General features: G+C 71.0%; 59 protein-coding genes and 1 riboswitch (2 of these 60 cut by a window edge). Of the genes, 37 read left to right on the top strand and 22 right to left on the bottom strand.

Features of this window, described 5'->3' with window-relative positions; genetic code table 11:
• The 5 genes from ACQPZX_RS42000 to ACQPZX_RS41980 all read left to right on the top strand — a co-directional run.
• Positions 1-84: the final stretch of a hypothetical protein gene (locus ACQPZX_RS42000; protein ID WP_433368661.1), read on the top strand. The gene continues 615 nt to the left of window position 1, outside the view; 84 of the gene's 699 nt are visible here — the last part of the coding sequence; its start codon lies beyond the left edge, outside the window; its stop codon occupies positions 82-84.
• Positions 81-491, top strand: coding sequence for a phage holin family protein (locus ACQPZX_RS41995; RefSeq protein ID WP_433368658.1), 411 nt, complete (start codon positions 81-83; stop codon positions 489-491). The genes ACQPZX_RS42000 and ACQPZX_RS41995 overlap by 4 nt, the downstream gene beginning before the upstream one ends.
• The gene (locus ACQPZX_RS41990; protein ID WP_433368655.1) at positions 467-1,078 is read left to right on the top strand and encodes a DUF3618 domain-containing protein; all 612 of its coding nucleotides are present in this window, start codon (positions 467-469) and stop codon (positions 1,076-1,078) included. Before ACQPZX_RS41995 ends, ACQPZX_RS41990 begins: the two co-directional genes overlap by 25 nt.
• A 105-nt stretch (positions 1,079-1,183) precedes the next feature.
• On the top strand, positions 1,184-1,690 hold the full coding sequence (locus ACQPZX_RS41985; RefSeq protein ID WP_433368652.1) for a hypothetical protein: 507 nt from the start codon (positions 1,184-1,186) through the stop codon (positions 1,688-1,690).
• A 257-nt stretch (positions 1,691-1,947) separates the two neighbouring features.
• Positions 1,948-2,571 carry a DUF4352 domain-containing protein gene (locus ACQPZX_RS41980; protein ID WP_433368649.1) on the top strand — a complete coding sequence of 208 codons (624 nt, stop codon included), beginning with the start codon at positions 1,948-1,950 and terminating at the stop codon, positions 2,569-2,571.
• A 74-nt stretch (positions 2,572-2,645) separates the two neighbouring features.
• Here ACQPZX_RS41980 and ACQPZX_RS41975 read toward each other — a convergent pair whose 3' ends face one another.
• Positions 2,646-3,677, bottom strand: coding sequence for a LacI family DNA-binding transcriptional regulator (locus ACQPZX_RS41975; RefSeq protein WP_433368646.1), 1,032 nt, complete (start codon positions 3,675-3,677; stop codon positions 2,646-2,648).
• Positions 3,678-3,802: 125 nt separating this feature from the next.
• On the opposite strand from ACQPZX_RS41975, the gene ACQPZX_RS41970 reads away from it, so the two are divergent.
• From ACQPZX_RS41970 to ACQPZX_RS41955, 4 genes are all read left to right on the top strand, one after another.
• Positions 3,803-5,602 (top strand): glycoside hydrolase family 127 protein, encoded by a 1,800-nt coding sequence (locus ACQPZX_RS41970; RefSeq protein ID WP_433368644.1) that lies wholly within the window; start codon positions 3,803-3,805, stop codon positions 5,600-5,602.
• Positions 5,603-5,636: 34 nt separating this feature from the next.
• Positions 5,637-8,921: a discoidin domain-containing protein gene (locus ACQPZX_RS41965; protein ID WP_433368641.1), complete on the top strand. Its 3,285-nt coding sequence runs from the start codon at positions 5,637-5,639 to the stop codon at positions 8,919-8,921.
• 96 nt (positions 8,922-9,017) lie between these two features.
• A complete protein-coding gene (locus ACQPZX_RS41960; RefSeq protein ID WP_433368638.1) occupies positions 9,018-11,453 on the top strand; it encodes a beta-L-arabinofuranosidase domain-containing protein in 2,436 nt (811 codons plus the stop codon).
• 64 nt (positions 11,454-11,517) lie between these two features.
• Positions 11,518-11,922 (top strand): SRPBCC family protein, encoded by a 405-nt coding sequence (locus tag ACQPZX_RS41955; RefSeq protein WP_433368635.1) that lies wholly within the window; start codon positions 11,518-11,520, stop codon positions 11,920-11,922.
• On the opposite strand, the gene ACQPZX_RS41950 is transcribed toward ACQPZX_RS41955, so the two are convergent.
• A complete protein-coding gene (locus ACQPZX_RS41950; RefSeq protein ID WP_433368632.1) occupies positions 11,919-12,818 on the bottom strand; it encodes an alpha/beta fold hydrolase in 900 nt (299 codons plus the stop codon). The genes ACQPZX_RS41955 and ACQPZX_RS41950 overlap by 4 nt on opposite strands.
• On the bottom strand, positions 12,815-13,273 hold the full coding sequence (locus ACQPZX_RS41945) for a hypothetical protein (RefSeq protein WP_433368629.1): 459 nt from the start codon (positions 13,271-13,273) through the stop codon (positions 12,815-12,817). Before ACQPZX_RS41945 ends, ACQPZX_RS41950 begins: the two co-directional genes overlap by 4 nt.
• 128 nt (positions 13,274-13,401) lie before the next feature.
• Here ACQPZX_RS41945 and ACQPZX_RS41940 point away from each other — a divergent pair, with 128 nt between their 5' ends.
• Positions 13,402-13,959 carry a hypothetical protein gene (locus tag ACQPZX_RS41940; RefSeq protein WP_433368626.1) on the top strand — a complete coding sequence of 186 codons (558 nt, stop codon included), beginning with the start codon at positions 13,402-13,404 and terminating at the stop codon, positions 13,957-13,959.
• Here ACQPZX_RS41940 and ACQPZX_RS41935 read toward each other — a convergent pair whose 3' ends face one another.
• A complete protein-coding gene (locus tag ACQPZX_RS41935) occupies positions 13,960-14,631 on the bottom strand; it encodes a metal-dependent transcriptional regulator (protein WP_433368623.1) in 672 nt (223 codons plus the stop codon). It abuts the gene before it with no gap.
• A 155-nt stretch (positions 14,632-14,786) separates the two neighbouring features.
• On the opposite strand from ACQPZX_RS41935, the gene ACQPZX_RS41930 reads away from it, so the two are divergent.
• The 3 genes from ACQPZX_RS41930 to dtd all read left to right on the top strand — a co-directional run bounded on the left by ACQPZX_RS41930 (position 14,787) and on the right by dtd (position 19,209).
• Complete coding sequence (locus ACQPZX_RS41930) at positions 14,787-15,971, top strand: acetoin utilization protein AcuC (protein WP_433368620.1); 1,185 nt, start codon at positions 14,787-14,789, stop codon at positions 15,969-15,971.
• Between the two features lie 8 nt (positions 15,972-15,979).
• Positions 15,980-18,526, top strand: coding sequence for a GNAT family N-acetyltransferase (locus ACQPZX_RS41925; protein WP_433368617.1), 2,547 nt, complete (start codon positions 15,980-15,982; stop codon positions 18,524-18,526).
• Between the two features lie 260 nt (positions 18,527-18,786).
• Positions 18,787-19,209, top strand: coding sequence for a D-aminoacyl-tRNA deacylase (dtd, locus tag ACQPZX_RS41920; protein ID WP_433368614.1), 423 nt, complete (start codon positions 18,787-18,789; stop codon positions 19,207-19,209).
• On the opposite strand, the gene ACQPZX_RS41915 is transcribed toward dtd, so the two are convergent.
• Positions 19,206-19,994 carry a sporulation protein gene (locus ACQPZX_RS41915; protein ID WP_433368611.1) on the bottom strand — a complete coding sequence of 263 codons (789 nt, stop codon included), beginning with the start codon at positions 19,992-19,994 and terminating at the stop codon, positions 19,206-19,208. The two genes, dtd and ACQPZX_RS41915, sit on opposite strands and share 4 nt — an antisense overlap.
• Before the next feature lie 243 nt (positions 19,995-20,237).
• Here ACQPZX_RS41915 and sigB point away from each other — a divergent pair, with 243 nt between their 5' ends.
• On the top strand, positions 20,238-21,212 hold the full coding sequence (gene sigB / locus ACQPZX_RS41910) for an RNA polymerase sigma factor SigB (protein ID WP_433368608.1): 975 nt from the start codon (positions 20,238-20,240) through the stop codon (positions 21,210-21,212).
• Positions 21,213-21,275: 63 nt separating this feature from the next.
• Here sigB and ACQPZX_RS41905 read toward each other — a convergent pair whose 3' ends face one another.
• Together ACQPZX_RS41905 and ACQPZX_RS41900 are read right to left on the bottom strand one after the other, a co-directional pair.
• A complete protein-coding gene (locus tag ACQPZX_RS41905; RefSeq protein ID WP_433368606.1) occupies positions 21,276-22,037 on the bottom strand; it encodes a phosphotransferase in 762 nt (253 codons plus the stop codon).
• Between the two features lie 28 nt (positions 22,038-22,065).
• A complete protein-coding gene (locus tag ACQPZX_RS41900) occupies positions 22,066-22,416 on the bottom strand; it encodes a hypothetical protein (protein WP_433368604.1) in 351 nt (116 codons plus the stop codon).
• Positions 22,417-22,555: 139 nt separating this feature from the next.
• On the opposite strand from ACQPZX_RS41900, the gene ACQPZX_RS41895 reads away from it, so the two are divergent.
• Positions 22,556-23,206 (top strand): HAD family hydrolase, encoded by a 651-nt coding sequence (locus tag ACQPZX_RS41895; RefSeq protein WP_433368603.1) that lies wholly within the window; start codon positions 22,556-22,558, stop codon positions 23,204-23,206.
• A gap of 37 nt (positions 23,207-23,243) precedes the next feature.
• Here the strand turns inward: ACQPZX_RS41895 and ACQPZX_RS41890 are convergent, their stop codons facing one another.
• Both ACQPZX_RS41890 and ACQPZX_RS41885 read right to left on the bottom strand, forming a co-directional pair.
• Positions 23,244-25,565 carry an FtsX-like permease family protein gene (locus ACQPZX_RS41890; RefSeq protein ID WP_433368600.1) on the bottom strand — a complete coding sequence of 774 codons (2,322 nt, stop codon included), beginning with the start codon at positions 25,563-25,565 and terminating at the stop codon, positions 23,244-23,246.
• Complete coding sequence (locus ACQPZX_RS41885; RefSeq protein WP_433368597.1) at positions 25,559-26,293, bottom strand: ABC transporter ATP-binding protein; 735 nt, start codon at positions 26,291-26,293, stop codon at positions 25,559-25,561. The genes ACQPZX_RS41890 and ACQPZX_RS41885 overlap by 7 nt, the downstream gene beginning before the upstream one ends.
• A gap of 120 nt (positions 26,294-26,413) precedes the next feature.
• On the opposite strand from ACQPZX_RS41885, the gene ACQPZX_RS41880 reads away from it, so the two are divergent.
• The 3 genes from ACQPZX_RS41880 to ACQPZX_RS41870 all read left to right on the top strand — a co-directional run bounded on the left by ACQPZX_RS41880 (position 26,414) and on the right by ACQPZX_RS41870 (position 29,107).
• A complete protein-coding gene (locus ACQPZX_RS41880) occupies positions 26,414-27,601 on the top strand; it encodes a sensor histidine kinase (protein WP_433368595.1) in 1,188 nt (395 codons plus the stop codon).
• Between the two features lie 17 nt (positions 27,602-27,618).
• Complete coding sequence (locus ACQPZX_RS41875; protein ID WP_433385763.1) at positions 27,619-28,269, top strand: response regulator; 651 nt, start codon at positions 27,619-27,621, stop codon at positions 28,267-28,269.
• Between the two features lie 271 nt (positions 28,270-28,540).
• Positions 28,541-29,107, top strand: a complete 567-nt coding sequence (locus tag ACQPZX_RS41870) for an HhH-GPD-type base excision DNA repair protein (protein WP_433368592.1) — start codon at positions 28,541-28,543, stop codon at positions 29,105-29,107.
• 163 nt (positions 29,108-29,270) lie between these two features.
• Here the strand turns inward: ACQPZX_RS41870 and ACQPZX_RS41865 are convergent, their stop codons facing one another.
• Complete coding sequence (locus tag ACQPZX_RS41865) at positions 29,271-29,576, bottom strand: hypothetical protein (RefSeq protein ID WP_433386086.1); 306 nt, start codon at positions 29,574-29,576, stop codon at positions 29,271-29,273.
• Between ACQPZX_RS41865 and ACQPZX_RS41860 the strand changes: the two genes are divergently transcribed.
• The 4 genes from ACQPZX_RS41860 to ACQPZX_RS41845 all read left to right on the top strand — a co-directional run bounded on the left by ACQPZX_RS41860 (position 29,556) and on the right by ACQPZX_RS41845 (position 31,016).
• The gene (locus tag ACQPZX_RS41860) at positions 29,556-29,669 is read left to right on the top strand and encodes a methyl-accepting chemotaxis protein (RefSeq protein ID WP_433385761.1); all 114 of its coding nucleotides are present in this window, start codon (positions 29,556-29,558) and stop codon (positions 29,667-29,669) included. The two genes, ACQPZX_RS41865 and ACQPZX_RS41860, sit on opposite strands and share 21 nt — an antisense overlap.
• 129 nt (positions 29,670-29,798) lie before the next feature.
• The gene (locus ACQPZX_RS41855; protein ID WP_433368589.1) at positions 29,799-30,071 is read left to right on the top strand and encodes a hypothetical protein; all 273 of its coding nucleotides are present in this window, start codon (positions 29,799-29,801) and stop codon (positions 30,069-30,071) included.
• Positions 30,068-30,571, top strand: a complete 504-nt coding sequence (locus ACQPZX_RS41850; RefSeq protein WP_433368586.1) for a GAF domain-containing protein — start codon at positions 30,068-30,070, stop codon at positions 30,569-30,571. Before ACQPZX_RS41855 ends, ACQPZX_RS41850 begins: the two co-directional genes overlap by 4 nt.
• Positions 30,572-30,626: 55 nt before the next feature.
• On the top strand, positions 30,627-31,016 hold the full coding sequence (locus tag ACQPZX_RS41845; protein WP_433368583.1) for a DUF3099 domain-containing protein: 390 nt from the start codon (positions 30,627-30,629) through the stop codon (positions 31,014-31,016).
• Here ACQPZX_RS41845 and ACQPZX_RS41840 read toward each other — a convergent pair.
• Positions 31,013-31,897, bottom strand: coding sequence for a carbohydrate kinase family protein (locus tag ACQPZX_RS41840; RefSeq protein WP_433368580.1), 885 nt, complete (start codon positions 31,895-31,897; stop codon positions 31,013-31,015). The genes ACQPZX_RS41845 and ACQPZX_RS41840 overlap by 4 nt on opposite strands.
• Positions 31,894-32,841: a pseudouridine-5'-phosphate glycosidase gene (locus ACQPZX_RS41835; protein ID WP_433368577.1), complete on the bottom strand. Its 948-nt coding sequence runs from the start codon at positions 32,839-32,841 to the stop codon at positions 31,894-31,896. The genes ACQPZX_RS41840 and ACQPZX_RS41835 overlap by 4 nt, the downstream gene beginning before the upstream one ends.
• A gap of 116 nt (positions 32,842-32,957) precedes the next feature.
• On the opposite strand from ACQPZX_RS41835, the gene ACQPZX_RS41830 reads away from it, so the two are divergent.
• The 5 genes from ACQPZX_RS41830 to ACQPZX_RS41810 all read left to right on the top strand — a co-directional run bounded on the left by ACQPZX_RS41830 (position 32,958) and on the right by ACQPZX_RS41810 (position 36,494).
• Positions 32,958-33,182 carry a DUF3039 domain-containing protein gene (locus ACQPZX_RS41830; protein WP_378970390.1) on the top strand — a complete coding sequence of 75 codons (225 nt, stop codon included), beginning with the start codon at positions 32,958-32,960 and terminating at the stop codon, positions 33,180-33,182.
• On the top strand, positions 33,149-33,784 hold the full coding sequence (locus ACQPZX_RS41825) for a trimeric intracellular cation channel family protein (RefSeq protein ID WP_433368574.1): 636 nt from the start codon (positions 33,149-33,151) through the stop codon (positions 33,782-33,784). Before ACQPZX_RS41830 ends, ACQPZX_RS41825 begins: the two co-directional genes overlap by 34 nt.
• A gap of 50 nt (positions 33,785-33,834) precedes the next feature.
• Positions 33,835-35,565: a DEAD/DEAH box helicase gene (locus ACQPZX_RS41820; protein ID WP_433368571.1), complete on the top strand. Its 1,731-nt coding sequence runs from the start codon at positions 33,835-33,837 to the stop codon at positions 35,563-35,565.
• 201 nt (positions 35,566-35,766) lie between these two features.
• On the top strand, positions 35,767-36,258 hold the full coding sequence (locus tag ACQPZX_RS41815) for a hypothetical protein (protein WP_433368568.1): 492 nt from the start codon (positions 35,767-35,769) through the stop codon (positions 36,256-36,258).
• Positions 36,258-36,494 carry a helix-turn-helix transcriptional regulator gene (locus ACQPZX_RS41810; protein WP_433368565.1) on the top strand — a complete coding sequence of 79 codons (237 nt, stop codon included), beginning with the start codon at positions 36,258-36,260 and terminating at the stop codon, positions 36,492-36,494. The genes ACQPZX_RS41815 and ACQPZX_RS41810 overlap by 1 nt, the downstream gene beginning before the upstream one ends.
• 52 nt (positions 36,495-36,546) lie before the next feature.
• Here the strand turns inward: ACQPZX_RS41810 and ACQPZX_RS41805 are convergent, their stop codons facing one another.
• Both ACQPZX_RS41805 and ACQPZX_RS41800 read right to left on the bottom strand, forming a co-directional pair.
• Positions 36,547-36,786: a DUF7455 domain-containing protein gene (locus ACQPZX_RS41805; RefSeq protein ID WP_296070931.1), complete on the bottom strand. Its 240-nt coding sequence runs from the start codon at positions 36,784-36,786 to the stop codon at positions 36,547-36,549.
• A 242-nt stretch (positions 36,787-37,028) separates the two neighbouring features.
• A complete protein-coding gene (locus tag ACQPZX_RS41800) occupies positions 37,029-38,594 on the bottom strand; it encodes an RNA polymerase sigma factor (RefSeq protein WP_433368562.1) in 1,566 nt (521 codons plus the stop codon).
• Positions 38,595-38,838: 244 nt separating this feature from the next.
• Here ACQPZX_RS41800 and ACQPZX_RS41795 point away from each other — a divergent pair, with 244 nt between their 5' ends.
• Positions 38,839-39,696 (top strand): inositol monophosphatase family protein, encoded by an 858-nt coding sequence (locus ACQPZX_RS41795; protein ID WP_433368560.1) that lies wholly within the window; start codon positions 38,839-38,841, stop codon positions 39,694-39,696.
• Here the strand turns inward: ACQPZX_RS41795 and ACQPZX_RS41790 are convergent.
• Entirely contained in the window at positions 39,693-40,241 is a 549-nt protein-coding gene (locus ACQPZX_RS41790; protein WP_433368557.1) for a LytR C-terminal domain-containing protein, read from the bottom strand. The genes ACQPZX_RS41795 and ACQPZX_RS41790 overlap by 4 nt on opposite strands.
• A gap of 346 nt (positions 40,242-40,587) precedes the next feature.
• Between ACQPZX_RS41790 and ACQPZX_RS41785 the strand changes: the two genes are divergently transcribed.
• Both ACQPZX_RS41785 and ACQPZX_RS41780 read left to right on the top strand, forming a co-directional pair.
• Positions 40,588-40,884, top strand: a complete 297-nt coding sequence (locus ACQPZX_RS41785; RefSeq protein WP_020512573.1) for a DUF4193 domain-containing protein — start codon at positions 40,588-40,590, stop codon at positions 40,882-40,884.
• Between the two features lie 125 nt (positions 40,885-41,009).
• Entirely contained in the window at positions 41,010-41,795 is a 786-nt protein-coding gene (locus ACQPZX_RS41780; RefSeq protein ID WP_433368554.1) for a hypothetical protein, read from the top strand.
• On the opposite strand, the gene ACQPZX_RS41775 is transcribed toward ACQPZX_RS41780, so the two are convergent.
• Entirely contained in the window at positions 41,779-42,267 is a 489-nt protein-coding gene (locus ACQPZX_RS41775) for a DUF3093 domain-containing protein (RefSeq protein WP_433368551.1), read from the bottom strand. The genes ACQPZX_RS41780 and ACQPZX_RS41775 overlap by 17 nt on opposite strands.
• 67 nt (positions 42,268-42,334) lie before the next feature.
• Here ACQPZX_RS41775 and dut point away from each other — a divergent pair, with 67 nt between their 5' ends.
• From dut to ACQPZX_RS41755, 4 genes are read left to right on the top strand one after another with little or no spacing between them, the layout of a single operon-like run.
• The gene (dut, locus tag ACQPZX_RS41770) at positions 42,335-42,832 is read left to right on the top strand and encodes a dUTP diphosphatase (RefSeq protein WP_433368548.1); all 498 of its coding nucleotides are present in this window, start codon (positions 42,335-42,337) and stop codon (positions 42,830-42,832) included.
• Complete coding sequence (locus ACQPZX_RS41765; protein ID WP_433368545.1) at positions 42,819-43,493, top strand: DUF3710 domain-containing protein; 675 nt, start codon at positions 42,819-42,821, stop codon at positions 43,491-43,493. Before dut ends, ACQPZX_RS41765 begins: the two co-directional genes overlap by 14 nt.
• A gap of 32 nt (positions 43,494-43,525) precedes the next feature.
• A complete protein-coding gene (locus ACQPZX_RS41760; RefSeq protein ID WP_396027741.1) occupies positions 43,526-43,903 on the top strand; it encodes an OB-fold nucleic acid binding domain-containing protein in 378 nt (125 codons plus the stop codon).
• Entirely contained in the window at positions 43,900-44,670 is a 771-nt protein-coding gene (locus tag ACQPZX_RS41755) for a DUF3159 domain-containing protein (protein ID WP_433368542.1), read from the top strand. The genes ACQPZX_RS41760 and ACQPZX_RS41755 overlap by 4 nt, the downstream gene beginning before the upstream one ends.
• Positions 44,671-45,276: 606 nt before the next feature.
• Here ACQPZX_RS41755 and ACQPZX_RS41750 read toward each other — a convergent pair.
• Both ACQPZX_RS41750 and ACQPZX_RS41745 read right to left on the bottom strand, forming a co-directional pair.
• Positions 45,277-45,963, bottom strand: a complete 687-nt coding sequence (locus tag ACQPZX_RS41750; RefSeq protein ID WP_433385757.1) for a potassium channel family protein — start codon at positions 45,961-45,963, stop codon at positions 45,277-45,279.
• A complete protein-coding gene (locus tag ACQPZX_RS41745) occupies positions 45,960-46,625 on the bottom strand; it encodes a potassium channel family protein (protein WP_433368539.1) in 666 nt (221 codons plus the stop codon). Before ACQPZX_RS41745 ends, ACQPZX_RS41750 begins: the two co-directional genes overlap by 4 nt.
• 113 nt (positions 46,626-46,738) lie before the next feature.
• Between ACQPZX_RS41745 and ACQPZX_RS41740 the strand changes: the two genes are divergently transcribed.
• Entirely contained in the window at positions 46,739-48,769 is a 2,031-nt protein-coding gene (locus ACQPZX_RS41740; RefSeq protein ID WP_433368536.1) for an APC family permease, read from the top strand.
• Positions 48,766-50,346 carry a class I SAM-dependent RNA methyltransferase gene (locus tag ACQPZX_RS41735; protein ID WP_433368533.1) on the top strand — a complete coding sequence of 527 codons (1,581 nt, stop codon included), beginning with the start codon at positions 48,766-48,768 and terminating at the stop codon, positions 50,344-50,346. The genes ACQPZX_RS41740 and ACQPZX_RS41735 overlap by 4 nt, the downstream gene beginning before the upstream one ends.
• A gap of 137 nt (positions 50,347-50,483) precedes the next feature.
• Here ACQPZX_RS41735 and ACQPZX_RS41730 read toward each other — a convergent pair whose 3' ends face one another.
• Genes ACQPZX_RS41730 through ACQPZX_RS41715 form a run of 4 tightly spaced genes read right to left on the bottom strand, consistent with a single transcriptional unit; the run spans position 50,484 to position 53,297 of the window.
• A complete protein-coding gene (locus ACQPZX_RS41730; protein ID WP_433368530.1) occupies positions 50,484-51,158 on the bottom strand; it encodes a hypothetical protein in 675 nt (224 codons plus the stop codon).
• On the bottom strand, positions 51,155-52,072 hold the full coding sequence (locus ACQPZX_RS41725) for an ATP-binding cassette domain-containing protein (protein ID WP_433368527.1): 918 nt from the start codon (positions 52,070-52,072) through the stop codon (positions 51,155-51,157). Before ACQPZX_RS41725 ends, ACQPZX_RS41730 begins: the two co-directional genes overlap by 4 nt.
• Positions 52,069-52,404, bottom strand: coding sequence for a PadR family transcriptional regulator (locus tag ACQPZX_RS41720; RefSeq protein ID WP_433368524.1), 336 nt, complete (start codon positions 52,402-52,404; stop codon positions 52,069-52,071). The genes ACQPZX_RS41725 and ACQPZX_RS41720 overlap by 4 nt, the downstream gene beginning before the upstream one ends.
• A 35-nt stretch (positions 52,405-52,439) precedes the next feature.
• On the bottom strand, positions 52,440-53,297 hold the full coding sequence (locus ACQPZX_RS41715) for a bifunctional 5,10-methylenetetrahydrofolate dehydrogenase/5,10-methenyltetrahydrofolate cyclohydrolase (RefSeq protein ID WP_433368522.1): 858 nt from the start codon (positions 53,295-53,297) through the stop codon (positions 52,440-52,442).
• Positions 53,298-53,313: 16 nt separating this feature from the next.
• A riboswitch (ZMP/ZTP riboswitch) is annotated at positions 53,314-53,394 on the bottom strand.
• Between the two features lie 131 nt (positions 53,395-53,525).
• On the opposite strand from ACQPZX_RS41715, the gene dxs reads away from it, so the two are divergent.
• A protein-coding gene (gene dxs, locus ACQPZX_RS41710) for a 1-deoxy-D-xylulose-5-phosphate synthase (RefSeq protein WP_433368520.1) crosses the window boundary here: on the top strand, positions 53,526-55,146 show its 5' portion. The gene runs 302 nt beyond the window's last position; 1,621 of the gene's 1,923 nt are visible here — the first part of the coding sequence; its start codon is at positions 53,526-53,528; the stop codon falls past the right edge of the window.

The raw sequence follows: 55,146 nt of genomic DNA, 5'->3' as shown, positions 1-55,146 counted from the left end.
TACGCGGCGACCGGCACCGGCCGGCCCGTTCCGGTGGCCGAGGAGTACCCGCCGTCGCCGTTGTCGTCGGAGCCGCGGCTATGACCGTCCCGCGGAACCGTTCCGAAGAGGTCGCCGAGACGTCGGTCGGCCAGATGATCGGCGACATCAGCAACGACCTGTCGCAGCTGTTCCGCCAGGAGGTCGAGCTCGCGAAGGTCGAGCTCAAGCAGGAGGCGGCGAAGGCCGGCAAGGCCGCGGGCATGCTCGGCGTGGCCGGGTTCGCCGGGTACCTGGCGGTCGTCCTGCTCAGCTTCGCCCTGGTCTTCGGCCTGGCGAACGTCATGGACGCCGGTTGGGCGGCGCTGATCGTGGCCGTGATCTGGGCGGTCATCGGCGCGGTGCTCTACACGAGCGGCCGCAAGAAGCTCAAGACCGTTGATCCCGTTCCGCGGCGGACGGTCGACACGATCAAGGAGGATGCCCAGTGGCTGAAGAACCCGACCGGCTGAGGCAGAACATCGAGAGCACCCGAGCCACCCTGACCCGCGACGTCGACCTGCTGGCCGAGAAGACCAGCCCCCGGCAGGCGGCGCGGCGCCGGTGGACATCGATCCGGGAGAAGGTCATGGGAAGCGCCGAGCACGGCAAGCACGCAGTCGCCGACACCGCCTCGAACGCCGGTTCGTCGGTCAAGAGCACTGCTTCCTCCGCCATGAGCACGGTGGAGGACAAGGCCCACGACGCCGCCGACGCGGTCCGTTCCGCTCCGCAGGCGGTGGCCACGCAGACGCAGGGCAACCCGATCGCCGCGGGCATCATCGCGTTCGGCGTGGGCCTGCTCGCGTCGACGCTGCTCCCGGTCACCGAGGTCGAGCGTCGCGCCGGCCAGGAGCTCAAGGAGCACAGCGGCGAGCTGACCGACCGCCTCAAGGACGCGGCCGGCGACGTCAAGGACGACCTGTCGGGCTCGGTGCAGCAGGCGGTGGGCGAGGTCAAGTCGACCGCGCAGGACGCCGTCGAGACCACCAAGCAGCAGGCCCAGTCCTCGGCGCAGGACGCCAAACAGGAAACCACGCAGGCGGCCCGCACCGCCTGACCCGCAGACGCCTCCCACCCGGAAACGGGTGGGAGGCCAGGGTCTCGGGCGTTCCGCCAGCGTTCAGGCAACCCCCGCTTTCCCCGCCCGGGGGCGGCCTGGGGGGTGTGGACCGTCGCGTGCAGGGTCATCCACCGCGGCACCGACAGGGCACCGTCGAATCGCCGCACCGCTGTCGCCGCGGCAGTCGCCGCCGTGTGCGTCATCGCCGGGGTCAACCTTTACCCCGACGTGCTGAGCGACCAGCATCGAGCCATGCCGGTTGCGATGCTCAAGGACTTCGACTTGGACATGAGCCGCGCCGATGCCTCACCGCGCGGCCGCCAAGTGTTCGATACCGGGAACTGGACGGTGGTCGACACCTCTCCGGCGCCGGGCGTGCCGACAATCAGCGCCGTGCTGTCCCTGCTGAAGAACGACGAGGCGGCGTGGTTCGCCGCGCACCCGACGATGCCGAAGCTTCCCGCGGGCAATGCGACCCAAACGCTGAGGGGTGCAGGAGGCCTGCTCGCACCCCTCGACGAGCTGGTCCTTTACCGGTACGCACGTGGCAAAGCTCCGGCTGCCGCGTCGCAAGTGACCCCTGGGCATGGCCAGCCCCGGCAGCGGTAGCAGTGGAAAGCTGCCGAATCTGGGCGACGATGACGACGATGTCAATATCCCGGGCTGGCTCTGCCCCACCCGGTTCTGCTGACACTCAAGATCATTCTTTTGGTTCAGGGTAATTGTCTGACTGTTTAGGGAGCTGCGGCCGGTCTGTTGATGATCTTGTGGGGTGGCGGCTGTTGTATGGGCGGGTGGCCGGTTGTACGACCGGGGGGCCGGCCGCGGGGTGACGTCCACCCCGGTTGACATGGAGCTATCCACTCGTGACATATCAGCAACAGCCGCCTGCGGGCTATGGACCACCGCCGCCCGGATATCAGGTGCCGCCGGCGCAGCCGCCGAAGAAGCGCAAGAAATGGCCGTGGATCGTCCTCGGCGTCTTCCTGGTCATGGTGATCGGCTGCATCGGGGTCGTCAGCCTCATCGCGAAGGCCGGCAACGACGTCGTCCAGGATCTCGACGACACCGCCTCGGGGAAGAAGGCGATCGCCGGCGAGATGGGCAAGGCCGCCCGGGACGGCAAGTTCGAGTTCACCGTCAGCAAGATGGAGTGCGGCAAGACCAGCGTCGGCGCGGACTTCACCAAGGTGGACGCGCAGGGCGCCTTCTGCATCGTGAGCATCAAGGTGAAGAACATCGGCGCCGAGGCGCAGACCTTCGACGGCACCAGCCAGAAGGCGCGCGACGCCAAGGGCACCGAGTACTCGAACAGCACCGAGGCCGAGATCGCCGTGAACAAGAACGCGACGACCTTCCTCGAGCAGATCAACCCGGGCAACCAGGTGACCGGGCAGCTGGTCTACGACGTGCCCGAGGGCACGAAGCTGACCGAGATCGAGCTGCACGACTCGTTCCTGTCCAACGGCGTGAAGGTGCCCCTGAAGTAGGCGACTACAGGTGTCCCTCGCGGAGTGGCTCGTCCAGCTCCGCGGGGGACGCCGTGACCTCCGCGAACGTCGCCTCAGCGCGAGAGCAGCGGGCCTGCCACGGCGGTGGACTCGCGGACGACCAGGCGGCCCGGCTGGCGGATCACCCCGGAGTGGCGATCGCCGTCGAGGGCGGCGAACAGGTGCTGGACCGCCGTCGTGCCCAGCTGCTCCAGATTGAGGTCCACTGTGGTCAGCGGCGGGCGGCACTCCGTCGCGATGACCTCCCAGTTGTCGTACCCGACGATGGCCACGTCCTCGGGGACCGTGCGGCCCAGGTCGCGCAGGGCCTCGGTCACGCCGGACGCTATCTGGTCGCTGCCGCAGAAGATGGCGTCGACGTCGGGGTGGGAGGCGAGCAGCCGCGCGGTGGCGTGCCGCCCCCAGCGCTGGGACCACTGGCCGAAGAGCGGCTCGCCGACCAGCGGGAGGCCGGCCGCGTCCAGCACCTCGATCAGGGCCGCGGAGCGGTCGCGGGCGGCGCGGTAGCCGGGGTCGCCGGTGATGTGGGCGATCTTCTTGCGGCCCAGGGAGACCAGGTGCTGGGCGGCCAGGCGGGCGCCGCCGGCGTCGTCGGCGACGACCGAGAGGTCCGCGGGATCGTCGGATTCGCAGTACGCGTACACGACCGGAACCGGGATCTCCTTGCTCAGCGAGGGCCGGATCTCGTTCGAGTCGCCCAGGATGATGAAGCCGTCGACCTGCCGGGCCAGCAGCGCGCGGATGTAGTGGCGGCGGCGGATCGCGTCGCCGCGCGCGTCGCACAGCAGGACGCTCATCTGCTCGTTGCCCAGCGCGTTCTCGGCGCCCAGCAGCACCGGGATGGCGAACCGGGCCGCCGACAGCTCGTCGGTGAGCAGCCCCACCGTACGCGTATTGCCGGAAATCAGGCTGCGGGCCAGCACATTCGGCTGGAACGACAGTTCCTCGGCCGCCTGCAGCACCCTCGTCCGCGTGGCCGGCGCCACCTCGTCGCGCTCGTTGATCGCCTTGGAGGCGGTGGCCACCGAGACCCCGGCCCGCTTGGCGACATCGGTAAGCGTCACCTGCGCCCGTTTCCTGCCCACCGAATGCCTCCCGAAATGTTTTCGGCAGCATAGCAGGACATCTTCGAAATGCGGCGTTGACACTGCGGAGTGAGGCCTGTCACTATGCCCGAAAAGGTTTTCAAAAATTTCGGGGAGGTGCGGCCATGACGGGACCCGTCGCGCCGTCGCGGGGCGTTCTGCGGCCCGTGGGACCGCAGCAGGTGCGGCTGACCGGCGGCTTCTGGGGGCGACGCCAGCAGATCAACGGCAGCGCCACGATGGAGCACAGCCGCACCTGGGAGGACCGGCTCGGCTGGACCGGCAACTTCCGCTCCCCGGGCGCGGAACGCCGGCGGGGGCGCGAGTTCAGCGATTCCGAGGTGTACAAGCTGACCGAGGCCCTGTGCTGGGAGTCCGTCCGCCCGGGCGGCGTCCGGCATGACGATGAACTGGCCGAGTTGACCGCGCTCATCGGGGGTGCCCAGGACGCCGACGGCTACCTGCACACGGCGTACGGGCGGCCCGGCCAGCCGCCGCGCTACAGCGACATGAATTTCGGGCACGAGCTCTACTGCGCCGGCCATTTCTTCCAGGCAGCCGTCGCGGGGGCCCGGACCGGCGCGGCGCCCGGCCTGCTCGACATCGCCACCCGGCTCGCCGACCACATCTGCGTCCAGTTCGCCGACGAGGGCTTCTGCGGCCACCCGGAGGTCGAGACCGGTTTGGTCGAGCTTTATCGGGTGACTGGCGAAAGGCGCTATCTGGACCAGGCGGCAAAGTTCGTGGCCCGGCGCGGCCAGCGCACGCTGCCCGAGCACGAGTTCGGCTGGCAGTACTTCCAGGACGCGGTGCCGGTGCGCAACAGCGAGGTGTTCCACGGCCACGCCGTACGCGCTCTGTATCTCGCCGCCGGCGCGGTGGACGTCGCGGTCGAGACCGGCGACGACGAGCTGCTCCAGGCGGTGGCGCGGCAGTTCGACCGCACGCTCGCGCGCCGCACCTACATCACCGGCGGGATGGGCTCGCGCCACCTGGACGAATCGTTCGGCGAGGACTTCGTGCTGCCGCCCGACCGGGCGTACTCGGAGACCTGCGCCGGGGTCGCCACGATCATGGTGGCCCACCGGCTGCTGCTGGCCACCGGCGAGACGCGCTACGGCGACATCGTCGAGCGGGTGCTGCACAACGTGATCGCCACCGCGATCGCCGACGACGGCCGGTCCTTCTTCTACGCGCACACCCTGCACCAGCGGGTGCCCGCCGAGCCGCCACGCACCGACCGCGAGCAGCTCCGGTTCAGCGGCGGCGTGCGGGCGCCGTGGTTCGAGGTGTCCTGCTGCCTCAACAACGTGGGCCGCCTGACCGCCTCGCTGGGCACCTACTTCGTCACCGAGGACCCGGGCGGCGTGCAGATCCACCAGTACGCGCCGATGCGGGTCGAGGCCGGCGGCATGGTGCTGGACGTCGAGACCGACTACCCCGATGAGGGTGTGGTCACCGTGACCGTGGTCGAGGCCCCTCCGACCCCGCGCACGCTGACCATGCGCATCCCCGAGTGGGCCACGGGGCCTGAGGGGGTGCATCGGCGCGTCTTCCACTCCGGCGAGCAGATCCGGCTCGAGCTGCCGATGCGTCCACGCTGGACGTTCCCCGACCCGCGGGTCGACGCCTTGCGCGGCTGCGCCGCCGTCGAGGTGGGACCCATCGTCATGTGCGCCGAGTCCACCGACCAGGAGGACGGCGTACGCCTCGACGAGATCCAGGTAGACACGTCGGTCGCCCCCGAAGCCGGCGCTGTGAAAGGTCACCGCATCCACCCGGCCGACCCCGGCTGGCCGTACCAGAGTCACCGCACCACCACCGAACGTCCTGATCCGGTCGTGGTTCCCCTGCTCCCGTACCACCGCTGGGCCCGTCGCGGGCCCTCCACGATGCGGATCTGGCTGCCAACCAACCCGTCCTGAAGGACTGAGAGGCAAGCGAAAGGGAGGTGACGCGATGCCACATCCCCGGCTGGCACTCGCGTTGACGACAGTTCTCATCAGCTCTACCGCTGCGATCACGCTGACTCCCACAGCGGCGGCCGCGGCCCAGACGATCGGCTACCCGACGTTCTCCGGGTCGTCGATCCCCAACCCGCCGGTCGCGATGACCACCGGCAACACCATGCAGGCCATCTACAACGCGGAATCCGGCGGCACCGATTTCTGGATGGACCGCCTGCTGTCCCGCTCCGGCAACGACCCCGCCGGCACCTGGCTGATGAGCCGGGGCCGCGCGGTGTTCATGAAGACGCACAATCCCTCGGTGCTCGGCTTCGGCGGCACGGTCGCGTACTGGGAGAGCATCAACGACCAGCCGGCGTTCACCGTGACCGCCGGGTCGGGCACGTGGACCGAGCAGGTGGCGTCGCGCTGGCAAGCGCCGAGCCACTGGAAGAGCGTGCACACCAACGGCTCGCTGCGGATCAACCAGACGAAATTCATCACGCAGAACGACGTGGCGGTCGACAACCTGGCGATCACCAACACGGGTACGGGCTCGGCCACGGTCGCGCTGCGCGTGACTTCGCCGTACGCGACGAGCGGCAGTGGCACCGAGCTGACCGGCCAAACAAGCGTCAAAAACGCCCTTACCACGATTTATCCGAGACTGAGCGGTGACGGCTTCGCAGCCGCAAGCGGCGCGCTCACGAGGAGTGTCACGGTAGCGGCCGGCGCGACGGTCACAGTGAAGGTCCAACTGGGATTCATTGCCAACGAGATTCCGGAGTCTTTGTCCGAATACAACTCATTCAAAGCGTTGAATCCGGACAATGCGTTCGCGACTCAGGTAAGGGCATACAACCTGTGGTGGGCGCAGAACCTGCCCTACATCGACGTCCCCGAGCCGGCCATCAAGAAGGAGATCTACTACCGCTGGTGGCTGATGCGGTTCAACTACCTGGACGCCAACATCCCCGGCCAGGACTTCCAGTTCCCGATGAGCGTCGAGGGCGCGCTCGGCTACAACAACGCCATCGCGCTCACCCAGCCGATGCACATCGACGACCTGAAGTACCTGCGCAACCCGGCCTACTCGTACGGCCCGTGGCTGTCGGTCGGCCAGGTCTCCAAGGGCGGCCGGTTCATGGACAACCCCGGCGACCCGGAGAACTGGTCCAACAGCTACACCCAGTACATCTCCGAGGCGGCCTGGCGCAGCTACGAGATCCACGGTGGACAGCCCGCCATCGCCGGCAACCTGGCGAAGTACGCGGAGGGTGACGCCAAGGGCCAGCTCTCCTACTACGACCACAACAACGACGGGCTGATCGAGTACGACTGGGGCGCGCTCACCGGCAACGACGCGGACGCCGTCTCCTTCGACTGGCGCTCGGGCAACCTCGACCGGGCCGAGTCCGCGTACGTCTACAGCGGCGCCCTCGCCTCGGCCCAGGCCTACGCGGCGATCGGCAATACCGCCAAGGCCAACGAGATGCAGGCCGTCGCCGACCGCATCAAGAACGCCATCGTCACGTACCTGTGGGATTCGACGAACAAGCTGATCGAGCACCGGCACGTGGCCACCAACGCGCTGGTTCCCTGGAAAGAGATCAACAACTATTATCCGTACGCGGTCGGCGCGATGCCGAACACGGACGAGTACCGCCAGGCGCTGCGCCTGTTCGCCGACCCCGCCGAGTACCCGATCTTCCCGTTCTACACGGCGAACCAGAAGGACAAGGCGGCGGCGGCCGCGGCCGGCTTCCCGGGCAGCAACAACTTCTCGACCATCAACTCGACGGTCCAGTTCCGGCTCTACTCCTCGGTCCTGCGCAACTACCCGAACCAGTGGATGAGCGCCGAGGACTACAAGAAGCTGCTCTACTGGAACACCTGGGCGCAGTACGTCGGCGGCAACACGGCCTGGCCGGACGCCAACGAGTTCTGGGCGAACTGGAACGCCGGCACCAAGACCATCGACTACCGGTCCTGGATCCACCACAACATCCTCGGCAGCAGCAACTGGACAATCGTCGAGGACGTGGCGGGCCTGCGGCCGCGCGCCGACAAGCAGGTCGAGCTGTGGCCGATCAACATCGGCTGGCCCAACTTCGCGGTCAACAACCTGCGCTACCGCAACGCCGATCTCAGCATCGTCTGGGACGACCCGGCCGACGGCGTGGTCAAGTACTCCGGCATCCCGCAGGGCTACTCGATCTTCATCAACGGCACCCGGGTCGCGACCGTCGACAAGCTCGTCCGGCTGGTCTGGAACCCCGACACCGGCGCGGTCACGCTGCCGGCCGGCGGGGCGACCGTGGTGGCGAGCCAGGCCTACTCGGGCCTGCAGTCGCCGACTCAAACAAACCAGTCCAGCGCCCAGATGGTCGACATGTTCAACAAGGCCGGCGTCGACCTGACCGCCGACCTGCCGAACTACGCGCAGGGCGTCTCCACCGCGGCGTCGTACACGGCGAGCGGCACCTCCGGGGCCAACGCGGTCGACGGCTTCCCGATCAACGAGCCGATCTGGGGCACCTGGGGATCGCCCAACGCGACCGACTACCTGCAGCTCAACCTCGGCCAGGCGAGAACGGTCAACGAGGTACGCCTCTGGTTCCGCAACGATCGAGCCACCAATCACTATCGCGCTCCCTCGTCGTACCAGATCCAGTATTTGAACGGCAGCACCTGGACCAATGTCCCGTCCGCGGTGAAGACCCCGTCGTCGCCGCAGTCCAACTACAACGTGGTCCAGTTCGGCGCGGTCAGCACCACCGGGCTGCGGGTGCAGGTCACCCACGCCTCCGGGGTCAAGACCGGCCTCACCGAGGTCAAGGCCTACAACCGCGGGGGAGTGGTGACCCCGCCGACGGACACCAACAAGGCGCTCACCGCGACACCGAGCGCCAGCTACACCTCGTCCTGGGAGAGCGTCGCCGCCCTCAACGACGGCATCGATCCGCCCTCCTCCAACGACACCGTCAACCCGCGGTGGGGCACCTGGCCCAACACCGGTGAGCAGTGGGGCCTGCTGACCTGGTCGTCAGCGCAGTCCCTGTCCAGCGCCGACGTCTACTTCTTCGACGACAACGGCGGCGTCCGCGTCCCCGCGTCGTGGAAGTTGCAGTACTGGAACGGCACCGCCTACGTCGACGTGGCCGGCGCGTCCGGCTACCCGGCATCCCTGAATCAGTACAACCACGTCACGTTCACACCGGTGAGCACCACCCGGCTGCGGGTGCTGCTGCAGAGCGGCGCCGGGTCGGTCGGCCTGCTCGAGGTCAAGGCGTTCTGAACCGATCGCACCACCTGACTCCCCAACGGGCCGGCCGCACACCCACGCGGCCGGCTCGGCGATACCCCCGTCCCCGTTTCGCCTGGGAGGTCCCTCGTGTCACCACACCTGTCCCGCCGAACCCTGTTAGCCGGCTCCGCCGCCGTCGGCGTCGCCGCCACTCTGCCGGTCGCTCTCCCCGCCGCGGCCGCCGCCCGCCCCGACACCGGCGTCTCGGCCTACGCCTTCCCGCTCACCGCGGTCCGCCTGCTGACCAGTCCCTTCACCGCCAACGCCGGGCGCACCCAGTCGTACCTCCAGTTCCTCGACATCAACCGGCTTCTGCACACCTTCCGGCTCAACGTCGGCCTCTCGTCCACCGCCACCGCGTGCGGCGGCTGGGAATCGCCGACCACCGAGCTACGGGGGCACTCCACCGGGCACTACCTGTCGGCGCTCGCGCAGGCCTACGTGAGCACCGGCGACGCGTCGTACAAGACCAAGGGCGACTCGATCGTCACCGTGCTGGCGCAATGCCAGTCCCGGGCCGCGACCGCGGGCTTCAACACCGGGTACCTCAGCGCCTTCCCCGAGAGCTTCATCGACCGGGTCGAGCAGCGGCAGAGCGTGTGGGCGCCGTACTACACCCTGCACAAGATCATGGCGGGCCTGCTCGACATGCACCTGCTGGCCGGCAACGCGCAGGCGCTGACCGTGCTCACCGGGATGGCCTCGTGGGTGAAGTTCCGCAACGACCGGCTCACCCAGACCCAGCGGCAGAACATGCTCGACACCGAGTTCGGCGGGATGAACGAGGTGCTGACCAACCTCTACCAGCTGACCGGCGACGCCAACCACCTGGCCGCGGCCCAGCACTTCGACCACGCCGAGATCTTCGACCCGCTCGCGTCCAACGTGGACAGCCTGAACAACTACCACGCCAACACCCAGATCCCGAAGATCATCGGAGCGATCCGCGAATACCACGCCACCGGGACCACCCGCTATCGCGACATAGCGGTCAACTTCTGGGACATCGTGACGCGGCACCACACGTACGCCATCGGCGGCAACTCCAACGGCGAGTACTTCAAGGCGCCGGACCGGATCGCGAGCGAGCTTTCCGACACCACGGCGGAGTGCTGCAATTCGTACAACATGTTGAAGTTGACCCGGCAGTTGTTCCTCACCAACCCGGCGCGCGCCGACTACATGGATTACTACGAAAAGGCGCTGTACAACCACATCCTCGCCTCGCAGGACCCGTCGTCGGCGCACGGCTTCCAGTGCTATTACGTGCCGCTGCGGGCCGGTGGGATCAAGACCTACAGCAACGACTACAACAGCTTCGTCTGCTGCCACGGCACGGGCATGGAGAGCAACTCGAAGTTCGGCGACAGCATCTACTTCCATGACAACGGCACCACCCTCTACGTCAATCTGTTCATTCCCTCGGTTCTCACGTGGTCGGCCCGGGGCGTGACGATCCGCCAGGACACGTCGTTCCCGGAGGCCGGCAGCACCAAGCTGACCGTGACCGGCTCGGGCGCCTTCACCATGCGGATCCGGATCCCGGCGTGGGCCTCCGGCACCCAGATCAGGGTCAACGGCACGGTCTTCTCGTCACCGGCGGCGGGCGCCTACGCCACGGTCACCCGCACCTGGGCCTCCGGTGACGTGGTCGACGTGACACTGCCGATGGCGCTCACCCGGGAAGCGACAAACGACAACAGCAACGTCCAGGCGGTGAAGGTCGGGCCGATCGTCCTCGGTGGACTCTTCGGCACATCGAATCTGACGGCGCTGCCGGTGCTGGACCCGGCGTCGCTGTCTCCCACGACGACGCCGCTTCAATACACCGCCAACGGTGTCTCCCTGGTTCCTTTCTACAAGGCACACGGGCAGCGCTACAGCGTCTATTGGTCGATAACCGGATCGACTTTGGTCGCGCACTATCCCTTCGACAGCTCGCCCGCCGACGCCTCCGGGAACGGCCGCACGGCGACGGTCTACAGCGCGGGCTACGTGGCCGGCCGCAGCGGCAACGCGCTCGACCTCAACGGCACCAGCGGGTACGCGGCGCTGCCCGGCGGCGTCCTGGCCGGCGCCACCAACTTCACGGTGGCGCTGTGGGCACGCCTCGACACGGTGGCGACGTGGAGCCGGCTCTTCGACTTCGGCACCGGCACGGGCGCCAACATGTTCCTCACGCCGCGCTCGGGCTCCGGCACGGCCCGCTTCGCCATCACCACCGGCGGCGCGGGCGGGGAACAGCGCATCGACGCGCCGTCGGCCCTGCCCGCCGGCGCGTGGACCCATGTGGCGGTCACCCGCAGCGGCAACCTGGGCGTGCTCTACGTCAACGGCGCCGAGGTGGCCCGCAACACCGCCCTGACCGTCAGCCCGGCCTCGCTGGGCAACACGACGCAGAACTGGCTGGGCCGGTCGCAGTACGCCGACCCGTACCTCGACGGCGCCCTCGACAACGTGCGCCTCTACAGCCGTGCGCTGAGCGCGGCCGAGGTCTCCGCCCTCGCCTCCGGCGGAAGCTGACGCACCGGGAGGGGCGTGCGCAGCGTGCCCCTCCTCCGGTCGCCGACTGTGACATGGTGGGCCGATGGACCACGACGAGTCTGCGGTGATCTCGACCTATGTGGATGCCTCGCCGGAACGGGTCTGGGCGGCGCTCACCGATGCCGACGCGCTGGCCGCCTGGTACTGGCCGCCATCGGTGCATCCGATCGCGAAATCCGATCCCGTCGCCGGCGGGCGATTCGGCATCACCGGCGACGGCATGGGTTTCGAAGGGGAGTACGCCGAGCTGGACTTCCCGCGGCGGATCGTGCAGACGTGGCGATGGCTGGGCGACGACCGCGACAGCCGGGTGACGATCACGCTGGCGGCGCGGGACGGCGGCACCGACCTCGTCGTCGTGCACGATCTGGTCGACGCCGCCACCGCGGAGATGTATCGAGCCGGCTGGGAGAGCTGCCTCGCGCGCCTGCCCGGCTATCTGGCCTAGCGGGCGCTCTGCACGAAGTCGGTGATCAGGCCGGCCAGGACCGCCGGCTGCTCGACGACCATGGCGTGCGAGGCGTCGGCCAGCGAGAGATAGCGGACGCCGGAGGCCGCGGCCTGGTCGACGAGATAGCGGCGGTGGGCCGCGTAGAGCTCGGCGAACGGCTCCTGCTCGGGCAGGTCGCGGGTGGGCAGCACGACGAGCTCGGGGCAGCTCGTGGCGGCGTAGACCGGCGCCAGCTCCAACTCGTTCATCAGCGTGCGCAGCTGGGACGCGGTGGCGGCGGACGGGCGGGTCGAGGTCTCGCCGTTCTCGTGGACCAGGTTGCGACGGAAGCCCTCGATCCACACCTTCTCGTTGGCGCCCATGTCGCGGGCCGCCATCTGCTGGCGCTCGACCAGGTCGGGCAGCTGGTCGGCCTCGATCACCTGGCCGGCCGCCGCTTCCATCTGGTCGAAGATCGCGCGCAGCCGGGACAGCTCGGCCGCTGCCTTCTCCGGGTCGAGGCCGGGCAGGTGCTCCGGGCGGGTCGGCGGCGGGTTGCCGTCGAGGCTGATCACGGCCGGGGCCTCGGGGTGGCGCTGGCCCCACAGCGCCGCGAGCATGCCCCCCAGCGAGTGGCCGACCACGGCGGGACGGTCGAGCTCCATCTGCACGCAGACGGCGGCCAGGTCGCCGAGCGCCGCATCCCAGCTCCAGGAGCCGTCGCCGGAACGGCCGTGGCCGCGCAGATCCATCGTGATCACCCGGTGGTGCGGGCGGAGGGCGCGGGCCAGCGTGGTCATGTGGGCGAGGTTGCCGCCGGCGCCGTGCAACAGCAGCAGCGGGGGCGCGTCGCCGCCGAAGTCGCGGACCGCGAGCGGAAGCTCCCCGGCGTCGATCAGGCGGTCGTTGATCACGGTGTCTCCTCGTTTTTGCGGGCGCGCAAGCGGTCGCGGACGGCTCCGGACGGCACGCCGCCGTCGGGATGACGGGGCAGGCGGCCGCGTCTCACCAGGTCATGGACGCCTTGCCGGGTGATGCCGAGCATCGCGCCGGCGACGGCGTAGGAGACCGACTCGGACCACGGGTGCCCGGCGCGCAGCGCCACGGCCTGACCGAGCGGGCTCGTCCACCAGTCGGGCGGCGGATCGAAGGCGCGGTCGCTCGGATAGAGGGTGGCGATGAGCCGGGCCGCCGTCAGCACGGCCGTCCGGTCGTCGCCGTGCTCCATGGTGTCGGCCCAGCGCCGTGCCCTGAGCCGTACGAGATCACGAATTGCCTCGACCGCGTCATCGCCATCGAGCAGCACCTCGAGCGGGTCGAGCAGACGCACGTCGAGCAGGCGCACGATCTGCTCCACGAGGCCGGTCATGCGGGCCATGCTACTTGACGGCCGTCGTCAAGTGCTACGCAGCGTGTGCCTTTGGTGCCTGACTCGGCCTTTCGCCCGATCGCCGGGCAAAGTACGGTGTGCCCCGAAAACCCTCGGGAGGATCACTCGTGCGTTCGCGTTCCGTCGTGCTAGGCGCCGCTGCGCTCCTCAGCCTGGCTGCCTGCGACAACCGCGCCGACGCGAGCAACCAGGAGCCGCTGCCCCCGGTCGAGCTCGTGACGCAGCCGGCGGCCTCGGCGGGCGGCGCGTGCATCCTGTGGGACTACGCCATGATCAAGTCCAAGATCGGCGTCACCTTCGACGTGGCCGCCTCCGACCAGGTCGACGACACGTCCACCTGCGTGGTGCAGACGGTGAACGGCGACTGGCCCGACCTGGCGCTCTCCGTCGTGGAGAGCACCCAGGCCGACGCCGAGCTGTTCCTGACGGATCTCAAGCCTGACAAGGCGACCAAGCTCAAAGGTCTCGGCAAGGCCGCCTACCGGCTGAACACCGCGGCGGCGGGCGGGCACGGGCCCACCATCGAGATCGGCTGGCTCAGCGAGGCGAAGCAGCTGCAGACGCTGCGCTTCACTTTCGCCAAGAGCGCCAAGGCCACCGATGTGAACGCGATGAACACCAAGCTGCTCGCCCTGGCGAAGGCGATGGACACGACGGCCGGTTAGTTAGTGGGCTGCCACAAAGACCCGGGAAGCGACCTCGCGCGGCAGGCGGATCTTGTCGCCCGAGCGGTCTATGGTCACCGCGTCGCGCTCCTGCGCCACCGTGACCGTCGTGCCCGGGTCGATGCCCGCGGCATGCAGCTGGCGCAGCACATCGGCGTTGGTCTGCACGCTCTCGCAGATGCGTCGCACGACCACGCTGCCGGTCAGGCCGGGGAACGCCAGGTTGCGCTCGCCCTGGCTGCTCACGGTGGTCGCCTGGCCCGGCTCGTCCTCGTCGGGCAGGCCGAGCTTGTCGAGGCCGGGGATCGGATTTCCGTACGGCGAGCGAGTCGGCCGGTTGAGCAGCTCGTAGACCTTGCGCTCGACCGTGTCGCTCATGACGTGCTCCCAGCGGCAGGCCTCCTCGTGGGCCTCCTCGTAGGGCATCCCGATCACGTTGACCAGCAGCAGCTCGGCCAGGCGGTGCTTGCGCATGACGGCGACGGCGGCCACCCGGCCGGCCCCGGTCAGCACCAGATGGCGGTCGCCCTCGACGGTGAGCAATCCATCGCGCTCCATGCGGGCCACCGTCTGGCTGACCGTCGGGCCGCTCTGGTGGAGGCGCTCGGCGATCCGTGCGCGCAGCGGCGGGACGCCCTCCTCCTCCAGCTCGAGGATGGTGCGGAGATACATCTCCGTAGTGTCAACAAGATCATTCAAGGTGCGGCCCTCCCGGTAGCGATATTACCCCGTCACCGGGGGTTGACAGCCGCGCCGAACTGGTGTGCGACAGACCCTACCTGAACGCACTCCGGAAACTGTCGGCAGTGCGTGGCAGCATGACGGTCATGGCAGAGCGGACGACGGCCGTGGTGTGGGATCAAGCCCTGCTCGACTACGACATGGGCGACCACCCGCTCAACCCGGTGCGGGTCGAGCTGACCATGGCCCTCGCCCGCGAGCTCGGCGTCCTCGATCGGCCCGGCGTGCGCATGATCACACCCCGGCCGGCGACCGACGACGATCTCACCCGCATCCACCGCGCTGATTATCTCGACGCCGTCCGGCTCGCTCCGAGCGACCCGTTCTTCCGGGGCTGGGGCCTGAATACTCCCGACAATCCCGTCTTCGACGGTATGCACGAGTCGTCCGCGCGCATCTGCGGCGCGAGCATCGCCGCCGCCGAGGCGGTCTGGGAGGGCACGGCCACCCGCGCCGTCAACGTCGCCGGTGGCCTGCATCACGCGATGGCCGCCCGCGCCGCGGGCTTCTGCGTCTACAACGACCCCGCCGTCGCGATCGCCCGCCTGCTGGACCGGGGCGCCCAGCGGGTGGCGTACGTCGATGTCGACGTCCACCACGGCGACGGCGTGCAGGCCGCGTTCTACGACGACCCCCGAGTGCTCACGATCAGCCTGCACGAGTCGCCACTCGCGCTCTTCCCCGGCACCGGCTTCTCCGACGAGATCGGCGGCCCGGGCGCCGAGGGCATGGCGGTCAACGTGCCGCTGCCGCCCGGCACGTCCGACGGCGGCTGGCTGCGCGCGTTCCACGCGATCGTGCCGTCGGTGGTGCGCGCGTTCGCACCCGAGATCATCTTCAGCCAGTGCGGCGCCGACACCCACCGCCTCGACCCGCTGGCCGACCTGCGCCTGTCGGTCGACGGCCAGCGCGCGGCCTACCTGGCGATGCGCGACCTGGCCGACGAGCTCTGCGACGGCCGCTGGGTCGCCACCGGCGGCGGGGGATACGCGCTGGTCGAGGTCGTCCCCCGCGCCTGGACCCACCTGTTGGCCGTGGCCACCGGCGACCCGCTCGCCCCGTCGACGACGACTCCGGCGGCCTGGCGCTCGTTCGCCGCCGAGCGCTGCCCGGGCCGCGTCGTGCCCGAGACCATGACCGACGGCGTCGACCCGCCCCTCGAGCGCTGGGCGCCGGGCACCACCCCCGACGCGGTCGACCGGGCGATCCTCGCCACCCGCACCGCCGTGTTCCCGCTGCACGGCCTCGACCCGCAGGACCCGAGAGACTAGGCGGCGTCGTGGAGAAGAGCGCAGACGTCCTGCTCTCCGACGGGTCGGCCGCTCACCTGCGGCAGATCCGCCCCGGGGACGCGCCGGCCATTGTGGAGTTCCACTCCCGCATGAGCGAGCGCACGCGTTACTTGCGCTACTTCTCGCCGTACCCGCGAATCCCCGAGCGCGACCTGGAGCGCTTCGTCAACGTCGACCACGCCGACCGCGAGGCATTCGTCATGGTGAGCGGCCCCCGCATCATGGCGGTCGGCCGTTACGAGCGCCTCGGCCACGACTCGCCCGAGGCCGAGGTGGCCCTGGTGGTGGAGGACGCGCATCAGGGCCGGGGCATCGGCTCGGTCCTGCTCGAGCATCTGGCCCAGGCCGCCCGGGAAAACGGCATCAAGCGGTTCGTCGCCGAGGTCCTCCCGGAAAACGGGGGCATGCTGCGCGTCTTCAGTGACTTCGGCTATCTGATCCAGCGCCGCTACGCGGACGGCGTGGTGCACCTAGAGTTCCCGATCGAGCCCACCGAGAAGTCGCGCGAGGTGCAGGAGTCGCGCGAGCAGCGCACCGAGGCGCGGTCGATCGCCCGGCTGCTCGCGCCGAGGGCAGTGGCGGTCTACGGCGCCAGCGCGAGCGGGCAGGGCATCGGCGCGGCCATGCTGGGTCACCTGCGCGACGGCGGGTATGCGGGGACGATCGTGCCCGTGCACCGCCGGGAGCGGCGGGTCGCGGGCCTCCCGGCCTACCGGTCGGCCACCGAGGCCGGCGTCGCGGTCGACCTGGCGCTCATCGCGGTGCCGCCGGAGGCGGTCGCCGAAGCGGTCGAGGATGCCGCCGCGAGCGGCGCCGGCGGCTTGGTGGTGGTCTCGGCCGGCTTCGCCGAGGCGGGCGCGCCGGGGGCGGCCGCCCAGCGGACGCTGGTCGAGCGCGCGCACGACGTGGGGTTGCGCGTGGTGGGGCCCAACAGCATGGGGATCGCAAATGCCGATCCTTCCGTACGCCTCAACGCGACGCTCGCCCCGACGCTGCCGGCGGCGGGGCGGGTCGGGTTCTTCAGCCAGAGCGGCGCGCTCGGGGTGGCGCTGCTCGCCGAGGCCGATCGGCGCGGGCTGGGCCTGTCCAGCTTCGTCTCGGCCGGCAACCGCGCCGACGTCTCCGGCAACGACCTGTTGCAGTACTGGCAGGACGACCCCGGTACCGACGTGGTCCTGCTCTATCTCGAGACCTTCGGCAACCCGCGCAAGTTCGCCCGCCTCGCCCGGCGCATGTCCCGGGTCAAACCGGTCGTGGCGGTGGCCTCGGCGACCCGCCCGCCCGGCCTCGCGGGCGACCTGCCCGGTCCCGACGCCAACGCGGTGACCGCCCTGTTCGCCCGCTCCGGCGTCATCCGGGTCGACACGGTGCAGGAGCTTTTCGACGTCGGCCTGCTCCTCGCCCACCAGCCGCTGCCGGCCGGCCGTCGCGTGGCGGTCGTCGGCAACTCGTCGGCCCTCTCGCAGCTCGCGGTCTCCGCCTGCCGCGCGGCGGGGCTGGTCGTCGCGGAGGGCTATCCGCACGACATAAGCCCCCAGGCGGGCGCGCACGAGTTCGCCGACGCCCTGGCCGACGCCGCCGTCGACGCGCGGGCCGACGCGCTGGTGGTGGTCTTCGCGCCGCCGCTGCCCGGCCAGCTCCCCGACGAGGACGCCGACTTCGCCGCCGCCCTGGCGAGCGTCGCGCTGGCGGGGGAGAAGCCGACGGTGGCGACCTTCCTGCTGGGCAACCTGCCGTCCCGGGTGCCGTCGTATCCGTCGGTCGAGGAGGCGGTGCGGGCCCTGGCTCGCGTCGCGAACTACGCAGAGTGGCTGCGCCGCCCGCCGGGCGTGCTGCCGGCGCTGCCCGATGTGGACCCCTCGGCGGTCGACCTGGAGGGGCCGCCCTCGGCGCTACTCGCCGCGTACGGCATCGACGTGGTGCCGTCCACTTTGGCGACTTCGGCCGAGTCGGCTCTCGCGGCCGCCTCGTCCCTGGGCTATCCGGTGGCTCTGAAGGCGGCCGGTGGGGCGCTGCGCCATCGGATCGACCTCGGGGCGGTGCGGCTGGCGCTTGCCGACGAGGGCGACCTGCGCGCGGCGTACGCGGACCTGTCGGAGAAATTCGGCCCCGACGTGCTGGTGCAGACCATGGTCGCGCCCGGCGTCGCCTGCACGGTCGAGGTGGTGGAGGATCCCGCGTTCGGGCCGGTCGTCGGTTTCGGCCTGGGCGGGGTGGCCAGCGAGCTGCTCGGCGACCTTGCTTGGCGGGCGGCCCCGCTGACCGACCGCGCGGCCGAGGCCCTGGTCGACGAGCCTCGCGCGGCGCCGCTCCTGCACGGCTATCGAGGATCGGCGCCGGTCGACCGCGCGGCCCTTACCGACCTGCTTCTGCGGGTGGGGCGGCTGGCCGACGACCATCCGCGCCTGCGCTCGCTGATGCTCAACCCGGTGCTGGCCCGGCCGGACGGCATCTCGGTCCTGCACGCCGCGACCGAGCTGGGGCCGCCCATGTCCCGGCCCGACACCGGTCCGCGCCGTCTCCGCAGCCCGTAACCTCGCGGCCCTGCCCGCCATCCGCGCCGTCTTCGCGGTCTCCGCGTCTCCGTGCGGTCTCCGCGTCTCCGTGCGGTCTCCGCGTCTCCGTGCGGTCTCCGCGTCTCCGTGCGGTCTCCGCCGTCTCCGTGCCGGCTGCGCACCGCGTAGCATCGCGGCGCCGGAGGGCACCCAGTCGGATTTCACCGTTTAGGCTGCCAGGGCGCCAAAGGACCAAGCGGGCTCGGGCGACATCTCGGGCAGGGCGGAAAGGGTTACCCATGCGGGCGTTGGTACAGACCGTGAGCCGGGCCAGTGTGACCGTCGACGACGAGATCATCGGCAAGATCGAGGATGGGCTGCTCGTGCTGGTCGGGGTCACCCACGACGACACCCCCGCCAAGGCCGCCGAGCTGGCGCGCAAGACGTACGAGCTGCGGATTCTCGACGACGAGGCGTCGGCCTCCGACGCCGGCGCGCCGCTGCTGGTGATCAGTCAGTTCACGCTCTACGGCGACGCCCGCAAAGGCCGCCGCCCGACCTGGAACGCGGCGGCGCCGGCCGAGATCGCCGAACCGCTGGTCAACGCGTACGTCGAGGCGCTGCGCGCCCGGGGAGCGACCGTGGAGACCGGCCGCTTCCGGGCGCACATGCTCGTCGAGAGCGTCAACGTCGGGCCGCGCACGCTGCTGCTGGAGCTCTAGAAGAACAGCCCCCGGCGCTGGGCGGACTGCCGCAGCCAGTTGTCGAGCTGGCCGGCCCAGTCGACCTGGTCGACCGTGGCGTAGTCGACGTCGAACTTGCCGAACGCGTCGTGACCCTCGGTGAACATGCCGCCCCGCTTGTCGATCTCCAGAACCACCTGGAGGCGGTGCGGCGTCGGGATGAAGGTCAGTTCGAGCTGGTTGATCCCGTGGGCGTACGCGGACGGCGGGTAGAACTCGATCTCCTGGTAGAACGGCAGCTGCTGCTCCACGCCGTACACCCGGCCGCGCTCGACGTCGGCGCGGCTGAATCGGAAGCCGAGCCTCAGCAGCGCGTCAAGGAGGCGCTCCTGCGCCGGCAGCGGGTGCACCGCCACCGCGTCCAGATCCGACTTGTCGACCGCGCGCGCGACCTCGAGCTCGGTCGTCAGGCCCATGGTCATGCCGTGCAGATGCTGCCCGTAGACCTCGGTGATCGGCGTCTCCCACGGCACGTCGAAGCGGAACGGCACGTCGTAGCGCGCGCCCGGGTCGAGCCGGAACGAGCCGGTCAGCCGCTGCCGGTGGAACTCCTGGTCGGTGTTGTACTCGCTGTCGCCGCTCTCCACCTCGACCCGGGTGATCAGCCCGACGGCGAGATATTCCACGTCAACCGCGTGATCGCCGCCCTGGACGTGCACCTGGCCCTCGAGGAATCCGCCGGGCCGGCAGTTCGGGTTGGCCAGGACCGTCTCCACTGACGGACCACCGACACCCATTGCCTGCAACATCTTCTTGAAGACCACTGAACCGAACCCTCCTGGACGGCGTTTGCAGAACATTATCGGCGCATCACAACAACCCAGATCCGGCATTCCACCCACTTGTCGGCTTGGTGACGTCAGGGTTCTCCCTGATTCATGCCACCTGGACGCTTGCCTCACCTCCGCTTCACGCGTCCCGGGCCAAGCTATCGATCACCGGCACGAAGCGGCTGGGACGCACGAGACGGTTATCAGCGGGGAGGGGACTGAAAGGTGGTCCTGCAGATGAAGGCCTCTGACGAGAACAGCATGACGGACGGTGTCGAGCTCTTGGTCGACCTGGACGCCACGGACGAGCGTGGAGTCTCCGCAGACCTGGTTCGGGCCTACCTGAACGGCATCGGCCGCACCCGCCTCCTCACCGCCGTCGAGGAGGTTGAGCTCTCCAAGCGCATCGAGGCCGGGCTTTACGCCGAGGAGAAGCTTCCCGAGGCGAACGACGACCTTGCTCCTCTGCTCGAGATCATCGTCATCGAGGGCAAGGCCGCGAAGAACCACCTGCTCGAGGCCAACCTGCGGCTGGTGGTCAGCATCGCGAAGCGGTACACGGGCCGCGGCATGGCGTTCCTGGACCTGATCCAGGAGGGCAACCTCGGCCTGATCCGTGCGGTCGAGAAGTTCGACTACACCAAGGGCTACAAGTTCTCGACGTACGCCACCTGGTGGATCCGGCAGGCGATCACCCGCGCGATGGCCGACCAGGCCCGCACGATCCGCATCCCGGTGCACATGGTCGAGCAGGTCAATCGCATGGTCCGGGCCCGCCGCGACCTCGCTGCGACCCTCGGCCGCGAGCCGAGCATCGTCGAGATCGCCAAGGCCATGAGCGTGCCGGAATTCCAGGTCATCGAGCTCATCTCGTACGACCGGGAGCCCGTCAGCCTCGACCAGGCCGTCGGCGAGGACGGGGAGAGCGCGCTGGGCGACTTCGTCGCGGCGGTCGACCCGAACCCGGCGAACACCATCGGCCAGGGCGAGCTCCGCAACGAGGTGGAGATCGTTCTCGCGACGCTCTCGGAGCGCGAGTCCGCGGTGATCCGCCTCCGCTTCGGTCTGGACGACGGCCGGCAGCGCACCCTCGACGAGGTGGGTCGCGAGTTCGGTCTCTCCCGCGAGCGCATCCGCCAGATCGAGAAGGTCACGATGCTCAAGCTCCGTGACCCCGAGCGTGCCTCCCGGCTGGAGGCCTACGCGGGCTGATCCCGCACCTGTACTTCCTTCGACCGTCCGGCGGATCCTCCCCTTCCGCCGGGCGGTCGTCTGCTATCGAACGCCGGCCCGCACCCGAGCCACCGCGGTGCCGATCATCGCGACCTCGTCGGGTGACATGGTGAGCTGGCCCCCGCGGTACGCCGCGGCGTCGTCGAGGAGCCGCAGCGGGTCGCCCGGCGCCAACTCGAGGAACCGGTCGAGCATGGCGTCGATGGACGCGCCGAGCGGATGCTCGATGGACCCGATCGCGACCTGCGCGATGATCAGCGCGCTCAACGCCGTGTCGAGATCGCCCGGCCCGTCGCCTGCGTTCCGCCAGTCGATCACCACCGGCCCGCGCTCGGTGATCAGCACGTTCTCCGGATGCAGGTCGAGATGAATGATCGTGTCCCGCCCAGCGGACCCGCGCGGTGGCAGCTCGTGCAGCCGGCGTAGCAGTTCGGCGAGCATGACGGCGCCGTCCTCCAGGGCCAGTTCGCCGGCGAGCGCCGCCTCCGCCATGGTCGGCCCATGAAGCCGTTCCATCACCATGTCGGGCCCGCTCGCGGCGTACACCGCCGGGACGGGATAACCGTGACTGGCGGCGTACGCCATGATCTCGGCCTCGTGCGCGGTGTCCGCCCCGGTGCGATAGCGCCGCAGCACCCGCCCGTCATCGAGCAGAAAGACATCGGCCTCCCGCCCCGCGGCGAACGGCTCACCCAGGCCCGCGGCGTTAGGCTCGCCGGGCTCATGGCGCGCGACGTCCGGCTCGCCCGCGAGGGGCTGGCTCGCGGGCGGCATCGGAGTCGGGGCCGGCGGCTGGTCTGTCACGCCGCCGACGTTAGCGGCCGGGGCCAGGTCAGTCGATCGCGTTGCTGCTGGCGTCGCTCGTGTAGCTGTCGACCGGCGTCTCCAGCGCGCCGGTGGTGGCATCGCCGGTGGTCGTGTTCGCGACACCCGGGCCGGTGCGCGGATGGGTGCGGAAGCTGTTCGGCCCGGCCGTGCCGCCGGTCGTGGTCATCACGCCGTGCTCCGGGTGCGGCCCACCGTCCTGAAGCCGGTCGACGTCGGTGCCCGCGGCGAGCGTGCTCGACAGCCCGGCGTCGTCGTCACCCTTCTCCGGCCGGGGAGTGTCCGGCTCGTCGAAGACCCCGGGACCGTAGTCGCCGCCGGCGATCTCCCGCTCGATGCTCTCGTACGAGTCGCTCATCGTCGTACCCCTTCCTTACGGACCGGTCACAAGCAGCGACGTTACCCGCGTGCGGCCGGGCCAATTGCGTTCGTCTTTGTGATCCGCGTCGCCGCGTCGCCGGCCGGACGCGCTTGCCGGGACGGCGGATGATGCTCCTGTGCTGAAGGCGATCATCTTCGATCTGGACGGAACGATCCTGGACACCGAGACCCCCGAGTTCACCTCGTGGCAGGAGGCGTATGCCGCCCACGGCGTCTCGCTCGACCAGGCGGTGTGGTCGCAGGCGATCGGCACGTCGGACTCGGGCTGGGATCCGTACGACCATCTCGAGGAACTGATCGGCGGCCCGGTGGACCGAACGGCGCTGCGGACCACCCGGCATGCCCGCTTCGACGAGTTGATGTCCGCGGCCGAGGCCCGCCCCGGGATCGTCGCCTGGCTGGACGAGGCCCGCGACCTGGGCCTGCGCGTGGGTCTGGCCTCGAGTTCCGGCGCGGCCTGGGTCGAGCGCTTCCTCGACGCGCTCGGCTTGCGGGATCGGTTCGCGGTGCTGGCCACCCGCGAACGGGTCGTGCGGAGCAAGCCCGCGCCCGACCTGTACGAACTGGCGCTGAGCGATCTGGGCGTGCGCGCGGACGAGGCGCTGGCGATCGAGGACTCGCCCAACGGCGTGGCGGCGGCCAAGGCGGCCGGCCTGTTCTGCGTGGCGGTGCCCAACCCGCTGACCGCCGATCTCGCACTGGACGGCGCGGACATCGTGCTGGGTTCCCTGACCGAGCGCTCGCTCCGCGAAGTCGCCGGCAGGTGAGGCCTCGCGACGCGTCCCGGGCCAGCTCGAATGACGCTCACGACAGCTCCCGGGCCAGGTCGAAGCGGGTCAGCCGCGCCCGTGCGGGCAGCACGCTCGCGGTGAGGGCCAGGGTGAGGCAGACACCGACCGCGATGGCAGCGGTCGGCCAGGGCACGGTCAGAGGCACGGCCGCGCCGGTCTGCTCGCGCAGCCCGGCCACGCCGCCCCACAGAGCCAGGAACGCGGCGGCGCCACCCAGCGCCGCGCCAACGGCAACGACCAGCGCCGACTCGCCCGCGACGGCAAGCAGCACCTGCCGCGGCGTGGCACCGGCCAGCCGCAGGAGTCGATAGTCCGGCGCGCGGCGGGCCGTGGCCATGAAGAGCGTGTTGGCCACCGCGAGCGCGCCGTAGCCGACCGACACCCCGATCAGCAGCAACGTGAAGATCCAGACAAGACGGTCCTCTTCCGCGTCTGCCTGCCGGGCGTAGGTGTCCACATCGACCGCCCGCGCCCCCAACGCGCCCATGCCTGTCCCGGCGCTCGGAACGGCGGCGGCTGTCGCCAGCGCCGACGGGTCGTGCTTGCGCACGGCGGCGCGGCTCAGCACCACCTCGGCCGGCGCCGTGTCGTCGGGGAGGACGGCCACTACGTGCAGGCGCGCGGGCAGCCCATCGGGGAAGGTCGCAGTGAGCGTGTCCCCGACTCCCAACCGCGATTGCCTGGCCCGGGACTCGGAGAGGGCGACGGCATCCGGCTCGGCGAGCGCCTGCGTGGGCAACGATGCCGAGGGGTTCACGCCGACGGCGGCGAGCACAGTGTCGTCAACGTACAGATCGGTGGGTAGCGACGCCGACGGCGCGGCAGCGTCGCTCAGGCCGGGCGTCCCGTCCGCGATCAGGACCGTGCCGGTCTGCATCGCGTTGGCGCGACGGCCTGCATACGCCTCGGCCGATGTCTGCACGTTGCCCGCGATGAAGACCGCGAACGCCACCGTCAGCAACACCGGCGCGGCGGTCGACGCGGTGCGCCTGGCCCCGGTCAGCGCGCTCTCCCTCATCACCGTGGCGATCGGTCCGCGAGCCGGCCGCAGCAGCACTCGCACGAGCAGCGGCACGGCGGCCGGCGCCAGCACCGTCGCCCCCACCACCAGTGCCATCGCCCCGAGCAGCGCGAACGCCGCGAGGTCGCTGACGTCGTCGGTCATCGTGGTGGCGAGGCCCGCCGCCACGCCCCCACCCGTGAACAGCAGCCCGGTGATCCAGCGAAGCCGCGTCATCGGCCGCGGCTCCACCTGCGCCTGCCGCAGCGCCTCCAGCGGGCCGACCCGGGCGGCGCGGCGGGCGGCCATCAGCGATCCCGCGACGGCGAGCAACGGGCCGGCCGCGATGCCCGCCAGGACGGCCCAAAGATGGAAGCCGACCCTCAACGACAACGGCTCGAACCCGGCGTCGACCAGAACCCTCCCGATCAGCGGCGAGAGTACGAGCCCGAGCAGCGTGCCGGCCGTCCCGGCGACGATCCCGACCAGCGCGGCTTCTCGGATCACGGAACGGCGCACCTGGGCCGGCGTCGCGCCGATCGCCCGCAGGAGGCCGATCTCGCGCCGTCGCTGGTGGACGGTCAGCGCGAACGTCGAAGCGATCACAAAGGCGCACGCGAACGCCGACAGCGCCGTCATGGCGGTGATCACCTGGAGGCCGATCCACCGCGTCCGGGCGTCGGACCGCGGCTCCAGATCGCCCAGCGCCGAGCCGTGCAACACCGTCGCGCCGCCGGCGAGTGCGAGGACTTGCGGCAGGTGAGGGCTTCCGGTGAGACCGATGACGCGTACGCCGGGGGCCAGGCGCGCCGCGGTCGCATCCGAGACGTAGAGCCGGTCGGCGTCGATGAGCCCGGTTACGCGCCATGTGGTTGGCCCGGTCGCCATCAGGATCGTCACGTCGCCGCCGACCGGGATTCCCGAACCACGGGGCACGACGACCTCGCGATCGGCTGTCGGAGAACGGCCCGCGACCAGGGTGTCGGCTGCCAGGGCCGAGCTCGCCCATCCGTGCCCCTCCTGCACGGCGGATGACGGGCGGTCGCCGAGCACTGGCTGGGCATAGAAGTGCCGATCGGGGACCGCAGCGGTGACTCCGGGGACCGTGGCCAGACGGGCGGCCAGAGCGGCGGCCTCGGCTGAGGACCAGGGCCGGGGCTCCGGGAACGGGTCGGCCGGGGTCGTCACCCGAGGGCTCTGCACCGCCATGGCGACCGCGGCGTAGCGGTCTGGCACTCGCGGGTGGGCCGAACCGAGCAGTGTCAGGGTGAGCGCTACGGCCGCCGTACCGAATAAGACGGCGACAAATGCACCCAGCCGGTCTCTCGTCAGCATGTCGCCTCCACCGCGGCCATGCGGGTCGCGATCGACTCGGCGGAGGTCGCCGCCAGGCGATCGATCAGCCGGCCGTCTGCCAACAGCAGAACCTGATCAGCCACCGCGGCCGCCACCGGATCGTGGGTGACCATCACGATGGTCTGGCCCCGCTCGTCGACCAGGCCGCGCAGCAGCGCGAGCACCTGCCGGGAGGTGGTCGCGTCCAGCGCGCCGGTCGGCTCGTCGGCGAAGAGCACCGATGGGCCGGTGAGCAGCGCGCGGGCGATCGCCACCCTTTGCTGCTCGCCGCCGGACAGCTCGACCGGGCGGTGTCCGGCACGGTCGGCGAGACCGACCCGGCCCAACGCCGCGGCCGTCTCCTCCGGAGCGACGCGGCGGCCGGCCAGGCGAGCGGGAAGCGCGACATTTTGCGCGGCGGTGAGCGAGGAGATCAGGTTGAAGGCCTGGAAGACGAAGCCGGCGCGCTCGCGCCGGAGGACGGTGAGGCCGGTCTCGTCGAGCTCGCTCAGCCGCACGCCGTCGAGCACCACCTCGCCGGAGGTCGGCCTGTCCAGACCGGCCGCACAGTGCAGAAGGGTGGACTTGCCGGAGCCGGACGGGCCCATGACGGCCGTGAAGGTGCCGGCCGGGAGATCGACCGTGACACCGTCCAGCGCCGTCACCCGGTCTCGGCCGGCGGAGTACTCCATCCGTAGGTCGTGGAGCGCGACCATCGCTGTCGTCATGGCTGTCGACGATCGCGGTTCGGGGGCGGGAAGTCGTCAAACCCAGGTCCAGAGTTGGTGATCGCGAACATCAGACCGTGGTCTGACGCGCCCGGCGGGACTTCTGATTACTGTCGCGGCATGACGACCGCCGCGCCCTCCGTGTTCCTCCGCGGGCTCAGCCGCGGCCAGCTGCTCGCGTGTGATGCGGTGCTGGCCGTGGGGGCCGCGGTGCTCGGCTGGCTCGCCGCGGCCGAGGTGCCGCTCGCGTCGTCGCGGGTCTCCTGGCACGAGCCGGCCTGGGTGTCGGCGCTGATCGGGCTGCTGCTGGGCGTTCCAGTGGCGGTGCGCCGGCTGCGACCCGAGTTGGCGGCCTGGTCGGCCATCGCGCTCTGCGCCTTCGCCTCGCTCACCGGGGCGATTCCCGATTACGCGGGGATCGCGCCGAGCGTCGTGCTGGGGCTGGTGCTCTACACGGTGGGCACCGATGTCCGGCGGGGCCGGTCGGTGCTGATCGTCCTGGTGGGCATCGCGGTGCTGGGGGTGGCGTTCGCCTTGGCGACCCGCGAGCTGTACGAGGTGGGGCTCGTGCTCTGGGCGCTTGGCATCTGCTGGACGCTCGGGCGCGCCATCCGGGAGCGCCGGGCCTACGCCGCACAGAGCGCCGGCCAGGTGACCGAGCTGGCGCTGCGCGCGGAACGGTTGCGGATCGCCCGCGACCTGCACGACATCGTCTCGCACAACATGAGCGTGATCGCGGTCCGGGCCACGATCGCCGACCACATCGCCGACGCGCGGCCCGAGGAGCTGCGCGAGTCGCTGCGGCTGATCGCCACCACGAGCCGGGAGACCCTCGCCGAGCTTCGCGGCGCTCTCGGAGCGCTGCGCGCCGAGGCGGTCGTCGCGCCCACGCCCGGTCTGACCGAGCTCGACGAGCTCGTCGCGGCGGCTCGTTCCGCCGGGCTTGCGGTCGATCTCGAAGTCCGCGGTGACCGGGTCATTCCGGAGAGCGTTGGCGTGGCCGTGTTCCGGGTGGTGCAGGAGGCGGTGACGAATGTGCTCAAGCACGCCCGAGCAACGACATGCTGGATCGAAGTCGACCTCGCGCCGGGCGAGGTCCGGATCGAGGTGACCGACGACGGCGCGGCCGGGCCGGCCAACGGCATTGGTCGTAGTGGCTTGAGTGCGGTGGACGACGGCGGTGAGGCTGCGGGGCAGGGGCTGATCGGTATGCGGGAGCGGGTCGCGATGTTCGGCGGGGAGTTGGTCGCTGGGCCCAGGCCCGAGGGCGGCTGGCGGGTGGCGACGACCTTGCGGTATTCGGCATGAGCGAGGCGGTATCTGGGATGAGCAGGGATGTGCGGGTGGCGCTGGCTGACGATCAGCCATTGCTGCGGGCCGGGTTTCGGCTGCTCATCGACAACACGCCTGGGCTGGTCTGCGTGGGCGAGGCGGCTACCGGGAAGGAGGCGGTCGAGGTCGCGCTTCGGGAGAGGCCCGATGTGATCCTCATGGACGTGCGGATGCCGGATATGAATGGCATCGAGGCGACCCGGCAGATCTGTCAGGGCAACGCCGGGTTGTGCACGCGGGTGCTGGTGTTGACGACCTTCGACCTCGATGAGTATGTGTTCGGGGCGATCCGGGCCGGGGCCAGTGGCTTTCTGCTCAAGGAGGTTCTGCCGGGCGATCTGATCAACGCCATCAAGGTGGTTGCGGCCGGCGAGGCGTTGCTGACACCGGGCGCTACGCGGCGGCTGATCGAGGCCTACACCGAGTTGCCCGAGCGCAAGGTCACGCCGTTGCCGCACATCACGGCGCGGGAGCGCGAGGTGCTGGAGTTGATTGCGCGGTGCCGGTCGAACGAGGAGATCGCCGCCGATCTGCAGGTGAGCATGGGCACCGTCAAGACGCACATCACCCGGCTGCTGGCCAAGCTGGGTGCCCGCGACCGGGCTCAGCTGGTCGCCCAGGCATACGAGGCCGGCATGCGCTGACGGGGGCGCTCGGGCGCTCGGGGCATGGCCGGCCGGGGTGGCGTCGGGCGCGGGGCATGCGCTGGCAGGTGCCCGTGGGGCGGCCGGGGCGACGCGGGCGCGGGCGACGGGGCGGCGCGGGCGGCGTGCGAGCGGCGGGGTGGCGTGCGGGCGGTGGGGTGGCACGCAGGCGGCGGGGGCGGCGTGTGGGTGGCGGGGCGGCGGCGATCTGGGGGCGGAAGTGGGGTGGGCGTCTGGACGGGAGGGGAGCGGTTAGCGGCAAGATAGGGGCATGACGCTCAGCCTGCCGATTGACGACGAGGCCAATAAGCTGCTGTCCAGTGAGCCGCTGGCGCTGCTCATCGGGATGGTGCTGGATCAGCAGATTCCGTTGGAGAAGGCGTTCAGCTCGCCTTGGGTGTTGGCTCAGCGGCTTGGGCACTCGCCTACGGCGGTGGAGATTGCGGAGTTTGATCCGGAAGGCCTGGTGGCGATCTTTGCCAAGCCGCCTGCGTTGCATCGGTTTCCGAAAGCCATGGCGGCTCGGGTGCAGGAAGTTTGCCGGGCGCTCGTCCAGGAGTATGACGGGGAGGCCGCCAATCTGTGGGCCGGCGTGAGCGATGGCAAGGAGTTGCTCAAGCGGGTGGCTTCGTTGCCGGGGTTCGGCAAGCAAAAGTCTCAGATCTTTGTGGCTCTGCTGGGGAAGCAATACGGGGTCGAGCCGGCCGGATGGCGTGAGGCCGCGGGTGGCTACGGAGAAGTCGGATCGTTCAAGTCCGTGGCCGACATTGTCGACGGTGAGTCGCTGGGGAAGGTTCGCGCCTACAAGAAGGAGATGAAGGCCGCGGCCAAGGGCTGATGCCGTCACCGCTGCGTTCGGTGGGGCATCGGATGCGTTTGGGGAGGTAGGCCGCCTCCGAGGCCAACCGGTGGGTCGCCAAGCAGCAGCAGGCCGCCGAGCGGATCGCCTCGGCCACCGCGGAGATCTCGGTGTAGAACGCGGAAGCCGCGGAGGCGTCGCGTCAGCTCACCGAGTCGATGCAGCAGATCTCGGCGGGCGCCGAGGAAGACTCGGGCGCCACCCAGCAGAGCCTGACCGCGATGAACCAGGTGGAGGAGCGGGTCTCCAGCCAGGAGCAGACCACCCGCCAGGTCGCCGAGCTCAGCCAGGCGCTGCAGAACCTTCTCCAGGAGACCCGCTCCGGCATCAGCGGGCTGCTCGCCAACGTCGAAGGGGCCTCCAGCCGGCAGGCCGCCTCCGTCGTGACCATCACCGGGCTGGAGAAGCAGGCCGACGAGATCGGGAGATCGTCAAGACGGTCGCGCACATCGCCGACCAGACGAACCTGCTCGCGCTCAACGCGGCGATCGAGGCGGCCCGCGCCCGGCCCTCCCCGCCGAGGCGGTTAGGGAGAAGATGATTCGAGTCGACGACCTGCGGGCACGCCACGTCATGGGCCGCCAGCGGGCCACGCACGCGGCGAGCACCGGCGGGCCGTCCGATTCCGCGGGCGAGCCGATTATCGAGCTCTTCTGACCGGGGGACCGAGATGACGCCGAGCAACGAGTACGGGCAGGAGCGCCCCACCGAGAACGAGGCGATCGACGCGCTCGGCGAGCTGGTCGGCCGGCGCACCGCCGAGGGCATCTGGGACCTGTCGGTTCGCGAGCTCGGCCTGCGCCGCCCCCTGGAGAGCGCCGCCGACCTGCGCAAGATGGCCGAGCACATGATGACGGTCGGTGACATGATGCGGGTCGCCGGCCGCTCGACAAAGGTGCGGGTGATCACCTACGAGGCGTTGAGCCGATCGGTGCCCTCATGACGGCGGCGATCCGTTCGATCCCGCGGCTGGCCGACGTGGCCCGGCTCGGGCTCGACCGGGAGGCCGAGCGTGGCTATCTGCGCGACATTGTCGATACGGTAGGGGTCCGGCTCGATACTCCCTTCGTGATGGTCGATGTCCTGCTCAACACGGCGCAGGTCTTCCTGGCCGGGGCCGGCCCGGCGCCGGACTGGATGCGCGAGGCCTGCGGCACCCCGGCGGAGTGGGCGCTCTGCGTGCCGCTGGTCGCCGACCGTGCGCCGCGCGCCGTGCCCGACCTGAGCGCCGACCCCCTCTTCCACGACAATCCGCTGGTCACGGTCGGCGGCATCCGGGCGTACGCCGGGGCGCCGCTGATCTCGCACACAGGTCAGGTGCTCGGCGGGATCTGCGGGCTCGACGTGCGGCCACGCTTGTTCCATCCGGGCGAGATGCTCTTCCTCCAGGAGATGGCGGCCGAGGTGGTCGAGCGGGTCGAGGAACGCGCGTACCGGGACTGAGTGGGCATCGATGCCCCGGCGGTGCAAGGATGAGGGGTCGATCGGAGTCCTTACCGTGAAGAAGCAGCCGGTCCTGATCACCGACGCCGCCCGCAGCCAGGACGAGCAGTTCCGTAGCCGGCAGATCCGCTACGTGACGATGATGGGCCTGCGCGCCGTCTGTCTGATCATCGGCGCCGTCCTGATCAGCGTCCATCCGCCGTTGCTCGCGCTCTGGCTCATCCTGTGCGCGGCCGGCATGGTCACCCTGCCGTGGATGGCCGTGCTCATCGCGAACGACCGCCCCGCCCGCAGCAAGGCCGAGCGGGCCGCGGCCGCCGCCGAGCGCGAGAAGCCGCAGCCCTCGCTCACCCAGCACACCGATGAGCAGGTCGAATACCTCACCATCGATGCCGACTGGACGACCCGGCCCTCGCCGGAACGCGAGCGGGAGCGGGAGCGCTAGCGGGGCCGGGCGCCGATCTGGGCGACGGCTTGCGCGCCGAGGGCCGCTCCGGCCGCGAGCGCGGCCTGCGGCCCCGCGCCGGAAGACCATGCGTCGAGCAGGCCCGCGGCAAAAGCGTCACCCGCCCCGGTGGGATCCTTCATCGGTACGCGGGAGACGGTCCCCTGCCAGATCCGGCCGGCCCGATCCGCCCAGCACGCGCCGGCCGCACCCCGTTTGACCACGACGTTCGCCACGTGCGCGGTCAGACCGGCCGCCTGCTCGGCCGCGGCGCCCGGACCGGCCAGCACGTCGGCCTCGTCCGCGTTGCACAGGAGCAGGTCGGCACCGCGTACCCAAGTCAGGAAAGCCCGCGCCCCCACGGCCCGCAGCGGCGCCGCCGAGGCCGCGTCGACGCTTGTCGTGAGACCTCGTTCCGAGGCGGCCGCCAAGGCCGCGAGGCCGGCCGGCCGGGATCCCTCGTGCAGCAGCGGATAACCGGAGAGATGCAGGTGGGTGGCGTCGGCCGCCTTGATCGCCTCGACCACGTCGCCCGGGTCGAGCAGCAGCGAGGCGCCCCGGTCGGTGACCATCGTGCGTTCCTCGGGGCCGGCCAGCACCACCACGCTCCCGGTCACCGCGCCGGCGTGCGCCCGCACCGCGCAGTCCACCCCGCCCGCGGTCAGCTCGGCCACCCGCTCGCGGCCCGCCGGGTCGTCGCCCACCGCCGCCACCAGCGTCACCGGCCGGCCGGCGCGGGCCAGCCAGGCGGCCGTGTTCGCGCCCTGGCCACCGCCGCCCACGGTGATCGCGGCAGCGGTGTCCGAGCCGATCTCGATCGGGCCGGCGTGCGACACCAGCACATCGGTGACGAGATCACCGACGACGATCACGCGGCTCACGCGGGGACGCTGAAGCCCAAGGTGGCCGGCGTTGCGGTGCTCGCCACCGCGATCTTGGCGGCCAGCGCGGCGTTGCGCAGGATGATCCGCACGTTCACCGCCAGGCTCTGGCCCTCGGTGCTCTCGTGGAAGTGCGAGAGCAGGAACGGGGTGACCGCCTTGCCGGTTATGCCGTCGCGGGCCAGCAGGGCGAGCCCCTCCTGCAGGGTGCGGTCGTGCAGCGCCGGGTCGAGCTGCTCGCCGGCGGGCAGCGGGTTGGCCAGGATCAGCGCGCCGGCCCCGACCGCCTGGTCGGCGCGGGCCCGGATCACATCGGCGACCTGCTCGGGGGAGTCGAGCTCCCAGTCGATGTCGAAACCGCCGTCGGTGATGAAGAAGCCGGGGAAGCGGCGGGTCTGATACCCGGCCACGGCGACGCCCAGCGTCTCGAGGCGCTCCAGCGTGGCGCCCACGTCGAGGATCGACTTGACCCCGGCGCAGACCACGACGATCGGGGTGCGGGCCAGCGTGACCAGGTCGGCCGACTCGTCGAACGTGACACTCGCCTCGCGGTGCACGCCGCCCAGACCGCCCGTGGCGAACACGCCGATCTCGGCGGCCGCCGCGACCGCGCTGGTCGCGGCGACCGTGGTGGCGCCGTCGGCCCCGCGGGCGGCGGCCACCGCCAGGTCGCGGACGCTGAGCTTGGCCACGCCGTCGGCGAGCGCCAGGTGCTGGACCTGGTCGTCGTCGAGGCCGACGACGAGCTGTCCGCCGATCATGCCGATGGTGGCGGGCACCGCGCCGTTGTCCCGGACGGTCTGCTCGATCTCGCGGGCCACCCGCAGGTTGTCGGGGTGGGGCAGCCCGTGGGAGATGATCGTGCTCTCCAGCGCGACCACCGGCCGGCCGTCCCGGCGGGCACGGGTCACATGCTCGCCGTATCGAATCGCGAAGTCAGTCACGACGCAACCGTACGGTGCCGTTGGACCGTCCCGCTGTGAGGTGTCAGACTTGCTGGTTGGAGCTTCGTACCTCCGCCGCGCTGGGGGCGCCGGCGGCACATTTCACCGAAGGGCAGATCCTCGTGAGCACGCAGATTCTGGAGCGGCCGGAGACCAAGGACGCCGACACCGGCCCGGAGATGTTCCATTACGTCCGCAAGGAGAAGATCGCTGAGAGCGCGGTCATGGGCACCTTCGTCGTGGCGCTGTGCGGCGAGAAGTTCCCGGTGACCAAGACGCCGAAGCCCGGTTCCCCGGTCTGCCCGCAGTGCAAGGAGATCTACGAAGCGATGACCCACTGAGCAGTCTGCTCGTCGGTGATCTCATCGGCGTCGCGGTCTTCGCCGCCTCCGGCGCGTCGGCCGCGATCGCCAAGCGCCTCGACCTGTTCGGCGTCGCCTTCGTCGGATTCGTGGCGGCTCTCGGCGGCGGCATCCTGCGCGATCTCGTGATCGGCGCGGTGCCGCCGCTGGCGTTCGCCGACTGGCGGTACCCGGTGACCGCGGTGATCGCCTCGGTCGCCGTGTTCTGGCTGCACCCCCAGCTCTCCCGGCTGCGCCGCACGGTGCTGCTGCTGGACGCCGCCGGGCTCGGCCTGTTCACCGTCACCGGCACGCTCAAGGCGCTGGACGCGAACGTCCCGCCGGTCGGGGCGTGCCTGATCGGCATGATCACCGCGATCGGCGGCGGCCTCGCCCGCGATCTGCTCACCGGCGAGATCCCGGTGGTGCTGCAGCGCGACATCTACGCGGTCGCGGCGCTCGGCGGCGCGATCCTCGTCACGATTCTGCACGGGCTCGGGCTCGCCGGTCCGATCCCGACGGTGGTCGCGGCCGTGCTCATCACCGGTGTGCGCCTGCTCGCCCTCTATCGGCGGTGGTCCGCGCCGATCGCCGTGCCCTGAGCCGTCCATGGCTATGCTGGCCCTTCTGTGCCGGAACTGAAGGGAAGTTCGTGAGCCCGCCTTTACCGGATCTGGAGACGTTCCCGCCGCTGCGGGCCTGGCAACGAAAAGCGCTGGTGGAGTACCTCCGACGCCGCTCCGAGGACTTCATGGCCGTGGCGACGCCCGGCGCCGGCAAGACCACCTTCGCCCTCCGGATCGCCGCCGAGCTGCTCGCCGACGGCACCGTCGACGCGGTCACCGTGGTCTGCCCGACCGAGCACCTCAAGAGCCAGTGGGCGGCCGCCGCCGGCCGGGTCGGCATCCAGCTCGACCCGACCTTCCGCAACGCCGACGTGCACTCCTCGCGCGACTTCCACGGCGCGGTTCTCACCTACGCGCAGGTCGGCATGGCCCCGGCGGTGCACCGGCGGCGCACGATGACCCGCAACACGTTCGTCATCCTCGACGAGATCCACCACGCCGGCGACTCGCGTACCTGGGGCGACGGGGTCAAGTCGGCCTTCGACGAGGCCACCCGCCGGCTGATGCTGACCGGCACCCCGTTCCGCTCGGACGAGAACCCGATCCCGTTCGTCACCTACGAGCGCGGCGAGGACGGCCTGCAGCGCTCCCGGGCCGACTCGGTCTACGGGTACTCGGACGCGCTGCGCGACCGGGTCGTGCGGCCGGTGCTGTTCATGGCGTACTCCGGCGAGACCCGCTGGCGCACGAACGCGGGCGACGAGCTGGCCGCGCGCCTCGGCGAGCCGATGACCAAGGACCTGGTGGCCCAGGCGTGGCGTACCGCGCTCGACCACCGCGGCGACTGGATGCCGCAGGTGATGCGGGCCGCCGACGCCCGGCTCACCCGGCTGCGCGAGCACGGGATGACCGACGCGGGCGGGCTGGTGATCGCGAGCGACCAGCAGACCGCGCGGGCGTACGCGAAGCTGCTGCACGAGATCAGCGGGCAGCCGGCCGTGGTCGTCCTCTCCGACGACGAGGGCGCCTCGGGCCGGATCGCCAAGTTCGCCGCCTCCGAGGAGCGCTGGATGGTCGCGGTGCGGATGGTGTCCGAGGGCGTCGACATCCCGCGGCTGGCCGTCGGCGTCTACGCCACCAGCGCCTCGACCCCGCTGTACTTCGCGCAGGCGATCGGCCGCTTCGTGCGGGCCCGGGTGCCGGGCGAGACCGCGACGGTGTTCCTGCCCAGCGTGCCGCACCTGCTCGGGCTGGCCAGCGAGATGGAGGCGCAGCGCGACCACATCCTGGGCGCGCCGAAGCAGAAGGACGGCCTCGACGACGACCTGATGGAACGGGCGCAGCGCGAGGAGGACGCCTCCGGCGACCTGGAGAAGCAGTTCGAGGCGCTGTCCTCGATCGCCGAGCTCGACCAGGTCATCTACGACGGCACCTCGTTCGGCACCGGCGCCCGCACCGGCACCGCCGAGGAGGAGGAGTACCTCGGCATTCCCGGCCTGCTCACCCCCGACCAGGTGTCGGTGGTGCTGAACAAGCGGCAGGCCGATCAGCTGGCCGCGCAGAAGCGGCAGAAGGTGAATGAGCCCGCGTCGGTACCGGCCCAGCGCGACCCGGCGCCGGCGCCGATGACCGCGGGGGAGCGGCGCAACAGCCTGCGCCGGCAGCTGAACACGCTGGTGGCGGCCCATCACCACCGCACCAACCTGCCGCACGGCAAGATCCACGCCGAGCTGCGGCGGCTCTGCGGCGGCCCGCCGAGCGCCCAGGCGACCATTGAGCAGCTGGAAGAGCGGATCGCGACGATCCAGACGCTGTGAGGTGGCCCGGCGGCCCCCACGGGCACGCTGAGGCTCTTCGGGCTCGTGGAGCAGTCTGACCCATACCCGCGCTGGACCGGGGGCGCAGAGGCTTGCCTGGGGGCCCTGCGGGCCGGTTGGCTCCATCGCTACCGGGCCACCGGCGACCCCGGCGTGTTAAGTCCTCTTGACGTCAAGAGGACTTAACACGATGATGGACTCATGGCGACGACAGTGCTCGACCGCGTGGTGCGGTGGAATCTCGATCTTGACGGCGATCTCTACGGCGACGAACGCGAGCGGTACCGGTGGTACGAGGGGATCGCCACCGCCTCCCAGCTCCAGGCGATCCTCATCCCCTGGGCGGCGGCGATCTCGGTGTGGCCGCTCGGCGAGCACGCGGTGGCGCCGCTGGCGATCATGCTCGTGGTGTTCTGGCTTCCGGCCCTGCTCAGCACGATCTACGTCCGGGCGCGCAAGGTCGAGACCGCTCCGCGCAGCTGGAGCGCCAAGCGGGTTCTGCTGACCGCGGTGACCGCCCTGCCGTACGGGGTGTTCATGGCCGGCGCCTTCTACGTCCACAACCCCGACAGTCCGACCTGGATCGGCGCCATCGTGGGCGGCGTGATCGGCGGGGGCATCAGCGTCGTGGGCTTGATCGTCAAGAGCCGGCAGGTCCAGCGGCGCGAGGCGCTCGCCAAGGACGAGGACTGATGGCGCCATCCTCCGGCCCGGTGCGGGCCGCGGAGGCCGACGGCGCGGCGGGCGGCCGCATCCGGGCGGCGCGCAAGGAAGCCGCCCTCACCCAGCAGGGGCTCTCGGCGGCGGTCGGGGTCAGCCGGCAGACCATCATCGCGATGGAAACCGGCGATTACGCCCCTTCGGTGTACCTGGCTATCAAGATCGCCCGCGCCCTGGGGGTGACGGTCGAAGAGCTTTGGGACGCGTGAAAAGGGACGCCCCACACCCGGGCGTCCCTTTGAAACACGTCTTGCGGGGGATTTAGTTGGAGTTAGACATCATGTCCGCGCCACGCCAGGTGAAGTCCGGGTCCGCCGCGTACTGAACCGCGATCTTCACCAGGTCTTCGGCGTACCGGTTGGCGTGGTGTCCGCAGAACACCAGCTCACCGCCACCAGCCAGGGTCAAACGGAGCTTTCCTGCTGCATTGCAGCGGTCGCACCGTTCATCGGCTGCGGTGCCGGCCAAACTACCCGCCGGCGGCGTGAGAGTCGGGGTCATCGCCTTCCTCCTCTGTTCGAACCGATGAACATGTTCCTCGGCTACTGCTCACATCGTGCAACACCCTGCACCGTTGCAGCCTTCCCACTGTGCCCCGGGGGGACCAGGGTCACACGTGCTTGGGGCTAGTGTGCCGTGATCCAAGGGTGCCACGTCAACGATCACTTCTGCACAACGGTCTGACCACCACCCGTCGATGTACGGGTGGTGACCAAACAGACACAGAGTGTTGACTAAATGATCTAGTCCAGGTAATCCCTGAGAACCTGCGACCGGGACGGGTGACGCAGCTTCGACATCGTCTTGGACTCGATCTGCCGGATCCGCTCGCGGGTGACGCCGTAGACCTGGCCGATCTCGTCCAGCGTGCGGGGCTGGCCGTCGGTCAGGCCGAAGCGCAGCCGGACCACGCCGGCCTCGCGCTCGGAGAGCGTCTGCAGCACCTGCTGGAGCTGGTCCTGCAGCAGCGAGAACGAGACCGCGTCGACCGCGACGACCGCCTCGGAGTCCTCGATGAAGTCGCCGAGCTGGCTGTCGCCCTCGTCGCCGATCGTCTGGTCCAGCGAGATGGGCTCCCGGGCGTACTGCTGGATCTCCAGCACCTTCTCCGGGGTGATGTCCATCTCCTTGGCCAGTTCCTCCGGAGTGGGCTCGCGGCCCAGGTCCTGGAGCAGCTCACGCTGTATGCGGCCGAGCTTGTTGATGACCTCGACCATGTGCACCGGGATGCGGATCGTGCGGGCCTGGTCGGCCATCGCGCGGGTGATCGCCTGCCGGATCCACCAGGTGGCGTACGTCGAGAACTTGTAGCCCTTGGTGTAGTCGAACTTCTCGACCGCACGGATCAGGCCGAGGTTGCCCTCCTGGATCAGGTCCAGGAACGCCATGCCGCGGCCGGTGTAGCGCTTGGCCAGCGACACCACCAGACGCAGGTTGGCCTCGAGCAGGTGGTTCTTGGCCCGCTCGCCGTCGCGGCCGATCCAGCGCAGGTCGCGCTCCATCGTCCGCTCGAGCTTCTCCTCGCCCTCGTCGCAGGCGCGCAGCCGCTCGGCCGCGTACAGCCCGGCCTCGATGCGCTTGGCCAGCTCGACCTCCTGCTCCGCGTTGAGCAGGGGGACCTTGCCGATCTGCTTGAGGTACGCCCGGACGGAGTCGGCCGACGCGGTCAGCTCGGCGTCGCGGCGGGCCTGCTTGAGAGCCTCGGACTCCTCGTCGTCCCACTCGAAGTCGCCGTCGGTGGCCGAGCTCGCGGCGTCGGACGCGGCGGCCTCGACCATGGCGGGCGGCTCCTCGACGACCACGTCCTCGATCTCGGCGGCCAGCTCCTCGGGATCGATCTCCTCGCCGTCCTCGGGAGCGCCCTCCTCGCCCGGAGCGGCGGCCTTGGCGGGCGCCGCCTTCTTGCCGGGGACGGCGGCCTTGGCGGCCGCCTTCTTGGCGGGGGCGGCCTTTTTCGCCGGGGCGGCCTCGCCCTCGGCAGCCGGCGCGGCGGCCGCGCTCTGCTTCGGGGCGGCGGCCTTCTTGGTGGCCGGCGCCGCCTTGGCGGTCGTGGCCTTGGAGGCGGGTGTCGCGGCGCGGGCCGCGGCGACCTTGCGACGGGTGCTCGCCGAGCCGTCGACGACGACCGTGATGCCGGCGTCCACGAGACCACGCAGGATCTTCTTGGCCTGAGCCGGGTTCACCTCGGCGGACTCGAGCGTACGAGCGACCTCGGCCGATGTGAGCTGCCCGCCGGCGCCCTGCGCGTGGGCGATCAGGGCCTCGGTGAGAGAACGAACGTCGGCACCGTTCTGGTGGGCTTCTGTCACGAAAGACCTTCCGGAGGCGATGAGGTTGTGCGGCCATGAGCCCAGCGCAGCGCACGGCGAGGAGGCTGGCCGGTGTGTTGGTGTGGGGACCCCCGGGTCGCGCTCTTACGTTCGCGAAGCGGTGGGTAGGCGTGAATTGTAGCGCCGTCCAGTGAGATCCTCCCGCCGCAGCACGCCGCAGGGGGTCGCCGACCTCGCTGGAGACACCTGGCGCGAGAATGGTATCGGCGGAAAGGGCGAACAAGTGAGCGAGTTTCCGGCGGCCGACGAGCTGCTTTCGATCGCCGTGCCGGTCGCGCGGGAGGCCGCGGCCACCGCGCGGCGGATGCGGGCCGAGGCGATCACCGATGTCGAGACCAAGAGCACGCGTACGGACGTGGTGACGGCCGCCGATCGGGCGGTCGAGCGTCAGGTGGTGGAAGCCCTGCGTGCCGCGCGTCCCGCGGACGGCGTGTTGGGCGAGGAGTACGGCGAGGCCGCGCTGCTGCCGGCGCCTGGTCCTACGGACGGCGCGGAGAACCCGGGCCCCACCGGGGCCAAAGGTGTCCGGTGGATCCTCGACCCGATCGACGGCACGGTGAACTACCTGTACGGCATCCCGGCGTACGCGGTCTCGCTGGCCGCCGAGGTGGACGGCGTGGTGGTCGCCGGCGTGGTGATCAACGCGGCCACCGGCGACGAGTGGACCGCGACCCGCGGCGGGGGCGCCTGGCGCGCCGGCCGGCGGCTGCGGTGCTCCGCCCAGACCGATCTGGCGCAGGTGCTGCTCGGAACGGGTTTCGGCTACGACGCCAAGCGCCGGGCCCATCAGGGCGCCGTGATCGCCCAGTTGATCACCCGAGTGCGGGACATCCGGCGGATCGGCGCCGCGTCGCTCGACCTCTGCTCGGTCGGCGAGGGGGTCCTCGACGCCTATTTCGAGAAAGGTCTCAACCCTTGGGATCATGCGGCCGGCGGCCTGGTCGCCACCGAGGCCGGCGCGATCGTCCGCGGCCTGGACGGCGCCCCGCCGAGCCTCGAGATGGTCGTGGCCGCGCCTCCGGCCCTTTTTGGGCCGCTGGAGTCCGCGCTGGTCGAGCTGGACGCCTCCGGCGGAGCCTAGGAGTCGTCGTCCTTCTTCTTGATCGGCTTGATGCAGGAGCCCGGCGGCAGGGTCGGCTCGCCGACCTCGACCAGCGACTGGTTGACCTCGGTCGTCGTGGCGAGCTGCCGGAACTGGCTGCCGATCACGATGTCGATCGCGGCGCCCTTGCGCTTGGCGTTGTACTCCATCTTCGACTGGGCCAGGAAGTACGCCCGGAGCAGCTGGGCCCGCCCGACCGCGTCCGGACCGAACCGGATCTCGGCGACACCCTTGTACTTCGTCTTGCTCTCAGCCGGCTTCTGTACGGTGAAGCGCCGGTTCTTGAACTCGTTGGTGACGCTGTCGGCCAGCCCGGGGGTGTTCGTGCCGTTGAGGATGCGAACGGTGACCTCCGCCGGGTCGTCCGGCAGCGTCACATCGGCGAGCGGGGCGCCCGCCGGGCAGTCCTCGCCGGTCACCGCGTCGCCCTGCGAGTCGCGGACCAGGGCGGTCACGACGAAGACCACCGCGGCCACGGCGAGCACGCCAACGACGACGAGCGCTCGGACGCGGGCAAAGCTCATGGGGCTGGCTCCAGGATTGGCTGAGGCGGCCGCGGGGGACGCGGTGCCTGTCGAGAGGTTAGCGTCTGTGCGCCAGGCATGCGGAAACAGGGAATCCTTCCGGCGCGCCGACGATGATCCAGAGCGTTTCGCCCCTACTTTGATGTCGCCTCGGTCACATCGGGAACAATGGGCCGCCTGTATGCGTACAACGATGCCGCGACGCAGGTAAGGTTCCGCGCTCGCCGGGGCAGTTTCTAGAGGTCAGTACGAGTGTCAGAAATCGTCCGGCGGAACCGGGAACCGAAACCTCGTCACAGGCGTTACTAACGCCAAGTGACTCATCGATACAGGAGAGTGAAATCCGATGGCCACCGACTACGACGCCCCGCGTCGCGATGAGGTCGACCTCGGCGAGGACAGCCTCGAGGAGCTCAAGGCCCGTCGCGCCGACTCGCAGTCGGGCTCAGTGGACGTCGACGAGGTCGAGGTGGCGGAAAGCTTCGAGCTGCCCGGCGCCGACCTGGCCGACGAGGAACTGACCGTCAAGGTGCTGCCCATGCAGCAAGACGAGTTCCGCTGCGCCCGTTGCTTCCTCGTGCACCACCGCAGCCAGTTGGCGGCGGAGCGCAACGGGGAGCTGATCTGCCGCGAGTGCGCCTGACCGGCGTCTCGCGCGCAGCGCGCCACCCGGCCGCGTTCCCTCGACTGGACCGTGCTGGTTTCAATGGGGGACACGACCGGGCATTCGGCTTTCCAGCCGATGCCACGCACGACGGGGAGGACACCATGAGCCACCCTTCGCCTGACGTCGAACCGGGCGCCGCCACGCCCGAGAGCGACGCGGAACTGGGCAAGACCGTCGCGGCGCTGACCGCCGACGACATCGAGCCCACCACCCGGCGGGAACTGCTCGGCCGCCTGGTCGGCGACATCCGCCGGCGTGGGCTGGGCCAGCTGTTCCGCCCCAAGGCCGCGCTGCGCTGGATGGCCGACGCGGTCACCGACGTGGCGCCGCACGTCCCGATCCGAGATCGGGCCATGCTCCACCGCCACTTCCCCGGCCTGAGCGACGACGACCTGGCCGAGCGCCTGATCCGCAACGCCGCGCGGTCCACCGCCGGCATCGGCGCGGTCGGCGGCGGCGTGGCCGCCGTCGAGTGGGTCGCCACGCCGACGCTGCTCTCGATGCCGGTGCTGCTGGCCGCCGAGACGGTGGCGGTGGTGGCGATCGAGCTCAAGCTGCTCGGCGAGCTGCACGAGGCGTACGGGCGGCCGATCAGCGGCACTCCCACCGAGCGTGCCCTCGCGCTGCTCCAGGCCTGGTCACAGCAGCGCGGGATCAACCCGCTGCTGCCCGGCGTGGGGGTGGCCACCGTGCTCGGCACGGCCGCCCGCCGCGACCTGCAGAACAGTTTGCTGCGCCGCTTCGGCCGCAGCCTGAGCACGATGGGGCCGCTGCTCACCGGCGCCGCGGTCGCCGGTTATCTCAACCGGCGGGCCACCCGGTCGCTGGGCGAGCACGTGAGCAAGGATCTGCGCAGGTCGCAGCCCAAGGTCATCGAGCCCGACTGACCCCGTCGAGCAACGCGGTCGCCAGCTCCACCGGGCGCCGCGTGCTGATCACCCAGAAGGGTGTCGGGTCGGCCGGGTCGTCGAGCAGCACCTGCACCGCCGGGCCGATCCACGGCCGCTGGATGACGAAGGCCATCGGGTGGGCGCCCACGCCGAGCGCCTCGCGCTTGCCGGCGGCGTCGAGGGCCACCACGTCGGAGATCACCGCGAGCGGGAGCCGGGCGTCGTCGACCTGGAGCTCGTCGGCGGTGACCGTCACCCGGATGCGCCCGAACCAGATCAGCAGGGCCGCGGTGAACGGCAGCAGCACGGCGAACGGCACCCAGGCCGGCACCTCGGTGAAGCCGATCAGGATCTCGAAGCCGACGATCAGATCGACCGCCAGCGCGGCCAGCCAGGACCACCACGAGATCCCCAGCCGCTCGGTGTAGGCGGCCGGTGCGGTGCTGCGCGCGGGGGACTCCGGTGTCACCCTGGAAGGGTACGGCGCGCCTCCGAAAGCGGGCACGGCAGGATGGCAGGGTGGGTGCCCGGCCTTGATGAAGGAAGCTGCCTTGACCGACGTTGTCATCCCGATCCGCAGGCTCGACCCCGACCTGCCGCTGCCGGCCTATTCGCACCCGGGCGACGCCGGCGCCGACCTGGTCGCCGCCGAGGACGTGGCGCTCGCCCCGGGCGGGCGGGCCACCGTGCGCACCGGCATCGCCGTGGCGATCCCGGAGGGCTACGTCGGCCTCGTCCACCCCCGCTCCGGGCTGGCGGCCCGGCTGGGTGTGACCGTGCTCAACGCGCCCGGTACCGTCGACGCGGGCTACCGCGGCGAGGTTCTCGTCATCCTGGTGAACCACGACCGCGAGCAGACCGTCAAGATCTCTCGCGGCGACCGCATCGCCCAGCTGGTCGTCCAGCGGGTCGAGCGGGCCGTGTTCCACGTGGTCGACACCCTCGACGACACCGCGCGCGGTGCCGGCGGCACGGGATCGACCGGCGGGCACCAGTCTTTGATCACGGAAGGTGGCAGTGATGTTCTCCCGTAAGCGCCCGAAGCACGTGCGCGCCGCCGACGCGCCGCCGTCCGAGGCGCTCGCGCAGAGCCTCGCGGCCGACGACGACGCTCCGGCGCCCGCGCACGGCCCCTGGGACTCCCGGCACGCCCCCGACGGGGTGCAGCGGCTCGACCTGGGCAGCCTGCAGATCCCCGCGATCGAGGGCGTCGAGGTGCGGGTGCAGGCCAACCCGGACGGCGGCGTCGAGCAGGTCGTGCTGGTCGACGGCGACAGCGCGCTCCAGCTGGGAGTGTTCGCCGCGCCGCGCACCGAGGGGATCTGGGACGAGGTACGGGCCGAGATCGCCCAGGCGATGACCGCCGACGGCGTCTCGCCGCGCGAGGTCCAGGGCCCGTACGGCACCGAGCTCACCGCCCGCGTCACCACTCCCGAGGGGCCGGCCGACGTGCGGTTCGTCGGGGTGGACGGGCCGCGCTGGATGGTGCGCGCGCTCTACCAGGGCGCCGCGGCGGCCGACCCGGGCCACGAGGGCGCGCTCGGCGAGGTGCTCTCCGGGCTGGTGGTCATCCGCGACGCGGAGGCCCGTCCGGTGCGCGAGGCGCTGCCGCTGCGACTGCCCAAGGAGATGCACGATCAGGCGGCCGCCGCGCAGGCCGAGGGCGAGCAGGGTCCCAACGGCCACCACCCGTGATTCGGCGCACCTGACGGCGTACCGTGGTTCACATGTCCACCGATGAGCGCACCGGTCTGCGCAAGTTCTTCGACCGGTTGACCGCCAGCGACTCGGAGCTCGATGCGGAGCACCTTCAGCGGGAGAGCGCGAAATGCGGCGCCATGCCCGCCGGCCAGTGCACCCGGGGACAGGTCGTCTCGGTGTCCGGCCGGTTGCGCACGGTGGCGTACACTCCTCGGACCAACCTGCCGACGCTGGAGGCCGACCTCTACGACGGCAGCGACGTGGTCACGCTCGTCTTCCTGGGCCGCCGGTCGATCGCCGGCATCGAGCCCGGCAGGCAGCTCACCGCGCGTGGCCGGATAGCCATCCGGGACGACCGCAAGGTCATCTACAACCCGTACTACGAGCTGGAGGCGCCCCGGTGACACCCGGCAGCGAGCCGCCGCGTCACGCCGCGCAGGAAACCGTGGAGGAGCGTCTCGCCGAGGAGGTCGTGGAGGAGCTCGATCTGCACGAGGTCCCCTCGGAGGACGAGGAGCCTCTCCCCTCGATGAGCGAGCAGATCGCCGAGCAGCTCGGCGGCGTCCGCGGCCTCGTCGAGTCGAGCCTCCCGGTCCTCGCGTTCGTCCTGTTCAACGTTCTGCTCGGCGACGCCGTCCTCGGCCTCGACAAGCAGACCGCGCTGTACTGGGCGATCGCCGGCTCGGTGATCTCGGCAGTCGGCATCGGTGTCTTCCGCCTGCTCCGTAAGCAGCCGGTCCGGCACGCGGTCAACGGCCTGTTCGGCATCGCGATCGGCGCGTTTCTGGCCTGGCGCACCGGCGAGGCCAAGGATTTCTACCTCCCCGGCATCCTGCTGACGTTCGGGCAGGCGGCGGTGCTGCTGCTGTCGGTGGTCGTCCGCAAGCCGATCATCGGCTACGCCTGGGGCATCATGGCCAACAAGGGCCACCAGGACTGGTTCGGCAACACGCGCCTTTTCCGCACGTTCCAGTGGCTCACGCTGGTCTGGGTGGTCTCGCTGTCGCTGCGCGCCGGCATCCAGTACTACTTGTGGGCCCTCGGCGAGGCGAACGCGCTGGGCATCGTCCGGATCCTGATCAGCTGGCCGATCTACGCCGCGACGTTCGCTTTCACCGCGTGGGCCATCCACCGCGTCACGACCACGGATAAGGACGTCGCGCCCGCTTAGGCGTTTTTCTTTTTCCCGTACGAGCAGGGACCGTCCCCAACCGCAGACAACGCCCGGCCCGAAGCGCGACGCGATGCCGGCGCGGGCCCCGGCCCGTGCCGCGACCGCCGGGCTGAGCTCGGTGGCAACGCGGGCATACGCCCGCTCGCCCTGGCTGCCGCGCACCCCGCCGGGTTCGGCTCACCGCAGGGACGAATCCGATATTTCCGCTCATACTTGCCGCTGGATCCTCGCGGCAACTCATCAACGATGAAATGCGGTTCGCCCAGCGCGGCAAGTCTTCAAGATCTGCGGGCGCGAGGGCGCGAGGGCGCGAGGGCGCGAGGGCGCGAGGGCGTCAGGGCGTCAGGGTTCAGGACGCGGACGTCACGGCGCGGACGTCAGGGCGCGGACGTCAGGGCGCGGACGTCAGGGCGCGGACGTCAGGGCCTTGGGTGCGAGCGTTCGGCGCGGCAGTCAGGGTGAGTCGCGGCTGGGTCGCGTGGGTGCGCGCTCAGCCCGGCGGTCGCGGCACGGGCTGGACCGGCACGGACGTCGCGGTGTGCGGCGGGGCGGTGCCGGCTGTGGTTGTGACGGGCGTATTCCGTACGGGAAAAGTTGCGGGAGTCAGCCGCCCAGCTCGCGGCCCTCGCTGCCGAGAACGACGGCGCGGATCTGGTCTTCGACCTCCGTCGTGCAGACGAAGATCAGCTCGTCGCCGGCCTCCAGCGGGTCGTCGGCGGTCGGGACCACGACACGCTTGCCGCGCAGGATGGCTACCAGGGCCGCGTCTCGGGGGAGGGGGACGCTGCGGACCGGCTTGCCCTCGTAGGGGGCGTGGCGGGGCAGGGTGATCTCGACCAGGTTCGCCTCGCCCTGGCGGAAGGTCATCAGGCGTACGAGATCGCCGACCGTGACCGCCTCCTCGACCAGCGCCGCCATCAGGCGGGGCTTGCTGACCGACACGTCGACGCCCCACTGCTCGGTGAACAGCCACTCGTTCTCGGCGCGGTTGACCCGGGCGACCACCCGCGGCACCGCGAACTCGGTCTTGGCCAGCAGTGAGACGACCAGGTTGACCTTGTCGTCGCCGGTCGCCGCGACCACGACGTCGCAACCCGCCACGTCGGCCTCCTCCAGGCTGGAGAGCTCGCACGCGTCGGCGAGCACCCACTCAGCCTCGGGCACCCGCTCGGGACGCAGCTGGCGGGGCTGCCGCTCGATCAGCATGACCCGGTGGCCGTTGCCGATCAGCTCCTGCGCGATCGACCGGCCGACGTTGCCGGCCCCGGCGATGGCGATCCGCATGGTCAGTGCCCTTCCCTCTGCGCGCCGGAGGCGATGTCCAGCACGTCGCCGACGGTGTCGTCGGTGACCAGCATGAAGATCTGGTCGCCGTCCTGGATGACGGTGGACGGGGTGCCCAGCGTGCCCATCCCGAAGCGCATCAGGTAGGCCACCCTGGCGCCGGTGGCGTCCTCCAGCGACTTGAGCGGGCGGCCCACCCAGTCACGGTGGATCGGCGCCTCGACGATGGAGACCACGCTGGTGGGGTCGCGGAACACCTCGACGGTGCCCTCGGGCACGAGGTGGCGCACCATCCGGTCGGCGGCCCAGCGGATGGTGGCCACGGTGGGGATGCCGAGCCGCTCGTACACCTGGGCGCGGCGCGAGTCGTAGATGCGGGCGACGACCCGGGACACGCCGAAGGTCTCCCGGGCGAGCCGGGCCGAGATGATGTTCGAGTTGTCGCCGCTGGAGACCGCGGCGAAGGCGTCGGCCCGCTCGATGCCGGCCGCGCGCATGACGTCGCGGTCGAAGCCGACCCCGGTGACCGTGATGCCGCCGAAGTCCGAGCCCAGGCGGCGGAACGCGTCCGCGTTCTGATCGATCACCGCGACCGAGTGGCCCCGGCTCTCGAGGTTGTGCGCGAGCGTGGAGCCGAGCCGGCCACACCCCATGATCACCACGTGCACGTGTCGCGCCCTCCCGGATCAATGCTGACATCTGTGAGCGTGCCATGCGCGTCCGGCGGACGGCCGCCGGGGCGGGGTACACGGCCGCTTGACCGCCCGTACCCTTGGCACTCGTGGCAAGTTCGACCTCCCTCGCCAAGCGGCTGCTGCTGGGCAGACCGTTCCGCTCCGACAAGCTGCAGCACACGCTGCTGCCCAAGCGGATCGCGTTGCCCGTTTTCGCCAGCGACGCGCTGTCGAGCGTGGCGTACGCGCCCGACGAGATCCTCCTGACCCTCTCGATCGCCGGCGCCGGCGCCTTCGCCATCTCCCCGTGGATCACCCTCGCCGTCGCGGTCGTGATGATCACCGTGGTGGCCAGCTACCGGCAGAACGTGCACGCCTACCCCTCCGGCGGCGGCGACTACGAGGTGGCCACGGTCAACCTGGGCCCGCGGGCCGGCCTCGGCGTGGCCAGCGCGCTGCTCGTCGACTACATCCTCACCGTGGCCGTGTCGACCTCGTCCGGGGTCGCTGCGCTGGGCGCGGTGTGGCCGCTGGCCAAGAACAACCCGGTCGCCTTCTGCGTCGCCGGGATCGTCATCCTCACCGCCCTCAACCTGCGCGGCCTGCGCGAGGCGGGCACGGCCTTCGCCATCCCGACGTACGCCTTCATCGTGGTCATCGTCGGCGTGATCCTCACCGGTCTGTTCCGCGTGTTCATCCTCGGCGACGACCTGCGCGCGCCATCCGCCGACCTGGTGATCACCGCCGAACACGGACACCTGACCAGCTTCGCCTTCGCCTACCTGCTGTTACGCACGTTCTCCTCGGGCTGTGCCGCGCTCACCGGCGTCGAGGCGATCTCCAACGGCGTGCCCGCGTTCAAGCCGCCGAAGAGCAAGAACGCGGCGACCACGCTGCTGCTGCTCGGCGTGACCGCGATCATCATGCTGGTCGGCATCGTGGTGCTGTCCCGCATGACGCACCTGCAGTTCGTCGAGGACCAGACCACCCAGATCGTCTCCGGGCCGCCCGGCTACGACCAGAAGCCGGTGGTCGCCCAGCTCGCCGAGACCGTCTTCGGCAACGGCTCGCCGCTGCTCTACCTGGTCAGCGCGGTCACCGCCCTGATCCTGTTCCTGGCCGCGAACACCGCCTTCAACGGTTTCCCGGTGCTCGGCTCGATCCTCGCTCAGGACCGTTACCTGCCGCGCCAGCTGCACACCCGCGGCGACCGGCTGGCCTTCTCCAACGGCATCATCTTCCTGGCGGGCGCCGCGATCGTGCTGGTCTTCGCGTTCCAGGCGGAGACCACCCGGCTGATCCAGCTCTACATCGTGGGCGTGTTCGTCTCGTTCACGCTGTCGCAGGGCGGCATGATCCGGCACTGGAACCGGCTGCTGCGCACCCAGCGGGACCCGGCGCGCCGCAGCCGGATGAAACGCTCCCGCGCGATCAACGCGTTCGGCATGGGCCTGACCGGCGCCGTGCTCGTCGTCGTGCTGGTCACGAAGTTCCTGCTCGGCGCGTGGATCGCGATCGCCGCGATGCTGGTGATCTACGTGACCATGCTGGGCATCCGCAAGCACTACACGCGGGTCGCGCAGGAGCTGCAGCCCACCGACGAGCGCCCGGTGCTGCCGAGCCGCAACCACGCGGTCGTGCTGGTCAGTAAGGTGCACATGCCGACGCTGCGGGCGGTCGCCTACGCCCAGGCGACCAGGCCGGACACGCTCACCGCGGTCACCGTCAACGTCGACGACAAGGACACCCGCAACATCCAGGAGGAGTGGGAGCGCCGCCAGATCCCGGTGCCGCTGACGGTCGTCGACTCCCCGTACCGCGAGATCACCCGCCCGATCATCGACTTCGTGAAGGGCATCCGCCGCGGCTCCCCGCGCGACGTGGTCACCGTCTTCGTGCCCGAGTACGTGGTCGGCCGCTGGTGGGAGAACCTGCTGCACAACCAGAGCGCGCTGCGCATCAAGGGCCGGTTGCTCTTCGAGCCCGGGGTGATGGTGACGAGCGTGCCGTGGCAGCTGCGCTCCAGCCAGGACCGCGACCTCGACCGTTTCGACCGCGGCCTGAGCCGGGCCCCGGCGCGTGGCCCGCGCGCCCGCCCCGAGCCGCCCGCCGAGGATGCCGAGGACGCCCGCACATGACCGACCCCAGTCTCGATCCCGGTCTCGATCGCAGCCTCGATCCCAGTCTCGATCTCGTCGAGGGCGACCGCGTGGAAGTCGAGGTGGGCGCGCCCGCCCACGGCGGCCACTGTGTGGCCCGTCTGGACGGCCGCGTGCTGTTCGTCCGGCACGCTCTGCCCGGCGAGCGCGTCACCGCCGAGATCACCGAGCGCCACAAGGGCTACCTGCGCGCCGACGCCGTCGAGATCCACACGCCCTCGGCGGACCGGGTGAAACCCCCGTGCCCCTACGCTCATCCCGGCGGTTGCGGCGGGTGTGACCTCCAGCACGTCACCAGCGACGGGCAGCTGCGATGGAAGGCCGCCGTCGTCGAGGAACAGCTCCGGCGCCTGGCCGGGCTGTCTTTATCCGTACGGGTGGAGGCGCTCGAAACCGCAATACTGCGCGCACCGCTGCCGGAGCGGCCGGTGGGTCCGGCTCCGCGCGCCGGCGCGGGGTCCGGCTCCGGGTCCGACCCCGGCTCCGACCCCGGCTCCGGGTCCGACCCCGGCTCCGACCCCGGCTCCGGGTCCGACCCCGGCTCCGACCCCGGCTCCGGGTCCGACCCCGGCTCCGACCCCGGCTCCGGGTCCGACCCCGGCTCCGGGTCCGACCCCGGCTCCGGGTCCGAGCCCGGCTCCGGGTCCGGGTCCGGCTCCGCGGGTGATGAGGAGCGGTTGCTGGGCTGGCGCAGCCGGGTGCGTTACGCCGTCGACGCCACCGGCCGGGCCGGGCTGCTGCGGCACCGCTCGCATCAGGTCGTGCCGATCGACCGGTGCCGGATAGCGCATCCCGCCATTCAGGGGCTCGATCTGCTGGGCCGCGAGTGGCCGGAGGCGGACGCCGTCGAGGTGACCGCGTCCAGCGGTGGCGACCTGACCGTGCTCACCCGGCCCACCGGCGGTGGCTCGCTCCCGGACGACGACGTCACCGGCGGCCCCGCGCCGGCTGGCCGGCGGGAGCGGCTGGCCGGCCCGGACGAGGTGGTCGAGGAAGCGGCGGGGCGGCGCTGGCACGTACCCCCCGAAGGTTTCTGGCAGATCCACCCGGCCGCCGCCGACACGCTCACCGCGACCGTCGTCGACCTCCTGCGGCCCGCCGCAGGCGAAATCTCCTGGGACCTCTACGGCGGCGCCGGGCTTTTCGCCGCGGCCGTCACCGAGCGCACGGGCGCCCGCACGACCCTGGTCGAGTCGTCGCCGATCGGCTGCGCCGCGGCCCGCGCCAACCTCACCGACCTGCCCACCGTGGAGGTCGTCGAAGCGCGCGTGGAGACGGCCCTGCAGCGCCGCCGGGTGACCGGCCCGGTCGACCTCGTCGTCCTCGACCCGCCTCGGTCCGGCGCCGGCGCCCGCGTGGTGCGCGCGATCGCCGACGCACGACCCCGCGCCGTCGCATATGTGGCCTGTGACCCCGCGGCGCTGGCCCGGGACGTCGGCACGTTTCGCTCTCTTGGCTGGCAGCTGACCACTTTGCGCTCCTTCGACTGCTTTCCGATGACCCAGCACGTCGAGTGTGTCGCGCTCCTCGAGCCCGCACATCGGACCGTGGTCTGACATACCTGGGTCCGATGTGCCCGCGCCTGCCCTCCGGCATCGTTGTCCGCACACGACAGGGATGGTGAGGCCGGTGGCTTGGGATGGTGAGGCCGGTGGCTTGGGATGGTGAGGCCGGTGGCTAGGGATGGTGCGGCCTATGGCTCCGGATAACGAGGCAGGCGCAGGCGCCAGGCGAAGAGGGCGTAGGTGCCACCCGCGCAGATCAGCCACGTGATGGCGGCGTGCAGCAGGGCGCGCCACAGGTAGCCGGAGTCGGCGCCGTCGACGACGTAGGTGCCCAGCTCGCGGGCCGACCAGAAAGGCATCAGGCGGGCCGTCAGGCCGGCCGGGTCGGCCAGCATCTGGACCGCGCAGATGCTCAGCAGGGCCAGCGCGCCCTCCAGTTCGCGGGGGAGGATCGCGGCGACGAGGCTGCCCAGCGGCGCGGCGATGGCGGCGGTGAGCGCCATCATGAGGCCGGCCGTGACCGGGCGGTCCAGGCGCTGGTCGGCTTCGGCGAGCGCCCAGTAGCCGACGGCCAGGGCGATGCCGCCGCTGGTGAGGGCGAGCAGGCGGCCACCGATGACGTCGAGGGTGGACGCGCCGGTCAGCCGGAGGCGGGGGTCGATGCCGCGGGCGGCGTTGACGACGAAGAGGGTGAGGGTGGAGACCGCCCAGCCGATGCCGAGGGTCAGCATGCGCACCGACTGGCCCTCGAGGTCGCGGCGCACCAGATAAAACCACAGCGGAAGGGTGACCACGAGCGCCAGCGCGACGCGTCGCCGGCCGACCTCGCGCGCGGAGAGGGCCGCCACCACGAGCGCGGTCATGCGGCGGCTCCCAGGTCGTGGACGTGGTTGACGTGCTGCAAATCGTGCAGCAGGTGGGTGACGACCACGACCGCCTTGCCGGCGTCGCGCCAGGCGAGGACCTGCTTCCAGAAGTCGAGGTAGGTGCCCTGGTCGAAGCCCTGGTACGGCTCGTCCAGCAGGAGCAGATCGGGGGAGTGCAGCTCGCCGAGGACCAGGTTGAGCTTCTGCCGGGTGCCGCCGGAGAGGTGCTGGGTGAGCTGGCCGTGGTCGGGGCGCCAGGCCAGGCGGGCGGCCAGGTGCTCGCCGGTGGACCGGGCGCGGCGGGAGGCCAGGCCGGCGGCGGCGCCGAAGAGCGCGAAGTGCTCGCCGGGGGTGAGCCACCCGGCGGTGCCGCCGTCCTGGGGGACGAAGCCGACCCGGCGGGTGCGGTGGACCGTGCCGGCGGTCGGGCGGGTCAGGCCTGCGCAGATGCGCAGCAGCGTCGACTTGCCGCAGCCGTTGGCGCCGACGATCGCGGCCACCTCGCCGGCCCGGACGGTCAGGTCGACGCCGGAGAAGACGGTGCGGCGGCGGTAGCGCTTGCCCACGCCGGTCAGCCGCAGCCGGACGGCGCCGGGCTGGACCGTGTGCACGTCGGCGGGGGTGAGCTCGGTCAGCAGGTGGCGGGCGTAGAGGTGGGCGGGGCCGAAGAGGCGGTCCGGCTCGGCGGCGCACTCGGCGGCCTGCTGGGCGGTCTCCTCGGTGAGCTGCCGCGCCCGTGCTGGTTGGAGGCCCAGGCGCAGCAACTCGTCCTCGAAGCGGCCGGTCCAGCCGCGTCGGGCGCCGTCCGGGGCGGCCCAGCCGTCCGGGGCGGCCCAGTCGTCCGGGGCGGCCCAGTCGTCCGGGGCGGCCCAGTCGTCCGGGGCGGCCCAGCCGTCCGGGGCGCCGCTCATCGCGGGGCTCCGGCGGCCACCAGCACGTCTATGCCGTCGCGGAAGCGCTGCCACTCGGCTACCTGGGCGTCGAGCGCGGTCCGGCCGGCGTGGGTGACTGCGTAGTACTTGCGGCGCGGGCCCGACTCCGACGGCTGCCAGCTGGGCTCGGCCAGGCCCTGCTGCTCGAGGCGCAGCAGGGCCGGGTAGAGCGTGCCGCCGGGCACGTCGGCGACGCCGGCCGCGGCCAGGCGCTGGGCCAGGCCGTAGCCGTAGTCGGGGCGTTCCCGCAGCATCGCGAGCAGGCACAGGTCGAGGAAGCCATGCAGCCATGGCCGTGGTGCGTTCACCATGGCTAGGTAGGCTACCTGCTAACTAGAGAGCCTGACTAGTTGGCCCGCTCGGCCGCCTGGATCGCGTTGCGGAAGAGCATGGCGACCGTGGTCGGCCCGACCCCTCCGACTCGGGGAGTGATCGCGCCGGCGACGGCCTCGCAGGACTCGTCCACGTCGGGGAGCAGGCGACGGCCCTCGTAGCGGACGCCGGCGCCGATGACCACCGCGCCCGGCCGTACGTGCTCGGGCTGGATGATGCCGGGGACGCCGGCCGCGGCGACCAGGATCTCGGCCCGCTGCGTGTAGCGCGGCCAGTCCTTCACCCCGGTGTGCACGACCGTCACCGCGGCGTTGGCGGTCGGGCGCTTCTGGGCCAGCAGCATGGCCAGCGGGCGGCCCAGCGTGGCACCGCGACCGAGGATGACCACCTCGCGCCCGGCCACCGGGATCTCGTAGTGGGCCAGCAGCGCCTCGATGCCGGCCGGCGTGCAGGGGAGCGGCCCGGGCATGCCCAGCGCCAGGCGGCCCATGTTGAGCGGGTGCATGCCGTCGACGTCCTTGTCGGGGTCGAGGGTCTGCAGGGCCGCGTCGTAGTCCAGGTGGCCGGGGATCGGGTACTGGATGAGCACGCCGTGGACGTCCTTGTCGGCGTTGAACTCCTCGATCACCTGGAGCAGGTCGGCCTGGGTGGTGCCGGCCGGCAGGTGGCGGTGCGGCGAGGCGAAGCCCAGCTCGGCGGCCTGGCGCTGTTTGATGCGGATGTAGCCGGCGCTGGCGTCGTCGTCGCCGACCAGGATCGTGGCGAGGCTCGGGACGATGCCGCGCTCGCGCAGCTTGGCCGCGCGGGCGGTCACGTCGGCCAGGACGGCCTCGGCGACGGGCTTGCCGGGGAGAAGACGTGCGGAAGACATGGCGGCTCCTCGAGGGCACGGGAACCCAGGCGGTCGATTCCCGTGGCCGGCTCCCCGATGGTCACCCATCCCCGTGCCGCCAGTCGCGCAGAGGTCTCCCAGGATGCCATATCGCCACGCTTGTGAGAGAAGTCACCGATCTCGGTGATGTGCAGGTTGTGTGTAGGACCAGGCTCTGTACGTTCGCGCGGCGTGCACCCCTGCCCCGCGCCGATAGACTTCGCATCCATGAGCGAAGCCCACCCCGCCTCGACCGGCCTGCTGGCGTCCATCACCTGTCCGGGTGACCTCAAGCGCCTCACCCCCGAGCAGCTGACCCTGCTGGCCGCCGAGATCCGCGACTTCCTGGTGGCCAAGGTGTCCCGCACCGGTGGCCACCTGGGGCCCAACCTGGGCGTCGTGGAGACCACCCTGGCCCTGCACCGGGTCTTCGAGTCCCCGCGGGACAGCCTGCTCTTCGACACCGGCCACCAGGCGTACGTGCACAAGATCGTCACCGGCCGGCAGGACGGCTTCGACCTGCTCCGCCAGCGCGGCGGCCTCTCGGGCTACCCGAGCCGCGCCGAGAGCGAGCACGACTACATCGAGAACTCGCACGCTTCCACCGCCCTGTCCTACGCCGACGGCATGTCGAAGGCGTACACGCTGCGCGGCGAGGAGCGGCACGTGGTGGCCGTGGTCGGCGACGGCGCGCTCACCGGCGGCATGTGCTGGGAGGCGCTCAACAACATCGCCGCCGCGAAAAACAGGCTGGTCATCGTCGTCAACGACAACGGCCGCTCGTACGCGCCGACCATCGGCGGCCTCGCCGACCACCTCTCCACGCTGCGCCTCAACCCGGGCTACGAGCGGGTGCTCGACCTGGTGAAGGACGCGCTCGGCTCGACCCCGGTGGTGGGCAAGCCGGTCTACGAGGTGCTGCACGCGGTCAAGAAGGGCATCAAGGACGCGGTCAGCCCGCAGCCGATGTTCGAGGACCTCGGCATCAAGTACATCGGGCCGGTCGACGGTCACGACGTCGTCGCCATGGAGTCGGCGCTGCGCCGGGCCAAGGGCTTCAACGCGCCGGTCATCGTGCACGCGGTGACGCGCAAGGGCTACGGCTACCGTCCCGCCGAGCTCGACGAGGCCGATCGCCTGCACGGCCCGAGCAGCGCGTTCGACGTCGAGACCGGCAAGCTGCTGGCCAAGCCGTCGGTGAAGTGGACGCACGTCTTCGCCGAGGAGCTCGTGCACATCGCCGACGAGCGCCCCGACATCGTCGGCATCACGGCGGCGATGGCCGAGCCGACCGGGATAGCCGCGCTTGCCCGCAAACACCCCGACCGGGTGTACGACGTGGGCATCGCCGAGCAGCACGCGGCGACCAGCGCGGCCGGCCTGGCCATGGGTGGCCTGCACCCGGTGGTCGCGGTCTACGCGACGTTCCTCAACCGGGCGTTCGATCAAGTGCTGCTCGACGTCGCGATGCACCGCCTGCCGGTGACCTTCGTGCTCGACCGGGCCGGCATCACCGGGCCGGACGGCCCGAGCCACTACGGCATCTGGGACATGAGCGTGTTCGGCGTGGTGCCCGGCCTGCGCATCGCGGCGCCGCGCGACGCGGCGACCCTGCGTGAGGAGCTGCGGGAGGCCGTCGCGGTCGATGACGGGCCCACGATCGTACGGTTCCCGACCGGCTCGGTGGCGCCGGCGACCCCGGCCGTGCGTCGTTTCGGCCAGGTCGACGTGCTGCGTGAGGACGACCGCAAGGACGTGCTGCTGGTGACGGTCGGCTCGTTCGCCGGGCTGGGCCTCGAGGTCGCCGACCGGCTGGCCGAGCAGGGCTACGGCGTGACCGTGGTCGACC

This window comes from Actinoplanes sp. CA-142083, from assembly GCF_050942195.1.
Classification (GTDB): Bacteria; Actinomycetota; Actinomycetes; order Mycobacteriales; family Micromonosporaceae; genus Actinoplanes.
The sequence above is the reverse complement of the archived record's forward strand: the minus strand, read 5'-3'. Positions and strand labels throughout refer to the sequence as shown.

Coding starts and splice junctions, on each gene's coding strand:
- ACQPZX_RS41995 (WP_433368658.1), top strand. CDS start 81: ATGACCGTCCCGCGGAACCGTTCCGAAGAGGTCGCCGAGACGTCGGTC.
- ACQPZX_RS41970 (WP_433368644.1), top strand. CDS start 3,803: ATGACGGGACCCGTCGCGCCGTCGCGGGGCGTTCTGCGGCCCGTGGGA.
- ACQPZX_RS41965 (WP_433368641.1), top strand. CDS start 5,637: ATGCCACATCCCCGGCTGGCACTCGCGTTGACGACAGTTCTCATCAGC.
- ACQPZX_RS41955 (WP_433368635.1), top strand. CDS start 11,518: ATGGACCACGACGAGTCTGCGGTGATCTCGACCTATGTGGATGCCTCG.
- ACQPZX_RS41945 (WP_433368629.1), bottom strand. CDS start 13,273: ATGACCGGCCTCGTGGAGCAGATCGTGCGCCTGCTCGACGTGCGTCTG.
- ACQPZX_RS41935 (WP_433368623.1), bottom strand. CDS start 14,631: ATGTATCTCCGCACCATCCTCGAGCTGGAGGAGGAGGGCGTCCCGCCG.
- ACQPZX_RS41930 (WP_433368620.1), top strand. CDS start 14,787: ATGGCAGAGCGGACGACGGCCGTGGTGTGGGATCAAGCCCTGCTCGAC.
- dtd (WP_433368614.1), top strand. CDS start 18,787: ATGCGGGCGTTGGTACAGACCGTGAGCCGGGCCAGTGTGACCGTCGAC.
- sigB (WP_433368608.1), top strand. CDS start 20,238: ATGAAGGCCTCTGACGAGAACAGCATGACGGACGGTGTCGAGCTCTTG.
- ACQPZX_RS41900 (WP_433368604.1), bottom strand. CDS start 22,416: ATGAGCGACTCGTACGAGAGCATCGAGCGGGAGATCGCCGGCGGCGAC.
- ACQPZX_RS41890 (WP_433368600.1), bottom strand. CDS start 25,565: ATGCTGACGAGAGACCGGCTGGGTGCATTTGTCGCCGTCTTATTCGGT.
- ACQPZX_RS41885 (WP_433368597.1), bottom strand. CDS start 26,293: ATGACGACAGCGATGGTCGCGCTCCACGACCTACGGATGGAGTACTCC.
- ACQPZX_RS41880 (WP_433368595.1), top strand. CDS start 26,414: ATGACGACCGCCGCGCCCTCCGTGTTCCTCCGCGGGCTCAGCCGCGGC.
- ACQPZX_RS41875 (WP_433385763.1), top strand. CDS start 27,619: ATGAGCAGGGATGTGCGGGTGGCGCTGGCTGACGATCAGCCATTGCTG.
- ACQPZX_RS41870 (WP_433368592.1), top strand. CDS start 28,541: ATGACGCTCAGCCTGCCGATTGACGACGAGGCCAATAAGCTGCTGTCC.
- ACQPZX_RS41855 (WP_433368589.1), top strand. CDS start 29,799: ATGACGCCGAGCAACGAGTACGGGCAGGAGCGCCCCACCGAGAACGAG.
- ACQPZX_RS41850 (WP_433368586.1), top strand. CDS start 30,068: ATGACGGCGGCGATCCGTTCGATCCCGCGGCTGGCCGACGTGGCCCGG.
- ACQPZX_RS41815 (WP_433368568.1), top strand. CDS start 35,767: ATGGCGACGACAGTGCTCGACCGCGTGGTGCGGTGGAATCTCGATCTT.
- ACQPZX_RS41810 (WP_433368565.1), top strand. CDS start 36,258: ATGGCGCCATCCTCCGGCCCGGTGCGGGCCGCGGAGGCCGACGGCGCG.
- ACQPZX_RS41805 (WP_296070931.1), bottom strand. CDS start 36,786: ATGACCCCGACTCTCACGCCGCCGGCGGGTAGTTTGGCCGGCACCGCA.
- ACQPZX_RS41790 (WP_433368557.1), bottom strand. CDS start 40,241: ATGAGCTTTGCCCGCGTCCGAGCGCTCGTCGTCGTTGGCGTGCTCGCC.
- ACQPZX_RS41785 (WP_020512573.1), top strand. CDS start 40,588: ATGGCCACCGACTACGACGCCCCGCGTCGCGATGAGGTCGACCTCGGC.
- ACQPZX_RS41780 (WP_433368554.1), top strand. CDS start 41,010: ATGAGCCACCCTTCGCCTGACGTCGAACCGGGCGCCGCCACGCCCGAG.
- dut (WP_433368548.1), top strand. CDS start 42,335: ATGAAGGAAGCTGCCTTGACCGACGTTGTCATCCCGATCCGCAGGCTC.
- ACQPZX_RS41765 (WP_433368545.1), top strand. CDS start 42,819: ATGTTCTCCCGTAAGCGCCCGAAGCACGTGCGCGCCGCCGACGCGCCG.
- ACQPZX_RS41760 (WP_396027741.1), top strand. CDS start 43,526: ATGTCCACCGATGAGCGCACCGGTCTGCGCAAGTTCTTCGACCGGTTG.
- ACQPZX_RS41735 (WP_433368533.1), top strand. CDS start 48,766: ATGACCGACCCCAGTCTCGATCCCGGTCTCGATCGCAGCCTCGATCCC.
- ACQPZX_RS41730 (WP_433368530.1), bottom strand. CDS start 51,158: ATGACCGCGCTCGTGGTGGCGGCCCTCTCCGCGCGCGAGGTCGGCCGG.
- ACQPZX_RS41725 (WP_433368527.1), bottom strand. CDS start 52,072: ATGAGCGGCGCCCCGGACGGCTGGGCCGCCCCGGACGACTGGGCCGCC.
- ACQPZX_RS41720 (WP_433368524.1), bottom strand. CDS start 52,404: ATGGTGAACGCACCACGGCCATGGCTGCATGGCTTCCTCGACCTGTGC.
- ACQPZX_RS41715 (WP_433368522.1), bottom strand. CDS start 53,297: ATGTCTTCCGCACGTCTTCTCCCCGGCAAGCCCGTCGCCGAGGCCGTC.